This is a genomic window from Microcoleus sp. Pol1C5 (assembly GCF_036701115.1).
Taxonomy (GTDB): domain Bacteria; phylum Cyanobacteriota; class Cyanobacteriia; order Cyanobacteriales; family Microcoleaceae; genus Microcoleus.
Window position 1 is genome coordinate 1 of the sequence record NZ_JAUBQE010000046.1, and the last position, 57,671, is coordinate 57,671.

Genomic DNA, 57,671 nt, shown 5'->3' on the forward strand with positions numbered 1-57,671 from the left:
GGCTTATTATGTGAGGAAGACGGGCCTCTTGTTCATTTTCCACCCCCTGCTTTTTATAACTTTTTCAGCAAACCCTAGTTAGCTGTCTTCAAAAACCCGGTTTCTCCAAGAAACCGGGTTTTTGCACGAGTTGCAATTACAATTCATTGGGGTCGATTCCCATTTCTCGGAGTCTTAATTCTAAAGCTTGCGATCGCGATCGTTCTTGTTCCAGCAAAGTTTCTGCCTCAGTAGCCCGTTGCTGTGCATTCTGAGCCCGTGCTTCCGCCTGCTGTCGCAGTTGAGCGAGTTCCACAAAACTCACAAACGGTTCTCCCGACGGCCCGAACATTTCGAGTCCGGTTTCAGACAATCCAAAACGCACGCCCAATCTCGGACTTACCCAACCGTCTATTTGTTCGATCGCCTCTAACTCTTCCTCAACCCGCTGCCATCCTGTCAATTCTAATGTTTGGGGGTCGTACAAATAGTATTCTTCCACACCGTAACGTTCGTAAAATTTAAACTTTTGAATCATTGGAGCTGGCCGATTTCCAGGCGACCAAATTTCAAACACAACTTGTGGCCCAATATTATCTTCATTCCACTGTTGATACGAACCACGATAACCTTTTGGTCTACCAAAAACTACCATCACATCAGGTGCTTGGCAAAGTTTATTATTTCCTTCAACGGGATACCAAAGCAAGTCGCCTGCCACAAAAACATTCGGGTCATTTGCAAATAATAGTTCGGAATTCTCCTTAATCCAAACGATTAATCTAAATTGCTCAGTATTGTCTGACATTGGTTGTCCATTGTCATCGGGATAGATAATATTTGATTTGTCGGGAGATTGCAGTTGTGTAACCATTGCTGTTTCCCTAAATTGGCTGCTAATAATATTGTATTGTAAATGATATCAATTCCGTCCTTTGTAGGCACGGGGTTCACCAGAAATATTGGCAATCATTCAAAGGATAAATAAACCCGCCCCCGCCCCACGGCCAATCTGAATGTACATTTCGATTGTTCGTGGGGTGGGGCAGGTTTTCGAGAGGTTTTTTTCCGGCGATTATGGCTTGTGAAACGAGCCACTACGATCGCACAAATTATACGATCGCGAATCAACGAGACATGATATTAGAGAACTCGATAATTCATCAGTGTATCCGTGTCAAACTCTCTTAGAGTGCCTTCTTGCTTACCCTAAAAAGAAATAATCAAGTAACCGTTCAGGAACTTAGCACCAGTAACAGACTTCCCAGTTAGCGCCGGAGGCAGCAAAATATTGCGCCGCTGATCGCCCGCTTCGATCGTCACTTCCGGCCCGGATTGAATCAATTTAATTTCTTTCTTGTCAAACCCAGGCAAAAACAAACTAACTTGACGCTGTGCAATGTTTATGTTAATTGGTTTAGGAGCTTTTGCGGCCTCAGAAAAATCTGGCAAAGCATCAATTAGCGGCTGCCAATTATTGTCACTGTGCGCCGGAACCGAAACAGCCGTCAAAGGATCAAAATCGGCAGTAATAGCTTCTGTAACCGATGCTTGATTGACAATGACACCGCCCACAGTCAAACCAACTTGTTGAGAACTTCCCCACAAATAGCGGGCCGTGGCGATCGCACTTGCATCCCCAGTCGTCACCAAAAAAGCCGCCGTGCGGTTCGGATCTGCCAGCGCTTCCTTACCCTTATCCAAAAGATTATCGACTTGCTTAGTAGATTGAAAAGCATTGTCTCCTGACAAATCCACCGTCAACACGGTACTGACAACCGGTTGAATAAAAGGTGAAAGCGCTTTCCCCAAATCCGAATCTACCAAAGCTTGGCGGAACCTGCGGATGTACCAACTCAGAATTTCCGGCATTCCCAGCATCCGCAGCGTATCCATGCCGCCATTGCCGTCATAAACAATTACATCGTATTGTTTGCTGTCCTCGTATTCCCGAAGTTCGTTCAACGCCAGCGCGCTGTCCATTCCCGGTAAAACCCCTAATTCTTGACCGTAAATCTGCTTGAAAAAGGGAGTACGGACATATTGAGCTTCTAGTTGTTTAACTTCGTCCCACCTGCGTTCTAGCAGCGGCGCGCTTTGCACCTGAACTGCTTTGAGGTTGGGGGCAATTTCCTGGGGGTTGAGAGTCAGGGGAGCCCCTAGCAGAATACCCAATGCAGGGCCCGGATCTTGGCCCAGCAGCAGAACTCGCTTGCCTTGAGCCGCGTATTTTTTAGCTGTTGCGATCGCGATCGTACTGCGGCCAGTGCCGCCTTTGCCCAAAAATGTCAAAATCAAAGCCATTTTCTGTTCTCACTGCCAAAGCTTACTCTTTAACATTTAAGCGCAACCTTCAGCCAGAGTGGGGGAGGGGGGAGAGTGGAGGAAGAGGAGAGTCGGCGAGTGGGAGAGTGGGAGAGGGGAAGAATTGGGAAAATTTTTCCTCTTCCTTCTTCCATCGGACTGACATCCGTTACATCCGTTACATCCGTTACAGAATCCGTTGCCGAACTTCCTTCTTCCTTCTACATCTGTTAAACGGGTTCTAGCTCATCTTCAAAGAACCAAGTCGCAAAACCGTCAAACTTGACAACCACGCCTACTCCGCTACCGTCAACCATTCTGAATCCGTCAACAGTGCCTACTGGATTCTCCTTTATCTTGCCCACTATATTTGCAGGTATCCGATCTCTGAGACGGCGCACCTTCACTCTCTGACCTACTTCTATTGCCACTGAAATTGTTCTCCTGCTCTATATAACCTATATACAACCGTTTATTTTACAGTTTGGCGTCTACTTCGGAACAGCAACACCAGCAGGCGATCGCTCGCTATGATTTTCCATCGAAATTTCCACCAACTTTCCCTAAAAAACGGTATTCTAGTCGGAGTTTGTCGATCGTCTACCCGGATTCGCTTGGGTTTGCCTCATCAGCTTCCACAGCGGCAAGCTCAACTTCCAGAGTCTCGCGCACCACGGAGATAATTATTTTTTATCCCTTCGCAAAAACCATCTTTTTATTAATTGCCACAACTACAGGATTTATTTCCAATTAGTCATCCTTCCGGCAGAAGCCAAAAGACATTCAGAAGCAGTAATTAATTTTAGGTTTGCTATATATAAATCTTGTATTTCTAACGTTGACATCGGCTAAGATTAATGCTGTAAAGCACTTGGAGTCTAGCTTGCAAAATTTTCCGAATGTCAGATTGTAGGAAACGGTCATGTTGTAACGGTTTACTACAATCTGACAATAAAAAAAAGATTTAATGGTAAGATTTCAGGCTGAGAAAGTTTATTTGTGCTGCTGTGTTAGGGCATAAAAAGTGGAACGATTGCCGGATTTAGGGTGTCTGATACAGGAAAGGAAGTCTAGAAACTTCAATATGACAAAATTGAAATTATGAATAAAATTTTTACCTGTGGGCGCTCGACCCAAATTCCGCTCCTAAGTTTGTCCTTAGCTGTGTTCGTCTGTCTGCCGCTTGGTCGTGCGACGATCGCCAGTCCGCTCTCTCCATCCCCCACACAGCCGTCGAACGCTACTAAAATTATCTCAGTCGATCGACCGCCAGCACTGCCAACAGCCTCAAAATCTCCAACAAATCCGGCAACAGTGGCGGCTAATTCCTCCCCAGCAGAGACGATAAACGCTCAGGGAACAGCGGCCGGGCGATCGCTCGAAATAGAAGAAATTCGCGGTACAGTCAGCTTTAAAGGGCGGCCGGCGGTTGTGGGCGATCGGCTACTCGCCCCCGGAGACGAAATCATCACCGGCCCCGATTCCACAGCCCGTTTAGGCATCGACAACGACGCCGGCATCGTGGAAGTTGCCGAAAAAACCGCAGTCAGAATATCCAATTTGTCAAGCAGTGCAGGTGGCCAAAAAGACACAGCGATTTTTGTCAGCAGGGGGCGAGTCAGGTTGTCGATCGGCAAAACTGCTGCGACAACTCCCGCAGCCAACACCTCAACAATTATCCCGCCAAACCAAATAGCCGCCCTCAATACCTTCAGCGGACTCGGCAAATCCAGTCAAATTGCCCAACAAAAAAGTTCTGCCAAAACCGCCCCAGTCAGGGTTGAAACCCCAGAAGGCGTTGCCGGAGTTCGCGGCACATCCTTTGGCGTCAGCGTTGGCGGCGGGAAAACCGCTGTCGAAACTATTGAAGGTGCAGTCGTAGTATCCGGCAACACCGACTCGGAAGTAGTTGTCAACAGCGGCAACGCCACCACAATTTTCCCTCAAACCTCGCCCGTGGCGCCCTCAGCCAGCCCTCGCCTAGCTAAACTCAAAGTCCGCAGTTTGGGGAGACTCAGCGGCAATATCTATCGCCTCAGCGGTCAAATTAACCCGATCGACATAATTTATGTCAACAACGAAGCAATTAAGATCGATCGAAAGGGCAACTTCAAAATCCAAGGAATTTTACCTCCAAGTCGCCGCCTCAAAATCGTAGTCCGAGGCCCGTCAATCACAGAACGGCATTACAGCCTCGCTGTTCCCTAAACAACCTATTTAAGAGTAAAGTGCGCGGGCAGTCTCTGAGGATCTGCGTTAGATTGTAAGTCCTATCTGGGTTGATTATCATGTGTAAGTGCGAAGCATTTCGCGGTGAAACTCCCTCAGCCCAGGTGCATCTAAATCTTATAGTTAAGTTTGATGCAATTATTCAGGGGTGTCACGCCAGTCGAAAAACACAATTTAGATGCCCAACAGATTAGTCAAAATCAATAAATTTTGCGCCAACCCTTCGCCCTTACGGTATTGTAAAACTTCATGACTCGCACTCCTATCGCAAGTCGGACTCGAATGTCAATTTTTGCGTCAAATTAATTGCATGAAGTTCAAAAAATGGATCGATCATCTCAAACACAATCAACTGATCGGCCTGCGGCAATATATAATCACAAATCCTCCCTGGATGACAGGTGCCATAGCAGGTATAATGTCTGTAGTTATCCTGCAATTGGGAATGTGGAAACCCCTGGAATATTTGGGATACAAAACGCTATTTCAGATTCGAGAATCGGGAATTTTGCCCAATCCCGGATGGGACTCAAGAATTGCGGTAATTGCGATCGAACGGCATTCCTTGCAGGAATACGGTAAATTTCCTTGGCCTCGCAACCGCTACGCCCAACTGCTAGAAGCGCTGAAAAAATCTCCCCCCACAGCCGTTGGTTTTGACATTCTTTTCCTCGATCCGAGCCCGAAAGATGATATTTTAGCTGCTGCGATCGCCGCCAACGGCAAAGTTGTACTCCCTAGAACCATTAAAGAAGAACCCGTAGCATCTTTAAAAGCAGTCGCCGCAGGTGTCGGCCACATCAGCCAGGAAGCCGATAGTGACGGTATTAGCCGCAAGTCAAAAATATTTCTCAACGGGATTCCTAATTTCGGTTTAGCAATGACTCACAGGTACAATGCTGCTAATCCCCAAGATCCAGTATTGCTCCCACAGTCCAAAAATAAGCAGGAAAAAAAAGTCTGGATTAACTGGCCTGGGAAAACAGAAAATCTACCTACCTATGCTTTTGTTGATGTTGTAGAAGGTAGAATTTCCGCAGATGCTCTGACTAATAAGTTAGTTTTAGTTGGCATAGTTGCTACTGGTTTCGACCCGATATCTTCACCTCTAAACAAGACTACGGCTGGAGTTTATTTATATGCAGCGTTGGTTGACAATTTGCTCAATCAACGCTTGCTGCAGCGGCTGCCGGTACTGGTAGAAATTTTGTTATTGTTGGGGATTGGCCCGCTTACCGCTTTGGTTCTAGGCAACCGAGGTGTTCAAGAGAGAATTGCGATCGCTCTCGGTTTGCCTGTTGTTTGGATTGCGGCTGCTGCTTTGCTATTTGGCTTCTTTTTTTGGTGGGTTCCGATTGCTGCACCTATCGGCACTCTTATTTTAGCTGGCACTGCTTTGCAACTGCGGGAACAGTACGAAAAACAGCAGTTGATGAGATTATTTGAAAAGCACGTCGCTCCGGAGACAGCTCAGCTTATTTGGGAACGCAAAGCTGAGATATTTGAACAGGGAGAACTTGAACCTCAAGAACTTACAGCAACGGTGCTGTTTATGGATATTCGTAGTTTTACTTCGATTTCAGAAAAAATGCGACCGCGAGATTTGCTCACCTGGTTGAATAATTATTTGGAAGCGATGACTAACTGTATTATGGATCACGGCGGTGTTGTAGATAAATACATCGGTGATGCAATTATGGCAGTTTTTGGCGTACCTTTTTGCCATACCGAATATCGACAAATTCAACAAGATGCTTTGAATGCAGTTGCGGCTTGTATTGCGATGCACGAACGGCTGCACCAACTTAACCAGCAGCTTAGAAGTGAACGCAAACCTTTAATTAAGTTTGGGATTGGTTTGCATACCGGACAGTTAGTTGCGGGCAGCGTCGGCGGTTCCCGGCGTTTAAATTATTCTGTGATCGGCGATGCTGTCAATGTTGCTGCTAGATTGGAAGCGATGAATAAGGAAATTGTTTCTGACAGTCCTTTTAATTTATTGGTGACGGCGAGGACTTTTGCTTACGTGCGCGATCGCTACGAAGGCCAAAAAGTAGGCTCGATTCAATTGCGCGGCAAAAAAGAAGAGACTGTGGTTTATGCTATTTTGGGTGAAAAGCATTAGTTATTGGGCATTGGGCATGGGTTCAGGACTTACGTATCAAAACCAAAGAAACCGGGTTTTTGGCAGTTGATGCCAGCATTCACGAAGTATTCTCGCAAAAAATCCCGGTGGTTGAGCGAAGTCGAAACCCTGACCACCCGTGCGTAATTCTTAATCTAATCAAATACGCTCAGTCGCAGAGTTTTAGCTATTTTTTCTAACAGAAATAAGCCACCGATAGAATTTCCGTCTTTATCCAAGGGCGGACTGTAAAAGCCGATCGCACCTTGACCCGGAATTACCGAAAGCATTGCCCCGCTAACTCCCGACTTAGCCGGCAGTCCCACCCGCAGGGCAAAGCGGGCGGATGCTTCATACAAGCCGCAAGTTGCCATCAGTGCTTTGACTGTACGGCAGTTTTCGCCGATTTGTCGATCGCCACTATTTACCAAAACCATCCCCAGCTTAGCTAAATCTTCCACAGTTCCCGACAAACAGCAGACGCGATTGTAGGTTTCTAAAGCAATTTCTGCATTTTGAATATAACCCGATTCTACCATTTTTAAGGCGAGATTCCAATTATTTTGATTAGGATTTGTCTTCACTGAATCGAGCATTAACTCGTCAACAAATAACTGACTGTTTGCCTGTTGATTTAACCAATCGAGCAAGTTTTGACAGCGCGACACAGTATTTTCACCGGGAATCAAAGACGCTAGGGCGATCGCCCCGCTATTAATCATCGGATTTCTCGGCTTCCCTTGGTCTATTTCGAGTTGAGTTAAGGAATTGAAAGGTAGTTCCGAAGGCTCACAGCCAACGCAGTCAAAAACCGTTTTTTCCCCCAATTCGCACAGCAAATAAAGCAGCACCAAGGGCTTGACTACACTCATCAGCGGGAATGTTTGAGCAATGCTACCCCAGCTCACAATTTGACCGTCCATTGCCCTAATTTGCACGGCAAAGTTTTGTCGATCGGCTTGCGCTAGGAGAGGTATGTACGCAGGGATTTGACCAGATTTACTGCGATTAATTGCCTCTTTTGCCCAAGCTGCCAGTTGTTCCGGTTGCAAGGAAGATAGTTGGCTGGTGGATATTTTCACTCTCGATTATTTAGATTATTTGAGATTTTAGATTGACATTCCTAGCGCGATATTGAGCCATAAACCCGGTTTATTAACCGAATTGCCTCACTTGGGCTCTCTGCTGGCAGAAACCGCGTTTCTTAGGTGAGATAAGGCAAGCTCATAATTTGATGAAATTTTTGTAGGGTCTCCCGCCCGCCCGAAAAATACAAGGCGAGATGCGGGACAGCTTATTTAAGGCTGTTGACCTTTGGGATCAGAGGGAGCCAATAAATTTATTGACAATTTTTCATAAAAAAACCTGTACTTTGCATAAAACCCTCCCCTTAACCCAGATAGGTAATTAGCAGCTTCAAGGCAACGCTGCTAGCCAAAACAAACAAGCACTAGCTGGAAATGCCTTCAGATGCTTATGTTTCAGCTCCAGTAAGGGGCGGGGTGCATATTTAAGTTAATTCTTTCAGAGTTCGCCAAATCCTGTCCGGAAAACCCCCGAACCTTTAAGAATGTACTATCCAACCGGATTCACCAAAACCAGGATAAAAAAATGCCAGAAGAAGTGAAAGCAGAAGCCCCGAAGCCAGCTCCGCTGACTTTTAAGGGTGTGTGCAGCGACGGAGTTCTCAAAGGCAAAGAAATTCAAGGCAAACTAGATATCAAAGTCAACGTCGAATCTGTCAAAGCGGCAGAAGCACCGCCCAAAAAATCCCAGTGGGAGCCAGTTATCTTTTGGGTATTGTTTGCATTCATGGCAAACTTGATTGTCGGCGACCCCGCCGGAATGAGAAAAAACAGCTCCCCACAAAGGTCTTCTTCTCATCAGATGTTAAACCAATCTGGGGAGCAGTCGCTGTTGCCTCAGAAAAACACCAGCAACTCGCCACTTTAGGCCCTGGGAGCTTGCCAGCCTCGCAAATAGTAATAGAAAGACCCGAAATATTCATCGAATACTCGCGTCGTAGTTACCAAAGCTTCTGCACTAGGCAAAAAATCTCCCGCGTCTAAGCGGAGTCTACTGGATCTCCCTCCTGAGGTGGGTTGAAAAGTGTAGAAGTCGGTAGCCCTAGGAATCACCTGGATTCCCATATTCGCAAAAGCGAGGCTGGCACGGCGCATCTGAATCGCAGATGTTACCAGGATTACTTTACGCGCTGCGCCACGGCTGTCGAGTATCTTTCTCACCTCTTGAGCGCTGGTGCGTATGTTGCTGCCGTTATCGTCAAGAACGATACTGCTGCGCGGCACGCCCATGTTGTTTGCCAGCAAAGTCTCGATATCCTTCGCTTCGCCAACATAACCCTCCAACTCGTCTCTCGGGCCAGCGGTAACGATGACCATCGGTGCGAGTTGTTTTCTGTACAAAACGGCAGCATAGGGCAGGCGATTGCCTGTATCTGTTAGTTGAATCGCTACTCGGTTGGGGATGTGAGGCTGAGTGGTTCCCTTGCCCAGTAGGACGATCGCCGCTGCGGTTTCGTCGCAGCAAACTGTCCGGACGGCTGCGGCGGCGTCCCGTTCTGCTTGCTCGGCGAACCAGTAAGCCACAACTGGCATACTCGAAAGGATCAAAACTAGCAGCGCTGCCAAAATCATTCTCGGCGCCGGGTTGCGGATGCCCCCGTTCGTGATCAGCGCCGATGCAATCACCAGCAGCGTGATTGAAAAACCCAGCGGCTTGAAGAAGAAGGCTATGAGCCCGAAAATCGCTGCTCCGACCGGGGTGTCTGGTGCAAAAAAAGCTAGGATCAAAAGGCTGATCAGCAGCAAAACTCGCAGCCGATCTAATAATGGATTGTCTTTGCCTCCTGATTGATCCCACCACGATTTGATCAGTGAGAACAGGAGGAATAGAAATAGAATGCGAGCTAACAGTTCTGGCATCTTGCAATATTCTGTGTCTTCATAAATTAGTACAGAAGTTTTGGAAACGAGCGCGAATTTAGCTGCGGGAGGAAATACGGGAATCGGTGAGTTTTTAACGGTCGCCAATAACGCAGCCCGATCGCATTTATCCTAATGCTCGCTTCCGGTCAGCTATCAACCATTGGTTGCAGGGTGCAAGCCCGCTACTTCCAGTCACAGATTGCTGACAGTTAATTGGTAATTGATAACTGGTAATGGTTGATTGGTAATTGGTAATGGATCGAGCACGCCGCAGGTGGAATTGACAATTCAAGCTTGCTTTGTTCTGCCTACTTTTTTCCCCATTACCTGTTACCGATTCACCAATCCCAATTTATCGGCGCTTCAGTTGATTCCGAATTGCCTCCGTTACCGTTTGAATTACTTTAACACGAGCATAATACTTGTTATTGGCCGCAATTAGCGTCCAGGGAGCAAGCGGCGTGCTGGTGCGCTGAATCATTTGATTCACCGCCACTTCATAATAATTCCACTTTTCCCGATTTCGCCAATCTTCCTCGGTGAGTTTGTATTGTTTAAATGGATTGTTTTGCCGCTCTGTAAACCGCTTTAGTTGCTCGTCAGGACTGATGTGCAGCCAGAATTTAACTAAGACACAACCGAAACTGGTAAGTTGCTCCTCAAATTCGTTGATTTCCTGATAAGCTCGCCGCCATTCGGGTTCGGCGGCAAATCCTTCGACTCGCTCGACGAGCACTCTACCATACCAACTACGATCGCAAATGCTGATTTTACCCGCCGTTGGCAGCCGTCGCCAGAACCGCCACAGGTATGAGTGGGCTTTTTCTTCGTCTGTCGGGGCCCCAAAGGCATTAACGGTGTAACTGCGGGGGTCTAATACGTCCGTCAAGCGTTTGATTGCTCCTCCTTTACCTGCGGCGTCCCAACCTTCAAACAGCACTAATACGGGGATTTCCTGTTCGTCAATGCTTTGTTGCAGTTTGCCAAAACGGGTTTGTTGTTCGCGAAGTTGCTGTTTGTATTCGTCGGGCGACAGCGATTGAGTTAAATCTACTTGGGCGAGCACGTCAGGTTCGGTGGGTTGCAACCTTTCTTGAGGTGGCAATTTCACAGGTGCAGATTGCATCGGAAGTCTGTCTAAGGCTTCTGTAATTGTCGCTGCCATTTGCGTTAAAACTTTGACTCTCGCCCACCGTTGACAATCGCCTTCTACTAGCGTCCAAGGTGCGGGGCCCGTGCCGGTTTGGGCTACCATTTCTTCTGCCAAAGTTGTATATTCTTCGTATTTTTTGGCTTGTTTCCAGTCTTCGGGTCGCACTCGCCAAGCTTGTAAGGTGTCGTCTTCTAGTTTTTTGAGCCGGTGCTTGAGTTCTTTTTTGCTCAGGTGAATCCAAAATTTGGCGATTGCGGCGCCGTCATCTACCATCTGCCGCTCGAAGGCGTTGATTTGCCTGATGACTGTGGGTACTTGGGCGTCGGAGACTCGATCGAACAATCGGTCTTCTAAAATGTGAGTGTACCAGCTGTGGTAGAAAAAACCTATTTTGCCGCGGGCGGGGAGTTTCTGCCAAAACCGCCACAGGAAAGGATAGCCCATTTCTGCATCTGACGGCGGCCAAATCGGGTGGACGGCAAACCCCCGCGGGTCCATATACCCCACCATTTGTTTGACTAAAGCGCCTTTGCCGGCGGCGGCCCAACCTTCGAGGACGATAATTGCGGGCAATTTTTTTTCCCTGCAGGCCAGTTGGAGCGATCGCAACTGTTGCATTAAAACTTCTATTTTGGCATCGTAGGTTTCTTTATCTAGGGAAATGTTTAAATCCAGGTTGTCAAGCATATTTACCTTCTACCAATCCGCAATTTAGTTTAATGTTAGTTTAAGGTTTGGATAAATCCACCTAAAATTCGGTAAAAAAGTGATAAAAACTACTGTTACGGTCGGTTAAAACTGCGATGCTTCTGCCCTCAAAAACCTGCTCCAGTCCATACTAACAAAACTCGCCTCACCTCAAACTTGCAAAAAAAAACAGCTCAGGTTATAGTTGAGATAGGGGACTTTTAAATAAGTTCAATTTCTTCCCTCCCCCGATCGGGCGAGTTAACAGGAGAAGCCACAAATCCCTGAGAAAGGATTTATTGTAAAACAGAGCAAAAGTAAAAATCAACTACCCGGTGGGGGTGACAACTTCTTTACTTAGCTGTAAAAACTCGATCCAAACAATAGTTACTTAAGCATCAAGCTTGGTAACGAAAGAGAGCGCGACTCATCGACATCCAGCCATAAACTCACCTACAAAATTAGCCCCAAAGGGCAAAACAATTTTTATGATTGCCTAATTAGATAAAACCTGAAAGCCTGGGTGATATAAACAGGTTTCTGAGTTTTATCGACACCCCAATAAATCTGCATTACATCCGCGTTTATCCGCGTTCATCTGCGGTTAATCATCAAAAACTCGGAGTTTTGCAAGAAATTCACTGTACTTGTTTGCCAATACCACTTAAGAGGAACAGTCCGAAATTACGGATTGCAAGTTTTCTATGAATATCTTAACAACACGCTCCTACAAGGGCGAAACTGACTGGTGCGCGATCGCCAATTTGATCGATGCTTGCGAAGCCGTAGATAGACTCGGCGAAGAAGTCTCAGCAACTGAACTTAAGCTAATACTTGATGCCCCCAAACTCGACAAAGCCCGCGACGTGCAATTGTGGGAAGATGGTAATTACAAACTAATCGGTTTAGCACTGCTAGATATGCCCGATTCGCCAGAGGAAATCGACGCTTGTCTCTGGTTTTACGTGCATCCAAACCTGCGCGGCGCAGGTTTGGAAAAAGACATAATTAAATGGGGCGAAAAGCGGCTGGGCGAAGTGGCGAAAGAACGGAATTTGCCTGCAAAATTGCGTACATACAGCCGTGAGGATCAAACCGATGAGATGCGGCTGTTAGAAAAACAGGGCTTTGAGGTCGATCGCTATTTTTGGACAATGGCCCGATCCCTCGCCGAACCGATTCCCGCGCCGGAATTTCCCGCAGATTTTGCACTGACTCACGTATCGGGAGAACAAGACATCCAACCCTGGGTAGAGATGTTCAACCAGTCATTTATCGATCACTGGAATCACCACGATTTAACTGCGGAAACCGTGCGTTATTGGATGCAAGATCCGAATTATCAGCCGGAATTAGACTTGATTGCTGTTTCGGGCGATCGTAAATTTGCAGCTTTCTGCGACTGTCAAATAAAACCCCAAAAAAACGCCCGCAGCGGCACAAAAGACGGCTGGATTGAATTGTTGGGTACGCGGCGCGATTTTCGGAAAATGGGTTTAGGAAAAGCGATGCTATTAGCTGGCTTGCATAAGTTGAAAGCAGCGGGTGCAAACACAGCTAAACTCAGCGTCGATGCGGACAGTTTGACAGGGGCGACAAAGCTTTACAAATCAGTGGGTTTCCGCCCGATGGAAACTTGGATCGAATGGGCTAAGACTGTGTAGAAAAAGGTTGGTACTGAAGGCGAGAATCCTGGCTGCTTAAAGAAGCCGGGGTTCTCAAGTGCGATTTTGGGTCAAGTGCGATCGCCTTTTTGGATTGAATGGGCGATCGCTCTTTTGGATCGAATGGGCGATCGTACTTTTCTTCCTTCCCTAAATCAGCCGAAAATTCGCCGATGTAATCGAATTGGCACTCACTCCCATCATCACACCTAACTCCTCTCCTGTCAAGACATTTTTGATGAGAGTTCCTTGAGTATTTTGAGTTATGGCTAACTGACCAAAACTCAAACCTCCGGTTAATCCAATCAAGTCTTGACCGATTGTAAAATCAGCAATAATATCAAATCCTTGACCAGCTTTTAAGGCAAAGATATCGTTACCGCTACCGCCAATCAAACTATCATTGCCCAAGTCTCCGTAAAGAATATCATCACCTTGACAACCAGTGAGAGTATCGTTATCTTCGCCTCCGTAAATAGTATCATTTCCTTCACACCCTCCCACGATATCTGCTCCTTCGTCACCACTGATTAAATCATTACCTTCACCGCTGCAGATAGTATCCGAACCCTGATTTCCAAACAGGTAATCATCACCTTGACTACCAAGCATTATGTCGTTACCTTTACCTCCAAATAAAGTATCATCATCCTTGCCACCATCGAGGAAGTCATCATTTTTATTCCCATAAATGATGTCATTACCTTCGCTGCCATTTAGGGAGTCATTGCCTTTGCCACCGTTGCTCAAATCATTGCCGAACTCGCCAACAATGATATCGTTTCCTTCATCTCCAAATAGGATGTCGTCATCTTTGGCACCGCTGATAAAATCATTGCCTTTATTGCCGTTTAATATGTCGCTGCTGTCGCCACCATATAAGTTATCATCCCCGGATTTGCCATCGAATATATTGCCGTTGTTGCTGCCGAAAAATCGATCGTTTTTGGCAGTGCCTATTTGAAGTGGCGATTCACCGAGTATGGTGTTTTCAAATGTATTGGGTTGGCTTAAGTTGGGATAGGCAATGTCATCGCAGATGCAGTCATCGTTGGGGATGTTGTTAGTTGTTGGTGTTGGTGTTTCTGATGGCGTCGGTGTCGGTGTTGGCACATTAACACTAAAATTACCCAAGCTGCTAACAGCAGCAAAATTACCAACAGCATCTTTTACCTGCGATGCTTGTAAACTTACCGTGTAAGTATCATTATCAAAAGTGTCCCAACTTCCCCCGGGAGGAATAAACGAATAAGTTGCTGTCCGAGGCGTACCATTACTATTAGTATCAATACTGACCAAAGTAGCAGGAATAGCGCCACCAGACCAATTAATAAAAACATCAGAATTATCTAAAGTGCTAACATCCACTCCACTGCTATCATCAGTAAAACTAACTGTCAATATCTGACTTGTACCCCCCGCTGTAGTAATGTTAGAAATTGCACCCAAGCTAGCAGTAGGTGCGGTAAGATCAGCAGTGCGAGTTAGTTGAGTTGCTGGGGTATTGTTATTACCAGCGGTATCCGTAGCTTTGGCTGCTGGGATATCAACGGTGACATTACCATCAGCAGTAGGTGTAACGGTAAAAGTATAATTGCTGCCACTACCTGCAAAACCGCTAACAGTGCCGTTACTAACATTAACGCCACTTTCACTAAATCCTGTCACGGTTTCGCTGAAAGTTGCTGTGACTAAAAATGGTGCGTTTGTAGTGGTTGCGGATGTTGATGTTAAGGCAACTGTGGGTGCGGTGATATCAGCAGTACGAACCAGTTGAGCCGCAGCGGTATTGTTATTACCAGCGGTATCCGTAGCTTTGGCTGCAGGGACATCAACGGTGACATTACCATCAGCACTCGGAGTAACGGTAAAAGTATAATTGCTGCCGCTACCTGCAAAACTGCTAACAGTGCCGTTAGTAACATTAACGCCGCTTTCACTAAATCCTGTGACGTTTTCGCTGAAAGTTGCTGTGACTAAAAATGGTGCCTTTGTGGTTGTTCCGGATGTTGATGTTAAGGCAACTGTGGGGACAACGGTCTCTACAATTATGGCTTTGCTATCCGCTAAAGATTGTCCCGCAGGAATAGTTAAGGTGGCATTATTGCCAGCAGCATCTTTTAAGGTTGCATCTCCCCCTAAAGTTATCCCTGTTGAGTTGAGATCAATGCTGTTTTGTCCGGTTGCTGGAGTGTATGTACCCACAGCAGATGTACCCGTAAAAGGTGTAAGAGTGACAGCCCCACCTGTGTCTAAGACTACTGTCATGTTACCGCCTGCTAAGGTAACTGCTTCGCTGAAGTTGACGGTGACGTTGATGTTGCCAGAAGTGCCATAACTGGCGTCAGTGGTGGTAGAGGTGACGCTGGTGATGGTGGGTGCAACGGTATCAATAACTATGGCTTTGCTACCGCCGAGGGAGTTGGCTGAGGCGGTAGCGGGGAGGGTTAAGATGGCATCAAAGGCTGTAGCAACAGTTTCTTTAATCGTGCCGCCGTTGAGGGCGAGCGCATTTGTGGCGAGGTATTCTAAGTCACCGGATGTGTCTCCCGCTTGGACTACATAGTTGAAGGTGAGGGCTGTAGAGCCACTACCAGAGGCGTAGTTGGCAAAAGAGTCAGTTGTGCCGGTTTCTAGCTGCAGTTGCGGTGTGCCAGTGACGGTGACAGCAGCATCGAAGGTGACGGTGATATTGATAGTAGAACCGACACCGTAGCTACCGTCAGCAGTGGTGGCGGTGACAGCAGTAACTTTGGGGATGGTGTTGAGCAGGATGGGGGGGCTGGGGCTGAAAGGATCCGCCACAGCTAAGTCAGGTTTCCCGTCCAAGTTGATGTCGCCGATGCTGACGGAGTCGGGGTAACTGCCAGTAGGGAAGTCTACTTTGGGGGCCAAGGTGGGGGTGGTGGCTCCGGTGGTAGTAGTGTTGAGCAGGATGGAGGCGGTGCTGCCCTGGTTCGCTACAGCTAAGTCTGGTTTTCCGTCCAAGTTGAAGTCGTCGATGCTGACGGAGCTAGGAAAACTGCCAGTAGGGAAGTCTACTTTGGTGGCGAAAGTGGGGGTGGTGGCTCCGGTGGTGGTAGTGTTGAGCACGATAGAGGTGGTGCTGCTGAACAAGTTCGCTGTTGCTAAGTCAGATTTCCCGTCGCCGTTGATGTCGCCGATGCTGACAGAGTAGGGGAAACTGCCAGTAGGGAAGTCTACTTTGGTGGCGAAAGTGGGGGTGGTGGCTCCGGTGGTAGTAGTGTTGAGCAGGATAGAGGCGTTGTCGTCGAAGAAGTTTGCCACAGCTAAGTCAGGTTTCCCGTCCAAGTTGAAGTCACCGATGCTGACGGAGCGGGGGAAACTGCCAGTAGGGAAGTCTACTTTGGGGGCGAAAGAGGGGGTGGTGGCTCCGGTGGCAGTGGTGTTGACCAGGATGGAGGCCATGTCGCCGTAATGGTTCGCCACAGCTAAGTCACTTAAGCCGTCGCCGTTGAAGTCACCGATGCTGACGGAGACGGGGTTAGTGCCAGTAGGGAAGTCAACTTTGGTGGCGAAAGTGGGGGTGGTGGCTCCGGTGGCGGTGGTGTTGAGCAGGATCGAGGCGGTGCTGCTACCCCCGTTCACCAAAGCTAAGTCAGGTTTCCCGTCGCCGTTGATGTCGCCGATGCTGACGGACCAGGGGCCAGTGCCAGTAGGGAAGTCTACTTTGGGGGCCAAGGTGGGGGTGGTGGCTCCGGTGGTGGTGGTGTTGAGCAAGATGGAGGCGGTGCTGCTGTTGAGGTTCGCCGTTGCTAAGTCAGGTTTCCCGTCGCCGTTGAAGTCGCCGATGCTGAGGTCGCGGGGGCCATAGCCAATAGGAGAAGGGACGCTGACTAGCACGCCGCTGTAGGTTTTGAGGGTGGTTTCTGTGAGGGCCAGTTTGGGCTTTTGGGGAGATGGGGGGATGAGTTGGGGGATATCCCAGTTACCGCCTAATTTGCTGTTACCTGTGGTAGTGGGGTTGGCGGCGATGTTTGCGCCTGTGAGTTGGTGGAGTTGAGTGAGGAATTGGCGGCCTGTGTCTCCGGCTGCTACGTTACATCCATACAATATGATGCTGGCGTTCGCAGTAAGCCTGTTTCGCCACTGTTGCAACTGTTGGCTGTAGTTTTCGATGTTGCTGCTGTTTAGTTCTGTTGTGCCTAAGTACAGGCTGCCGGGGCTACCGTGTGTGATGATGTGTAGGGCTTCGATGCTTGTATGCCAAGCTAGGAGTGTGGTGATTTGCTCTATGGCATCAGGCTGGCTTTTGAGGATGTAGATTGCAGTGCCCCTTTTGATACCCGTGGCTATGTGGTTGCTGTCGGGTACTGTGGGGTCAAGGATGACTATTTCCCTTGGCTTGTTGCTAAAGCAGCCAACCAAGGGAAGAAAAAAATTTTTGTGGGGGTTAATTTTAACTAGAGTTTTCATCTGCTTTTCGTTTCAGTAGAATGCCTTGTTGTTGAGCTGCAAAGGCTCTGTAGCCGGATTTGAGTTAGGAGGCGGTAATTCTACCAGGTGGCAGATGACACGCTAGATTTTTAACTACTAGAAATTTAGCAGGGTTCGAGTGTACTGTCAGTGGTTGAGCTTATTCTTTACAAAGCCTTTATATTTTTCGGGTGATTTTAAACAATTATAAAAAGTCGAAGTCGGGGCGAGTTTATGAGATTATTGATTTTAGGCAATTATGGTTGGTAAAATCCGCCCCTGGTATCTGTTAAAGAGGTAGATAGCAATTTGACGTGTTCGTGGGGGCTGGTTTACGAAATTGTGGGTTTTAGGCAATTATTGTCTGTAAAAGCCACCCCTACGTTTTGGATATATAATATACAGATTTTCCCGATTTTATGAATAACGATCGCACAAATTTCAACACAACCCACGAACACGAAATTTTTGGCGATCGCGATTTTCCATCTTGGTTAACCCAACAACAAATCAGCCTCGCTTGCACTACCTATCAAACCAGCAGGTTAATGTTAATCGGTGCTGTGCCAGAAACGAACAGAATCTCGGCTTTTTGGCGAATATTCGATCGCGCAATGGGGCTTTTCTGCACGTCGGAACGCCTTTATTTAAGTTCAAAATATCAACTTTGGCAATTAGATAATGTCTTAGAATCCGGAAAATTATACCAAGGATACGATAAATTATATATACCAAGAATCGGCTATACTACTGGAGATATCGACATTCACGATATCGCAGTCGATAAAAATAATCAAATCATTTTTATTAGCACTTTGTTTAATTGTATCGCTACAGTGAGCGATCGCCACAGTTGTAAACCTTTATGGAAACCGCAATTTATCTCACAATATATAAATGAAGACCGCTGTCACCTCAACGGTTTGGCGATGGTGGCTGGAGAGGCGAAATATGTCACGGCGTCGAGTCAGTCGGATGTGGTGGATGGCTGGCGCGATCGCAGAAAAAACGGCGGTATAGTTATTGATATTCAATCTAATGATATCATCGTCACAGGATTGTCAATGCCGCACTCACCTCGCTGGTATCAAGACAAATTGTGGCTGCTGAATTCGGGGCGGGGAGAATTGGGTTATGTGGATTTAGATACAGGGAAATTTGAGGCCATTACGTTTTGTCCGGGATATGTCCGAGGACTGGCTTTTTGGCAAAATTGGGCAATTGTTGGACTCTCGAAACCTCGGGGAGGTGACAATACTTTTAGCGGTTTAGAACTGGATGAGTTGTTAGCAGCCAAGGATGCTGAGGCTCGCTGTGGTATGATGGCGATTGATTTAACTACTGGGGCGATCGTTCACTGGTTGCGGTTTGAAGGGATTGTCACAGAACTCTATGATGTGCAGGTGATTCCGGCAGTGCAAAAGCCGATGGCGTTGGGTTTTCAAACGGATGAAATTGCTCAATTAATTACTTTGGAACTTTAACTGCAGATGGTGGCGGATGTACGCTGATGGACGCAGATTAAGATGCAGTTTGTTTGGTGACTTCGACATAAATATGTTCTAATCGCACCGGATACCGAGCGATTGAATCAATAGAAATCCCGTCGAACAGCAAAATAATCTCTTTTAATTCTAAACGTTCCGGCAGCCAAAAAGCTAAATCGCTACCGTAGCGGCGGGGGATGAAATTGTATTTTTTAGCGCGGGCGATGACTTCAGCTTCTTCGTCGGTTTTTACCACGATAATTTCTTGAGCCGGAATCAGTTTTTGCAACTCTTCTAAACTACCTTCTGCTACAATACTGCCATTTTTCAGAATTCCGATTCTCTGACAAAGGCGCTCAGCTTCATCCAACAAGTGAGTTGTCAGCAGAATTGTAATTCCTTCCGATTGCAATCGCTGAATTAACTCCCAAATTTCATAGCGGGCCTCAATATCTAAACCCGTTGTGGGTTCATCTAAAATTACTAATTTAGGCTGGTGAACCAAAGCCACCGCAATATTCAAGCGGCGCTGCATTCCTCCGCTCAAAGTTTCCACGGGGCTTGTAGCTCTATCTGTCAAATTTACTGCTTTCAAACAGTGTCTTACTTGATAGCGGCGCTGCTTGCGCTCTAAGCCGTAAATTTGAGCAAAAAAATGGAGGTTTTCTTCGCAGCTAAGGCTTTTGTAAAGCAAATTTTCTTGAGGCGCTACCCCTATTAACAATTTGGTAGCTTCTGAAACAGGTTTGCCATTAATAGAAACTTGACCGCTGTCGGCATTTAGCAAATTACATAAAATATTGATAGTTGTAGTTTTACCCGCCCCGTTTGGACCAAGCAAACCGTAAATTTCTCCAGATTGAATGTGCAGTGTTAAATCTCGAAGCACTGAACGTTCGCCGTAAGACTTATTTAGCTTTTCTATTTGCAGCACTGTTTTTATTCTCCGTATTATTTTATATATTTACGGGTGTTTCTGAACGATTAAACCGCAGAGAGCGCCGAGGGCGCTGAGTCTCCAGAAGAGAGAAATGAATAATTACGACAGATTGAGAGCATTTTAAAGTCTTCTTTCTACTCTCAGCATCCTGCGGTAAGAAAGCCATCCACCTGCAATCATGGCAATAGAAAATATGAATAAATACCAGAAGTGTTCGGCAATATCAGCCAAATCTTTGCCGTCAGCCCACACGCCCATCAGCGCTTCGTTCATGTGATAAATTGGATTGTACTGGGCGAGTTCCAGCAGACTTTTGGGAAACAGTGAAGTCGGCAAAAATGCGCCTCCTAAAATCAACAAAGGAACGCCGAAAGCTGCTACTAGGGAGTTGACATCTTCAGTGCGCCTCGCAAACTGGGTGCCGAGAATAAAGCCTACACCTACATAAGATACAATACTGAGCAGAATAATCGCACATCCTAGCAGAATAGAGCCTTGGAATTGTGCTCCTAAAAAAGAGGCGATCGCATATACTAAAATTACTTGTCCGATGCCGATGCAACTGTGGGCCAGGAAAATTCCTAAAAAGTAGGAAGTGCCACTCAGCGGGGAAATAAACAAGCGTTTGAGGGTATGCTGTTCTCGCTCTGCTACTACTGTGGCTACGCTACCACCGAGACAGCTAAAAAATAAAGCCGCTCCTACTAAGCTTGCAGGTGCAGCAACTTCAAAGGCTTTTGCTGTGGTGAGATTAGCGCGTTCTTTTAAAATTAAACCGTTAATTAGCAAGATAGAAACTGGAAAAATACTCCACAAGACTAAGCTGCGTCGCCGCCTCCCCAATTCAATTAAAATCCGCTGTGCTACTGCGAGCGTTTCGTGCCAGTATTTCATAGCCAATATATTAGTATTGTTAGAATTGGGAATTGGCGATCGCGCCACCGCATATCATACCATAGAGATACCAATAAGTTGAACTCTCAATAAAAAACCCGCCGACGCGGGTTTGGTGATTTTAGAGGGATAGGTTTTAACACTCGTTAAAAAAAAGAAGGGAACTGTAACAACTTTCAAAACCATATCGAATCAGTTATTCCCAATCGAAAAACGAAAATTGGATAACTTGTCGCGGTTTGTCGCTGATCTCAATTAATACTAAAGTTTTTACCTCTATAGCATCCTTGAAAAGAAGTTAAACTGGTGCGGTTTTTCTGTTCCAATTTAGTCACGAGTGAAGAAGTATTGCTACTTTCAGGGGTAGCACCCCACTTGTACATAAAGTCGCCGAGATTGTCTCCGGTTTCTTCGTAGCTGTGCTCTTCAATTGGAATTCCAGAAACTCCTGAAACAGTTTGGTTGTGGTATCCGTTAACGATGATTTTTTCGATAACTGCGCCCGGTTCTGCGGTAATGTTCCATTGCACCGGTTCGTAGGCTGAAAGTGCTAGAATTATTGGCTTGTTTCGGCGTTCTACTTTAACTTCGATCGCACTTTGTGATAAATCTCGGTTCTTGTGATCGGCATTGGCTTCGTAAACGCCTATTAAATGAAGTTCTTTGTTTCCGCTTGAGGAACCGATATAACCTGAAAAATCGTCGGAACCGCCAAGCCCGCAGTTGGCGCCAGAACTAATTGGGGAAATAAAAGCAGCTTTTTCGGCTATTTTCTGCTGCACCGCCGGCACAACCCACAATCCGGTTCCGATGCCTAAAGCACCTATCAAAGCGGCCGCGATACCGAAAGGAAGGGCATTTGTGAGGTGGCGGACAACTGGTTTGGCTGTTAGTTGAGATAGCGTTTGCTGCCAAGTTTCACCAGTTTGTCGATCGGCATTCCCGCCATCGAGACAGGCTAATAAACCTAAACTTTCCGGCTGTTCGAGCAGACTTTGAACTGTTTTCCCTTCGCCGACGTAGAGATTTCTAGTTTCGGTGTCTAAAAGCAGCCAGTAGCGATCGCCCTCGCCGAGGTTGTACTCTTGTACCGCAGGATCGACTAAATCGTGCTGCAAAAACACCAGCCAAGCCATATTATTGCCAGTGCCGACTGTTTTGCCGTCGCTGGAAATAAGTTGGTCGATGTCGGGTTCCCAGCGCCAAGCTACCCAACGACTATCTCCTCGATAGCCGAGGGATTTTTCTAGTTGCGGATGAGCGGTTATTTCTAAGCGTTGAACTAAGTTTGACACTAGATGTCCTCCTCAAGTGCGATCGGGTCTAGAGCAATTTTGTTCCAATTTATTAAAACAAATATTTTGCTCATGAAGAGCCTCCGAATAATCGGGTTAATTTTGTCTGGCTAATGTTATCAGCCGCTACTTTCCAAACCACACTGGCTTAACAAAAATATGCCTGTTTAATGGCTTAGGTTGAGAACTTGGAGCTGGCGAGCACCCGCCTGGGAATAATTTTAACCTGTGCTGATAACTAATCCTGTTACGGATTAAAGCTAGCTATCTATGACTGCTTCTACCTGGTTGTCCAGTTTTGAAAGAGTCCTTGGCTAATAGCGTCTACAAGTTCTTAGCTTAACTTTTATTTCGCTACTCTGCTACAAAATATGCCGATCACACCTGACATCAATATTACGCAGGCAAATAAATATTCCGGCTTTCTCGCGGGCGAACAATCCCTAAAAAAGAGACGGTTTCAGAGAAACCCGGTTTCTGTGATGAAAGTTCTGACACTTCCCCGATTACTGGCGGGGCCCATCAATCGCATCTCTAGTCGGTGCAACACCTCCAGGGCCAAAGGAACTCGACGGCACTCTCGGAAGATTGAGATTGGGATTGGGAACTAAATCGCCGTTGCCGCCGCCAACAGTTCCACCCGTGGGAGACGCACTATTATTGGGACTGGTACTCGGCGAACTTCCCGGATTGAGATTATTCGGATTGGTATTCGGCGAAGTTGCTGGATTGGCATTATTGGGAGTGATATAGGGCGAACTTCCCGGATTGAGATTATTCGGATTGGTATTCGGTGCAGTTCCCGGATTCTGATTGGTATTCGGCGCAGTTCCCGGATTGGCATTATTGGGATTGGTACTCGGCGAAGTTCCCGGATTGGCATTATTGGGATTGTTGGGATTTGCCGTGCCTGTTGGAGTAGTTATCGGCGTGCCGACACCATCTCTGGTGATAGCGTTGGGGTTCGGGGGAGGAGGCGGAGCAGCCCCATTGGGGTTATTTGCAGGAGCATTGGCGGGGTTGCCCGCAACCGGAGCAGGGTTTTGGGGAGCAGCATTGCTGCCGCACAAGCTGACTAAATCAAAAGTTGTGCCGCCTCGGGTTTCGATGAAGCAAACCGGCACATTTACATCGGGGTTTGAGGCTCTGGGAAAATCGGCTGTTCCCGGCATGGGACGGCTAAAGGCAGCTTCAGCCATCAGTGGGGTCAAGGCCGCCGATAGAGCGGCGATTGTTCGCAATAATCTCATCAGCGTTTCCTCAAATGTTGAGCTGTGTTTGATCCAGTATTGCCCAGAAACTAGAAATTGTCTTCTTCCCAAAATAGGAGCTTTTGCTACTCCTGCTGATGTAGGCTGCGCCACTGAGCTTCAGAATTAAGACATTTGCATCTCAAGTAATTCCTGATGATAACGTTCCAACTCATGCGGTTGATGGATCAGCGGCTGAAGTTGGCCGTTGTGGAGTTGGTAGGCTTGTGTGATTCCAATGCGGCTGAGAAAGTCGAGGTCGTGGGAAATGACCCAGAGGGCGCTCTGAAACTCATTGACTCCATCAACAATCTGATTCACTGTTTCCAAATCCAAATTATTTGTTGGTTCATCTAAAATGAGCCAATCAATTTGAGAAATGCCGATCGCAGCCAGCCCTAATCTCGCTAACTCACCGCCGCTTAAGGCAGATGCAGGCTTGTTCACCTCATCATTGAAAAATAGAAAATTTCCTAATTGCTGTCGCAGCAATTGATAGTCTAAGTTTGGGTTTGCCATTTGCATATTTTCTAGGACTGTCCGAGAGCGATCGACCATTTCATAGCTTTGATCCAGATATACCCATTTTATGGCAGATTTTATGGCAATTTCACCTGCTTCTAAAATTGCTGGAGTTCTCTCCATTCCTAGAATGGCTTGAGCTAAACAGGATTTTCCTGAGCCGTTCTTTCCAGCAATAGCAATGCGCGAGTTTGACGATACATGAAGCTGAATATTTTTGATTAATCGGCGATATCCTAATCTCAAATCAGCACCTTGGATATCGATTAGATTTTTGTTTTTTTGATTGCATTCTTCTAATTTAACCCTGGTTGTTTTCGTCGTTCTGATTTGGGTTGCGGTAACTTGATTAGTTGCTTTTTGTACGGCGAGTTCATGTTTTTTCTTAGCACTTCCTGCCGTTACTTCAGCTTGTCGCTTCCACGCACCACTCGGAATGCTATCGGCACGTTTGCGACCTAGGCGGCGAGATTTAGCGGCTCGTTCTTGTTCGTGAGATGCTGATGTTTTCGCTCGCTTTAGTTCTTTTCGCGCTACTTCGTGGGCGCGTAATGCGGCTTGATGTTCGATTTCTTTTTGCGATCGATAGAAGGAGTAGTTGCCACCGTAAACCTTTAACTCCGCTGGCGTTAATTCCCAAATCGTATCGACGGTGCGATCGAGAAAAAACGGCTTGTGCGAGACAATAACGAAAGCACCAGAAAATTCTTGCAGTGCTGTCTGCAACTGTTCCAGGGTTAACAGGTCTAAATGATTTGTTGGCTCATCTAACAACAGAATATCAGGCTGCTTCGATAGAGCGATCGCCAAGCAAAGTTTCGTCAGTTCTCCACCGCTCACTGTGCCCAGACGCTGAGATAGCGAGACTTCCGAGGCAAACTTCTCCTCTAGCAACGTCGTCACCGTCCACCATTCATCCGAATGAGAAGCGATCCAGTCCAGTACCAATTCATTCGATGCAGACAGATTCAGGGTACTGACTTGAGGCAGATAGTAAACACTACCTGTCCTCGCGACTGTGCCAATCTGCGGGATTAGTTGTCCGGCAAGTAGCTTGAGCAAGGTCGATTTACCGCTGCCGTTGCGACCGACTAAGCCAATGCGCGATCCTTCATGAATCGCAACAGTGATATCTGCGAACAAAGTCCGTGTGGGTGCGACTTCGCAGGTCAAATTAGCTGCGTTGAGAATTGCTTTCTTTTGCATATTTCTGCTTCATGTGGGTTTGCTGAGCCGTCCTCGTAGTGCTGGACGCTCGATCGCAGTACGATCGAGAGGTCGCTACCCAATTCAAATCTCTGGCTTTTGTAGTGTTTAAAGCACAGAGCGTTGGAAATCGATCGGGATGGGTTAGCAACCAGCAGTTAGCTTCATGGCAGTAAGAATTGATAGACTACAATCAATTACAGTATATTACACGAGTTTTACGTTGTCAAGCCACAGATGTTTTGAATTCTGGGGTACAACGGATACAGTCTTGGACGCAAGGAATCTATTTTGACACCATCTGTAGTGGTAAGGCGCGCACTGTACATCATACTGGCTCTTCTTTACTTACTGTACTAATTTATCTAAAAATAATGGCACAAATTCTTATATAGCAAAAATTTCTGGTTTTGTTTTAGTTGATTTTAGCGGTTTTTTCTTAAATTCAGATATAGGTAAATTTTCAACTACTTAAACCAAGAGTTTGGCACAGTAAGGAAGAGGCGGATACGCTGTATGATGTCGGGTCGATCGGTCCGACATCATATAACAACTAACTTCCTTTAATACCGAATTCGCGGGTCAACGTAAGCGTTCAAAATATCAATTACAATGCTGGCAATTACGACAATTGCCGCAAAAAACACCACAATACCTTGAACAGTTGGATAATCGCGCAAGCTAATAGCTTCGTAAAGGCGATTTGCCAACCCGGGCCAAGAAAAAGTAACCTCTGTTAAAATAGCACCGCCCAACAGTGCAGCAAAAGTCAATCCTAAAACAGTAATCACCGGAATTAGTGCATTTTTCAGAGCGTGAGCCCATAAAATCTGGAATTCAGGAATGCCTCTAGCTCTAGCTGCTTCGACATAATCTGCTTGCAAAGTTTGCTTGAGATTCACCCTGACAATGCGCTCGAAAATGCCGCTCAAAAGAATCCCCAACGTCAAACTTGGAAGTGCCAAATAATGCAAACTTGTGAGAAACTGACCAGGGTTAGCACTCAGGAGACTGTCAATCGTGTATAGTCCTGTGTACCCTTCGGGGGCGGGGAATGTGACGGGAAAGCGAGTTCCCAAGGGAAACCATCCCAACTGCACTGCGAAAATTAATTGCAAAACCATGCCGGCCCAAAAAGCGGGCAGCGAGTAAGTGATAATGCCAAACAAACGGCCTGCAGCATCGAAAATAGTGTTGGGGCGAGATGCTGCCAGGGAACCGATACTGATGCCGACAATTAAAGCTATGGCCATGCTACAAACTGCTAATTCCACTGTAGCGGGGAAATAATCTCCGATAATTTGCCACACGGTTTGTCCGCGAGTGGTGATGGAGGTTCCCAAGTCGAAGCTCAACAAGTCTTTCATGTATTTGAGATATTGCTGCCACAGGGGTGCGTCGAGGCCGAGTTGAGTTCGCATGGCTTCTTTGGCGGCTGCGGGAGCTCGTGAGCCGAGAATGGCATCTATAGGGTCGCCCGGAGTGGCCCGCAACAATAAAAATACTGCTGTGGTGATTGTCCACAACATTAGCGGTGCGAGGAGCAAGCGGAGAAAAATATAAGATTGCAGGGCTTTGGAACGAGACATAATATTTGGGAATTGCCAATTGCGAAGTCATTAGTCATTAATCAGATGTTGAAGGCATCAGGCAGATGGAAGGCAGAAGATGGAAGAAACAGATATTTTATATCTGCGACTTCCGTGCCGCGAATCAGGGAAATTGAGCATTGCTAATAGACAGTTGAGTTGATTTTTGCGAAAAAGTCGATCGACTTTTTCGCAATTGGTGATTTTCCTATTCGCCCAGCAGCGATTCAAATGCAGCTTGCAAAGACTTGATATCGCCTACTCTGGCTACTAACAAGTTTTCGCTGCCGGCATCCTCCAGCCTGTGCCTCCAATACTGGATGCTATCGGAGTTGTTCATCCAGAAACTAATCACGGTGTCTACAACTCGATCGACATCCCAGCCCCGGTAAGGAGAAACTGTCTCCACGGATGCCACAAACGCATCGAGAGTACACTTCCAGTTTCCCAAGTATTCTACACCCGACGGCTGCTGTTGTTTCAGCAATTCCTGCTGCTGGTTAAAAAATGTTAAAGTTGGAGATACGCCCAGGATTTCAAATGTATAGTTCATGTCATCCTCCAGAAGTATTATTTTGCCCAAAGATTGAGCATCCAAAAAAGCCAAAAACGCTTTAATTTGCTGCTTTTGATGGAATGCAGATGCTTCAATTATCCTTTTGGTACTCGATGGCTTACGCCCCGCTACGCTAAGGGATTTTGGCGGCTTATCTTATTAATAGCAAATTTTTTAACAGCCGATTGTCACAGAATTTACATTTGTCCTGGCACTGTAGAAAAAAATAAAATCAATTTTTGATTAACTAGGCGTAAGGAAGACAATGCCTACCCGGAGAAAGTGAGACCTTTTAGATTTAAAAGTTTAGATCAAAAAATTGAATAATTGGCAATGACTGATGACGGGCAGAGTGTGGAGCACAGGCCTAAAGTAGCTTTTTTTATGGAGTGTGACTTTTTGACCGGGAGTCCCTAGAGCGATCGCCACATTCAGGCAAGTAGTGCCATGATTAATGTTACAAGTTTTTACACTAGCGGTGGAAACCTCAGCCCCGTTTTGAGTTGCCGACCACCGCACTTCACTCTTGCTGTACAACTTTGTAACTTATATCTAGGGCATCTTTTAAACGACAAACGATACGTAAACTCGGTAGGTGTCAGAATATTGATGTTATTGAAAAATCTGAGCAGTTGTGTGATGAAAAGCTCGCCCAAGATGTCACTAAGCCTAGTTTTGTTGATACCGCTGGTGGTGCAAATCTCCGTAGCAGTCGGCGTGACAGGATGGCTGTCGTTTCGCAACGGCCAGAAAGCTGTCAATGACCTTGCTACGAGGTTAAGCTTGGAAGTTGCAGCGAGGACGAAAGAAAATTTCCGCAGTTTTGGGGATGTGTCTCATTTATTCCTGCAAATGAATACTGCTGCGATCGCCTCTGGAAACTTAGACCCGGAAGACCTCCCCAACTTAGAGCGCTATTTGTGGAACCAGACCAAGCTGAGCGATCGAAATACAACCATCTACTACGGCGACGAACAGGGCAGATTCGTCTTGCTCAAGCGAGAAGCAGAACACTTAGTATACATCAGAGATGAATCAACCGCTCCAAACCGCCAAATTTATCGCCTGGATAGCCAAGGAAATCGCACGGAGCTAATCAAAACCGTCCCCTATGACCCCCGTACTAGACCGTGGTACAAAGCTGCCAAACAGTCAGGCAAAGCCACTTGGTCTCCTATCTACACCTTCGCAGCACCGCCCGTGCTGGGGATTACGCCGGTGATGCCCATCTACAACCAAACGGGTAGCCTGCAGGGGGTACTGGCAATTGACCTGACTCTTTCTCAAATCAGCGATTTTCTCAAAAGCATCAAAATTAGCCCGTTGGGACAAGTCTTTGCGATCGAACGCAGCGGGGAAATAGTCGCCAGTTCCACAGACGAATTGCCCTTTGTCACCGACAAAGACGGACAAAAACGGCTGTTGGCGACACAGAGCAAAAATTTGCTAATTCGATCGGCCTCCACATACTTGCAAAAACGATTTGGTAGTTTTGAACAAATTGACAACCCAGGACAGTTTACCTTCGAGATAGACGGCAAACGTCAATTCATTACCGTTGCTCCCTTGCAAGACGGCCGCGGCCTCGATTGGCTGATTGTAGTCGCAATCCCGGAAGCAGACTTTATGGAGCAAATTAATGCCAACACTCGCACAACTATCTTATTGTGCTTTTTTGCCTTCGTACTGGCGATCGCACTCGGAATATTTACCACTCGCTGTGTTGTCAAACCGATTACTCGATTGCTGGAAGCTTCCAAAGCTTTAACCAAAATGTCGGAGTCATCCGACTTCACCTCTGCAGAATTAAACGGCGAAGTCGAAGTTCAAGGCGTCAAAGAACTCGGCTTTCTAGCTCAGTCTTTCAACCAAATGGCCCGACAATTGCGATCGTCTTTTATTGCCCTAGAACAAACCAACTCTAGTTTAGAACAGCGAGTAGCAGAGCGGACTGCCGAACTCGAAGCCGCCGAAGCAGAATTGCGGGCTTTGTTTGCAGCCATGAACGAATTAATTATAGTTGTGGACTCCACTGGTCGCTACTTAAAAATCGCGCCTACAAATATTTCTCTGCTCTACAAACCAGCCGAAGAATTAGTTGGCAAAACACTCAAAGATGTGTTTCCGCAAGCTACAGCCGACAATTTTATCAACCACATCCGAGCAGCTTTAGATACTCAGCAAACTGTCAGCATCGAGTACGATTTAACCATTGACAACCGCGAAGTTTGTTTTGCCGCCAGCATTTCACCGCTTTCAGAAGAATCCGTAATTTGGGTGGCCCGCGACATTACCGAACAGAAGCGAGCCGAATCGGCGCGACGCCAAAGGCAAAAACAATTGCTCAAACAAAATACGGTTTTGGTAGAACTGGCAAGAAATAAAGCGCTGTATCGAGGCGATTTGCAAGTAGCTTTGAGGCAAATCACCGAAGCGGCCGCTCATACCCTAGATGCAGAACGAGCCGGAGCATGGTTGTACGATGAAAGCCGATCGAAACTGCAATGTCTCGACCAATTTTACCGCAGCAACCACCAGCATTCCCAAGGTAATGAACTCGCAGCAGCAGACTATCCAGCTTATTTTCAAGCTTTGGAAGAACACCGGACGATCGCAGCCGACGACGCTCTTTCAGACATTAGAACGAGAGAATTTGTGGCATCTTACTTTGCACAAATGGGTACTACATCAACCTTAGATGCACCGGTGCGGCTGGGAGGACAAACAGTTGGAGTCATCTGTATCGAGCAAGTGGGAACTCCTCGCAACTGGACATTAGAAGAACAAAATTTTGCTGCTTCCCTGGCAGATTTGGTATCATTGGCGATCGAAGCCAGCGAGCGCGATCGTACACAAATCGCTTTGCGCCAAGCAGAACAAAAATATCGCAGCATCTTTGAAAATGCCGTCGAAGGCATTTTTCAAAGAACCCCCGAAGGCCAATTCTTGAGCGTAAATCCAGCTTTAGCGCGCATCTACGGCTACGCCACTCCCGAAGAATTAACATCAAATCTCACAAACATCAGACAGCAAGCTTACGTCAATCCTCAGCAGGGCGACAAGTTTATGCGGGTGATGGAAGAATTCGGAGAAGTTTCGGGGTTTGAGTCAGAAGTTTACCGCGTTGACGGCAAGGTAATTTGGATTTCCGAAAGCGCGCGTGCAGTGTGCGACGCCGACGGCAAGGTACTCTACTATGAAGGCAGCGTCGAGGATATTAGCGATCGCAAAGTCTTTGAATCCGCCTTGCAACTCGCCCTAGAAGCAGCCGAAGCCGCTTCCACCGCAAAAAGCGCCTTTTTAGCAAACATGAGCCACGAACTGCGAACACCTCTGAATGCCATCATCGGCTACAGCGAAATGCTCCAAGAAGAAACCGCAGAATTGGGCTACGATGAACTCACCCCAGATTTAGACAAAATTCGCTCTTCCGGCAGACACTTGCTATCACTAATTAACGACATTCTCGACATTTCTAAAATCGAAGCCGGCCGCATGGATCTTTACTTAGAAACCTTCGACATCGCCGCCTTGATTGAAGATGTCGCATCTACGGCCGTGCCACTAATTGAGAAAAACGGCAACACTCTAAACTTGCACCAAATTAGCAATATCGGCACTATGCACGGTGACATTACGAAATTGCAACAGATTTTATTAAATTTGCTGAGCAATGCCGCCAAATTCACTCAAAACGGTACAATTACCCTCACCGCTAGCCGAGAACAGATTGGGGGCGACAGCAGCGAAGCAAAACAAGAAAACACTTCTGAACCTGTAGCAAGCTCTCAATCTTCAATGGCTAGTAAAGAATTTTTAGTTGTGAATTGTATAGATACAGGAATTGGGATGACTCCCGACCAGTTGCAGCACATTTTCCAACCCTTTACCCAAGCAGACGCTTCCACCACCCGCAAATACGGCGGCACCGGTTTGGGACTAGCAATCAGCCAGCGTTTTTGCTTAATGATGGGCGGCAATATTTCCGTAAAAAGTCAGGAGGGTGTTGGTTCTACTTTTACCATTCGCTTGCCGATTAATCTGCAAAATTAGGGATCGTAACTGTTACACCGGCTCGGCATGGAAAGTAAAAATTACTAACTCCCAATTACCTTTGAATGCTTCTCGGATCGAGAGCGTCCCGCAGCCCATCCCCCAATAAATTAAACGCCAACACAGTCAAAATAATCAGTATCGCCGGAGGCCAAACCAACCAAGGCTGCAACACTAAAATTGAAGCATTAGTAGACAGGGATAATAAATTTCCCCAAGAAGGGTCGGGCTGTTGAATTCCCAAGCCAATTAAACTCAAAACCGACTCCGCCACAATAAAACCCGGAACCGACAAAGTAGCAGAAATAATTACATAAGTAGCAGTTTGTGGCAAAACGTGGCGGACAATAATATAAATTGGATTGGCGCCCATTGCCCGCGCCGCTTGCACGAATTCTAGCTGTTTAATTGACAGTACCTGACCGCGAATCACCCGCGCTAAACTCGCCCAACTGATAAATGAAGTAATCAGCACAATCAATATAAATCGTTGAGCACTTGTCAATCCCGGTGGCAATACTGCTGCTAGCGCTACTAATAAATAAAGACCGGGAATCGTCATCAATACTTCGGCGAAACGCATTAAAATACTATCAATCCAACTGCCGAAATAACCAGATATGCCTCCGATTAACAATCCCAAGGGAAAAGAAATCGCTATTCCTACTAAACCGATGCTGAGGCTAATTCTGCTGCCGTGTACTAAGCGACTGAATTGATCGCGAGCTTGTTCATCCGTGCCTAAAAGATTAATTTGGCCTTCTCCTGTAGTGCCAAATAGGTGTCTGTCTAAAGGCAAAATTCCTAAAAACTTATAGGGAGAAGCTTTGACAAACAAACCGACAGCAGAGGGTTTTTGCCAGTCTACGATTACCTCGCGAGCGCCGGTATTCGCATCCACTGGACCCTGAGTAGTCGGATAAACGTGGGGCCCGATAAATCGCCCGTCTTGGGTAGTTAAATGAATCTGAGTCGGTGGCAGCAATGAACCGTTTAATTGAGAGTCATAGGGGTCGTAAGGTGCCACAAATTCGGCGAAAAGTGCGACTGTATAAAAAATTAACAGTAGCATTGCTCCCAACCGAGCTAGAGGATTGTTTCTAAGATTTTGCCACCATTTCATAAGTTTTTAGGTTGAAAATTTTAAGTGGGTTAGTAATAAAGACTAAAGTTCTTAAAGTGCTTTGTAGAGACTTTAGTCTTTTCTTAATGGACTCAGCAGCCAAAAGTTAATTCCTGACTTATAAAAGTTTTCATAATTGAATTACTTACTACAAAAATTAGACTACTTGTGTTCATCTCCGACCAAGATTATTCTAGTTTCATCTTCTGCTATTTTTCCCAATTCCTCGCCGCTAAAAGGATTGTAGAAAAACGAGCCTGTTTGGGGCGGCAATTTGGGATTGAGTACAATTTCTACTATACTTTTTACAACCCCAGTGAGCGGGATTGCTAAGATAACTCCCAACAATCCTCCGACTCTTCCTCCTAAGAGCAAAGCTGTGAAAATAATTACCGGACTTAATCCGGTGAGATTGCCCATAATTCGGGGAGCTACTAAATTATCCTTGATTTGCTGAAGACCGATCGCCACTACCAAGACTTGCAGCGCCAGCCACCAATCAATAAACGCTACAATTATACTAACAGTGCCAATTCCCAAAGTTGCTCCAATAAACGGAATTATTTCCGTCAATCCTATAAACACGGCAAACAACAGAAAAAACGGCACTTGCAGCCACCAAAAAGCCAGAGTCAACGAGATGGCCATAAATAGTCCCAGCAATAACTGTCCCGATACAAATCGCTGGAGGTTTCTCTCCAAAGTCTCTGTTAAAACATAGCGAATGTCTGGGGAAAAAATGCTGGTCAAACCCTGCCACACTCTTTGCCCGTCTAGGAGCATATAAAAGGAAATCACTACAATAAAAATCAAGTCCAAAAACCAGTTAACAGTACCGACAACTAAGCCTAAACCCGTACCGGCGATCGCCTGGACTTGTCCCTGGACTCTAGCTGACAGTTGCTGCTCGAATATTTGCACGTCAAACGGTAAATTGCGCTCAGCACTCCAGGCTTGAAATTCACCTAGCTGCAGCCGCCCCGACTCCAGCAATTCCGGCAACCTCACCCCCAACTGGCTCGCTTGGCTGAACACCGGCGGCACAATAGTTAAACCGATTACTACTACTACCACACCTGCGGTTAAATAAACTAGGCCCGCAGCTACTCCCCGTGGCAAAAATACTTGCAGTCTTTTTACTGCATAATTTAATAAAAATGCAATGAGTCCCGCTGTTACTAAAATGCTCACCAGTTCCCCAACATAACTGACAGCAGTTAGGGTAAACCATCCCGTCACTAGCACTAGCAGCCAAGTAATTAGAAACTGTTGGAGGGGAGAAAAGAGACTATTCATTTTGATTTTTTTTAAATAAAGTGGCACAATTTTTTCATCATATGTGCCGTATTATACAATAAACACATGAGAGTATAGATTAGGAATAATCAGTTCAAGATTAGACTGACTTTTCTGTGCATTGATAGATAGGTGACGGCTAAGGCAGTTAGGGAGACACAATGCCAGCCCGATCGACCCCACAATCCGAAATCACTCTAATATTCAGTATGCCCCACAGACCGATCAAATTAAATGTCGATCGTACAAACTCGGATCAATTCGCCATTGTAAGGTGAAAGAGCACCACACTCACCCAAAAGGGGGACGCGGGATTGCTGAGGCCATCCGCTAAAATGAATCCAATATAAAAACCGCAATCTTTCTTTACAATCAAAAAACCACAGGCTAATAGCGGCGAGAGGAACTACCGTGACCAATCAAATTTTTTCAGAAGCGGAAGAAAAGCAACCCCTTCCCCCCGTGCAGAGCGGACGCGACAAGAACTCAGCAGTGGATGTACCTGAAAGTGGGGTCTCAGAAAACTCTCGCTGGTCATTCTCCGGTGAGGAAGATGAACGAGAAGTTGCCCTAGAAGCTCCAGAAATGGAGGGGGAACAATCAGAAGAGTGGGAACCAGAAGCACCAGAAGTTGGGCCCCGTAAAGAAATCAGGTGGCCGGCCTTGTTGGCGGGCGCGGGGGTTGGCGTGGCTGCAACGCTGCTAGCAGTAAACTTGACTGGGGGCAAGCAGAGTTCACCTCCGGCAGCTCCAATTCCATCGGCAACTCAGCAGGCGACAGCTCCGACGGTGACAGTGGCGCCTGTGGAATCTGCCCAGGTGGGTGAAACTCTGGAAGCGACGGGCGCGGTGGCAGCCTATGACTTGCTGCCGGTACTGCCACAGGCCAACGGTTTGCAAATCAAGCAGGTGTTGGTGAATGAAGGGGATGCCGTAGAAAAAGGTCAGACGATGGCGGTTTTGGACGATTCGGTGCTACGATCGCAAATTGCCGAAGCGCTTGCGGGAGTACAATCGGCCAATTCTACGGTAGAACAAGCCGAAGCTCAGGTACAGCAAGCTCAGTCAGCCCAACAAGAAGCCCAAGCCGGCGTCGCTCAAGCCCAAGCTGGCGTTGAAAAAGCCATCGCTGACGCAGCGCAAGCTAGAACAGGCGTCGGGCAGGCAAGGGCAGGTGTGGAACAAGCTAAAGCAGGTGTCACTCAAGCTAAAGCAGGCATTGCCTCCGCTCAGGCTAAATTAGATCAAGCTCAAAGAGAAGTAAATCGCACCCAAGATTTGGCGACCCAGGGAGTAATTAGTCAACAAGATTTAGAAAGACGCAAGACAGAGCGGCAGACTGCTGTTCAAGACTTGAACAAAGCTAAAGCTGACTTGAATACAGCTTTGGAAGAACAGAATAAAGCAGCGGAAGAAGTGCAATCTTCTCTGGCTAAAGTAGCTACTGCTGAAGCTAATATCAGTACGGCTAGAGCCGCCCTCGCCAGCGCTCGTGCAAAAGTGAATACGGCCGGAGCGAGTGTCAGCAGTGCCAGAGCAAATGTCGGAAATAACGCAGCAAGTGTCCGCAGCAATGATGCCCAAGTCAAACAGTTACAAACTCAACTAGAACAAACAATTGTTCGAGCGCCAGATAGTGGCACTGTGGCTGAAAGAATTGGTCGAGTTGGTGATGTTTCTTCGGGAAGTCAAAAACTCTTTTCGATTATTCGCGGCAACAAGCTGGAACTGCAATTGAAAGTACCGGAAACTCAGGTTTCGCAAGTCCGGCCGGGAACAGCAGTGCAAATTACTTCTGACTCTGACAAGCGGATTAAGTTGTCAGGAACTGTGCGAGAGATTTCGCCGCTAGTTGACCCGCAAAATCGACAAGCTACGGTGAAGATTGATTTGCCAGCAAGCGAGTTTTTGCGATCGGGAATGTTTTTGCGCGCATCTATTTCGACCGCAACGGCTCAAGGTTTGAAAGTGCCTGCTAAAGCTATTGTGCCGCAACCTGACGGCAGTTCTATTGTTTATAAACTTGTGGGCGAGGACAAGGTACAGGCTCAACCAGTGGAAGTTGGGGAAATTTCCGGGGGTGCTGTGGGCGATTTGACTGCTGCTAAGGTGGTGGTTAAAAAGGGTTTGAAGGCGGGCGATCGGGTGGTTGTTACTGGGGCTGGTTTTCTTAAGGATGGCGCTGAGGTTAAGGTTACTAAATAGTTATTGGTTAGGGCTATTTAGAGTTAGGGTTATTTAGAGATTATTGCCTTTTTTTTGCCCCAGATGAAGGCTGATCGACGCCGATGAACGCAGATAACCACTGCCAATATTTCGATTGCGCACGTCTACGGAGATTGCATAATTAAAGCAAAGTTAACAGTCAACAATCACGGACGGTACAACCGGAATTGATATCAATTATGTCTTTGGTAAATATCAGTTTCTAACTTTCTGGGAGATCTGTTCGTACCGGCAGCCTCACGCTAAACCTTGCTCCTTGTCCCTCACCTGAACTTTCTGCACCAACAGTACCGCCGTGGAGTTCTACTAAATGACGGACGATCGAGAGTCCTAGCCCCAATCCAGCCTCTCTGCGAGAGAAACTACTATCGGCCTGACGGAAGCGCTCGAACACATAGGGGAGAAAATCAGGGTGAATGCCCTTACCAGTATCGCTAACTTGGATTTGAGCCATGCCATCAATGTAGTCTAATGCGACTTCAATTCTTCCTCCGGCTGGGGTGAATTTAATCGCGTTTGAAAGTAGATTCCACACTACCTGTTGTAAACGGTTTGGATCGCCCAATACGTTTAGTTTTAAAGGAGTTAGCCTGCATTCCATTTGAAGATTTTTCGCTTCTGCTGCCAAACGAACCACCTCGATCGCATTTTCAACCAGTGGATTCAGCTCAATTTCAGAAGCATTGAGCCGAAATTGGCCTGTGGTAATCCGCGAAACGTCTAAGATGTCATCGATGAGCTGGTTTTGTGCTTTGGCGGCGCGCTCGATCGTTTTTAGCGCCTCCTCCGTTTTAGCCTGGTCAAATTTTTTCAGGCGCAGCAACTGTGCCCACCCAATCATCGCATTGAGCGGCGTCCGCAGTTCGTGAGAGAGGACGGACAAAAACTCATCTTTGATGCGGTTGGCATCCTCAGCAGCCGCACGAGCCAATTGTGCTTGAATCCGAAGGTTGCGTTCTGTCTCTAACTGTTTTTGCTCCGTAATATCCTCGATCGCCAACAGAATCATCTGTGTATCGCCGATGGGAGGCATTTTGCGGCCATTGAGCAGCATTATTTTATGCCCGATATGCTCAAAGTCATGCTCGACTTCAAAATCTTGAAACTCGGGATTGCCTGCCAGAATTTGTGTTAGGAGCGATCGCAACTTGGGAAGATTCCACTGTCCATTACCTAGATCGAACAATGAGCGCTGCTGTGTTTGACTCGGCGTCACCTGAAACGTCTCGTAGAAAGAACGGTTGGCGGTGATCGCCTGCAGGTTTAGATCCAAGACTACCAACGGTACCCGCACGGTTTCGACGATCGTTTCGGCGTAGTTTTTCGCTTCCATCAACTGCTGGGCGCTGACTTTGAGATCGTGGATATCCACCAACATCACCACAGCCCCATCAATCTTGTGGTCGATCGTGCGATACGGTCGAATATGCAGATCGTACCAACGACCCTCTCGATCTTGAACCTCCTGAACTTTCAAATTGAGGGTGCGGATCACGTCTACAATCATTGGCTCTAACTCCGGCACTATCAACTTGTGAGTGATGTCGCTCACACAGCGCCCGACATCGCTAGAAATCAAGTTGAAGATGCTTTCGATTGCGGGCGTAAACCGGCGGATTCGCAGGTCGCCTCCCACCATCAGAATCGGAATATTGATGGTGCTGAGCAGATTCTGTAAATCGTTACTCACCTGAGTTGATTCAATATTGCGCCGCTGCAATTCGTCATTAATCGTGTTCAGTTCTTCATTGGTTGCCTGAATCTCTTCTTTTGCGGTTTCGAGTTCCTCATTTGTACTTTGCAACTCTTCGTTGTTCGACAAAATCTCCTCGTTGGCGGCTCTCAAATCTTGGTTAGCGGCTTGATGTTCTTGGACGATCGATTGCAGGTGGTCTTTGGTGTTTTTGAGTTCTTCTTGCAGCCTCGCAATCTCCAAACTTTCACCCTCTAAAGCATCAGAGTTGACTCTAGCATCGTTTACAGCAGCAGGCATTGCAGGGATCGGCGACTCGTCTTGAAACAAAACTAAAAAATAGTTTTTTGTGGCAGCGCCTGTTGGGAATGGAATCACATTAATTTTGACCTGGCGGATGCGATCCCTTTCTCTAATTTGCAAGCCTTCGCGCGCGATCGGCAACTGCTGCTTGGAGGCCTGTTCAATTGCAGTGCGGAGTTCGACGCGCAATCCTTCTTTTGCCATTCTCAGCAAATTCAAGCTAGCCCTACCGGGAGACGGTTCTAGGTAGGCATTCGTCTGTCCTCGAAATTGCAGAATCTCCCTGGCGGTGTTAATCACGACGCCGACAGGCGCATAGTGATTCAAAACAATGCGATCGGCCTGTTTCTCAATTTCCATTTCATTTAAGCTTTCCGTCAGCAGCGGTGGAAAGTTGACGGCTGTCGCAGGATAGTTGCTAGCAGTTAAATCCATGCTGAGCCAATGCGACAGCAGTTTTTTAGTATAAATTTTGTTCTTTTTGTCTAATAGCGCAAACAATTCTGAAAAGTCACCAACCGTTTCCGAAGTGCCTAACAGCAAAAAGCCCGCGGGCCGAAGCCCATAGTGGAAAATTGGCAGCAGCTTTTTCTGCAAAGGCGGGCCGAGATAGATCAGCACGTTCCGACAGGTGATCAAATCCATCCGGGAAAACGGCGGATCGCCGATCAGGTTGTGTTTAGCAAAGACGCAGAGTTCTCGCACCGGCTGAGCGATTTGGTATCCGCCCTCGACTTGCACAAAGAACCGATGCAGCCGTTGGGGTGAAATATCCGCGACTTGGACTGGCGTATAAAATCCGCGGCGGGCCTGGGCGATCGCATTTTCGCTGATGTCTGTCGCATAAATCTGAATCGGCAGGTCGGTACCTCGATCTGCTAAAAACTCTAACAAGCAGATGGCGATCGAGCAAGCTTCTTCACCGGTTGAACAGCCGGCCACCCAAATTCGGATCGGTGTTTTCGGTGATTTATCTTTGACGATTTCGGGAAAAACTTTGCTGCTTAAGGCCTCAAAGCTTTCGGGGTCACGGAAAAAGCTGGTGACATGAATGAAGATATCGTGATAAAGCGCCGTTACTTCTGTCGGGTTGTTTTGGAGATATTCGGCATAATCCTCGATCCGTTCCAGCTTGTACAGCAACATCCGCCGCTGCATCCGCCGCTTCAAGGTGGTTTGTTTGTAGTGAGTAAAATCAACTCCTGTAACGGCGCGCAGCAAAGAGTATATTGTGGCGATCGCATCTTTAGTTTCGATCGCATTTTCGCTGGTGGTTGATTCTGCAGCAGACCCCTCGGCAATATAGGGATGACGGCCGATCTCTGCTATTTTCTGGGCAATTTTTTCCGGTGTCAAGATAAAGTCTACCTGTCCTGTAGCCACTGCAGTGTTCGGCATACTGCTGACTTGTGCCGATTCTTCACATTGGGCAAAAGTAATACCGCCCGCGGCCTTAATCGCTTTTAACCCTTGGGCACCATCGCTGTCGCCCCCGGACAAAACGACGCCGATGGCTTGGTTCCCGCGTTCTGCGGCGAGGGAAAGCAGAAAAGTATCGACGGACATAAATATCCCGCGTACTCTGCCGCGAGGTGTTAGCTTCAGCACCCCTCGATCGATGGTCATGCTGACATTCGGGGGGATCACGTAGACCTGATTCGGTGCTATTTGCATCCCATCTGTTATCTCCTGCACGGGCATCTGGGTCGATCGACCCAGAATCTCACTCAACACACTTTCCTGAGTCGGCAACATATGCTGAATTATTACAAACGCCATGCCGGTATCGATCGGCAAATGCCTGAGTAATTCGGTAAAAGCTTCCAATCCACCCGCAGAGGCTCCTATCCCGACGACTGGAAATAACTCGTTTTGATTGTTCTGTTGCTTTCCTTCAGCTTTCATAACAGCTTGAGTTTGAGATTTCTTGGATTTCTTTTTTTCAGTCATTTTTTATACCCTGTTTTTTACTGTCTAAATAAATATTATGAAAAAAAATTTTTTATTTTTATTATATCTAATATAGCTATCATAAAATGAAATCTTACCCATCTACCAGAGGATATATTGAGGCGCACTATGCGCGTGCGATTTTCAAATTATTATTATTATTATTATTATTGATAACTATACTGCCTGGATAAACGGGGACAATCGTGATGGTTGAAGTCTGCCATTAATTTTACTAATTGTACTCTGAAAATTTGATAAAAAGTAAATTTTCTACATTCTGCGATCGTAGCAATTCTATGAAGTTTTCCCTAAATTCCAGTTCCCCTAAATCCACCAACTCATCAAAAAAATTCAAACCCAACTCTTGTCCGCCCTTCTCAAGCAGTGGGGCTAGGGAGAAGTTACGGGAAAAGAAAACTGTACAATTAAGTAGATAAACTTAAGAAAACAGAACACCCTAAAGAACGGCAATTAATTTCGTTTTTAGGCAGGTTGTGGCATCGCAAATTCGCTAGTGCCCCGTCGATGTAAACTAAGATGATTTTCTAAGTGTCTCATCACGACTTATTGAGGCATTTTTACCTTTTTAGTCATTTCCAGGGTATCGTCGATCGGTCGTTGCCAATATTGCTCAAATTCAGCAAATACCTCATGAACTTCTTCTGCTTTTGAAGTTTGAAGCTGTTAATTGGCCGAGAGAATCTAATAAGTGAATTTTTTTAATCTTCCCAAAGTCCGGCAATCCTAGCTAAAGTCGTAAAGAAAAGTAACAAAGATATATTTTAATTGGCTTCGGGAAATTAGGGAACTCCCAGCAGCACGGCAAAGTTCTGATTCTCAAGACAGGCTGCGGGGGGTAACGGCTGTGAGAAAGGGCTATTCTGCGGTGGCGCTACCGATGTTGCTGAGGAAAGTGGACGATCGCGAGTTTATGGTGCGATCGTTTGTGGCGATGGGATGGCGGCACAGTCAAACAGCGGACTCAATGGCTGCGCTGTTAAAAATGATGCAGTGCGATCGCGCGATCGGAACGTGCGCGCAGAAGCCGCTAACTCTTTGTCAAGGTTCGGAACCGAGGCGATTGCTCATTTAGTGGCAGCTTTTGCCCGCGATGACAATTGGCTCGTCTGCGGCAGTATCATGGCTCGGTTGTGCGATCGGCGATCGGCCAAAATTGATTGTCCCCATGCTATACTCAAAATCAGAAAATAGTTGTACAATGTTTTTCTAGTCATTTTTTACCGCTGCGCCTCCAAAGTCAAAGAAGGTGAAAACAGGTAAAAAACACTAAGCGCGGGCGTAATTCAGTGGTAGAATGTCAGCTTCCCATGCTGAACGTCGTGGGTTCGAGTCCCACCGTCCGCTTTGACTGAATTTTCATAGAAGTATGAAAATTAATTAGTGCTATAAATTCAATCTATGGCTTCTTTCTTAACCGCTGCTTTATATAAGTTCGTTGAACTACCTGATTTTGCTGAGCTGAAAGCACCGCTACTCGATTGTTGCAACAACAACAACGTCAAAGGCACTATCTTGCTGGCCCAAGAAGGCATCAATGGCACGATTGCCGGCTCATCCGAGGGCGTACACGCAGTGCTGGCATTCTTGCGTAGTGACCCGCGTTTTGCGGATCTCGTGCACAAGGAATCGTTATCGGAAAAAGCACCTTTTTACCGCCTGAAAATACGCTTGAAGCGCGAAATCGTCACGATGGGAGTACCGGACATTAATCCCCGCCTCATGGCTGGCAAATATGTTAAGCCGGAGGAGTGGAATAAGCTGCTTGACGACCCCGATGTTGTCGTGGTTGATGTGCGTAATGACTTCGAGGTATCTATGGGTACTTTTGAAGGTGCTATTAATCCAAAAACAAAAAGCTTTTCTGAGTTACCTGAATGGGCGCTGCGGGAAACTGCTTTACGCACTAAACCCAAGGTGGCAATGTTTTGCACGGGTGGTATTCGCTGCGAGAAATCTACTGCTTTTTTGCGTAGTCAAGGTTTTGATGAAGTCTATCATCTCGAAGGCGGAATTTTAAAATATTTGGAAACGGTGCCGGAAGCAGAAAGTCGTTGGGAAGGCGAATGTTTTGTCTTTGATGAACGGGTTTCTGTTGGTCAGGGGTTAAAGCCGGGAAACTATGAACTTTGTCGCGGTTGTCGTCACCCGATTAGTCAGGAAGATAAGGCTTCGGAATTATTTGTACTTGGTGTGAGTTGTCCTCATTGTCATGACTCAAAAACTGAAACCAAAAAACAAGCCTTATCTGAACGTCAACGTCAGATTGAGCTTGCTAAGCGTCGCAACCAAGTACATATAGGCGCGCGCTACGATGCGAAGGAAAAATTAGATGGTGCGATCGACTAATATTATTATTCACTAAGCTCAAAGAAACCCGGTTTCTACGAAAAATCTTGTTTGGCGACGAGAAATATCGAAAGAAACCGGGTTTCTGACCCGAAAAACCCGATCGCGCGATCGACTAAACATATAATATGTCAGCAACATACCCGATTTTGTATTCCTTCCGCCGCTGTCCCTATGCTATGCGCGCGCGCTTGGCCTTGATGGTTAGCAATCGGGTGTGTGAGTTGCGGGAAGTTGTTTTACGAGACAAACCACCAGAGATGTTGGAGGTATCTGCCAAAGGTACAGTACCAATATTAATTGATGTTGACGGGCGGGTACTCGATCAAAGTATCGATATCATGTTGTGGGCATTGAGACAACACGATCCTGAAAAATGGTTGATGCCACAGCTAGGTTCTGTTACAGAAATGCTGGAACTAATTGCTCTATTTGATGATAGGTTTAAATATCATCTTGACCGTTATAAGTACCCCGATCGTTATCCAGGCGTTGATGCACAAATACATCGCTATGAAGGTTCTTTATTCCTGGACAAACTCAATGCACAGTTAAGCGCCACTAAATATTTATTTGGTAATAATGTAGCATTGGCTGATATGGCGATCGCACCTTTTGTCCGTCAATTCGCTCATACGGATCGAGCTTGGTTTAACGAACAGCCTTGGCCACAGCTACAAGCTTGGTTAGCAGGGTTTACAGACTCGGAAATTTATAGCAGTGTGATGCAGAAATATCCGAAATGGGAATCCGGTAATCCAGGGGTTATTTTTCCTTCCTCGTAATTACTTATTCTTATTCGCTGCCCGCATATTTATTAATTCTCAAAATGTTATTTGCCATGCTAAACTTATTGTTTTGAGAATACCAGATTTACCCAAAGCATCCAGGGTACAAGCCCCCGGATTCATCGGTGAATAAATAAAAAACCTGTATCCGATAAATAAGCCCCCGAATTTATCCGTGGGGTGAATCCTTCAATTCTTTAATTTAAAATCTAAAATCTAAAATCTAAAATCGATTGACTGTCATTTGACTAGAAAAGTGATGCAGGCAAAAATCGCATTTTGCTAAAATTTTTAACTGGAAAGGATTTATTGTAATCTAGTAAGTATTGTCAGGCTGAAATTATGATTGATGTTGGTTCGTTAGTTCGATCGCCCAGAAACGATTTGGGAGTCGGAAAAGTTGTCGAGGTATCGCGTACCGAGGCGGTAGTTGAATATTTTTGCTCAGTTAAAAACCGCATCCGCAAAACTGTACCCTTGGGCTTGCTGCAAGAAGCGAGACTTCAGCGCCAAACCCGCTGCTACCTCTGGAGTACAAGTCAGGAAAGATGGATAATTGGGCGAGTTTATGACTGGGATGAAGATAAATTAGAGTACGAAATTGACCTCCCCGACAGCCAAAGTTTGCAAGCTGTTGAAACCGAACTGTACGTTCGCTGCAATATCCCGATCGCCGATCCGATCGACATTTTAGCAGTCAAAGGCCAAGAAACGCCGTATTTTCACGATCGCCGATTGGCATTCGTTCAATCTGCGATCGAACAGCGGGCCGTCAGCCGCGGCATGACGGGTTTAATTTCTGCTAACATAGACCTCTATCCGCACCAAGTTGAAGTCGTCCGGCGCGTCCTAGAAGACCCAATCGTGCGCTATTTATTGGCAGACGAACCAGGACTCGGAAAAACAGTAGAAGCCGGCACAATTCTCCGCCAATTTCTGCTAGATGAACCCAACGGACGCGCTGTGGTACTGGTTCCGAAATACTTGCTCGAACAGTGGCGGCAGGAGTTAGAAAATAAATTCTATTTGTCTCATTTTGCTGACAGAGTGCAGCTTGTGGCTGTTAGCGACATCAATCAAATTAGCCGCAACGCCAACCTCGATTTTCTGATTGTTGATGAAGCGCATGATGTGGCTGCAATGGCAAATTCGAGCGATCGCGCTCAGCAGCAGTCGTTTGAACTCTGTCAGAAACTAGCTCAGAAAAGCAAAAATGTATTGTTATTATCTGCAACGCCAGTTCTCGGCCGCGAGCAAGATTTTCTAACAATGCTGCACTTGCTAGATCCCACAACTTACCGTCTTGATGACCTGGAAAGCTTCAAAGAACAGGTGCGAAACCGTCAAGAAATCGGTGGCGCTTTGCTGGATTTCCGAGAAAATGCCAAGCCTGCTGTTTTGAAAACAAAACTCGCTCAACTTCGCACTATTTTTGCCAAAGATGATTATTTAATCGGATTAGCAACAGAGTTAGAAAGTTGTTTGAAAACGAAAGAAACTGCTGAACAGGCTCGGCTTGTCCGAATTATTCGCACTCACGTTAGCGATACCTACCGTCTGCACCGCCGCATCCTTCGCAACCGCCGCGATGCGGTTGAAGATGTGATTTTCGATCGAGATGCTGTTCCTAAAACTGAGTACGATCTGAATGATGAACAGTGGTCTGAAATTAAAACCGTACTCGATAAATGGCGCACAGTAGCTCCCAAGTCGAGCGAATACCAGAGAATTTTTCTGCTGTTTTTCCGCGCTTCCGGTACTTGGCTGAATGTTTTAGAACGGGTGGTCAAAGCTCGTTTGCAGAAAAAATCGACTCCAGAACTCGATCGCGAATTTGGACAAAATGACACGGCAATTTTGACAAAAACGGCGCTGTTTCCCGAAGAAAGGGAAATGCTGGAAACCTTGCTCAACACCCTGGAAAAGCCCCAGGAAGGACTCGATCGACTGAGTTTGTTACGAATCGCGATTCTCCGATTTCTGGCAGTTGCTTTGAAGGTTCCGCGCGAGTATCACAGCAAACCTCGCGATTTGCTGTCGAGAATTCAACAGCAAATTAAACGACCGATTCCGGGCGAGCGTTTCCCGAAAATTGTGATTTTTACCAGTTTTACGGCAACTTGTAAAGAGATTGCGGAAAATTTAGCGAAAATCTTTGGTAAAAATGCGATCGCCAGCCATGAGACGAGCAAATCGGCTGATGATGTTGAGGCTAGTCTCAAGCGGTTTAAGACTGAACCGCATTGTTTTATCTTAGTGTGCGATCGATCGGCGGAAGTAGGGGTAAATCTACAAGTGACAGATTGGTTAGTTCACTTCGATTTGCCGTGGTTTCCCCGTCAGTTAGAACAAAGACTCGGCAGAGTCGATCGCATTGGCAGCAAAATGGGAGTCCAATTTTGTTTGTTTGCAGGCCCGGATTTGCCGGAGAGTCCCCACGAAGCTTGGTTTCAAGTTTTAAAAGATGGGTTTGATATCTTCAACAAATCTATTGCCAGCCTTCAGTTTTATGCTGAGGAAAAACTTCTCAAACTTGAAGAAAAGTTGTTTGCTGAGGGAGGCAAGGGCTTATCCAGCGAAATTGAATCGATTAAAACTGAAATCGAACAAGAGAAAATCAAAATAGACGAACAGTACGTTCTCGATGAAATTGATACTCTTGATGACAGCGCATCTCAGTATTTTGAAGCTCTCGACAACTGCGATGCTAAGCATAAAGAAATGCAGCGGGCTACTGAAGGTTGGTTGTGTCAAGCTCTTCACTTCAAACAAATCGAACATCCGAGTATATCGGGGTTGCTGCGCTATCAACCTACTCAAAAAACGTTGATTCCGTCCAACGATTTGAGAACCAGATTGATTCCTTATTGCCAGCAATATGGCAGTTACAATCGCCGCATTGCTTATCAGAATGCCGATGTCGCTCTTTACCGAATTGGTGAGGGATTGATCGATGCACTTGGCTCTTATATTCGCTGGGACGATCGCGGTCAAGCTTTTGCCATGTGGCGGCATGATGAAAGTTGGGATGCTGCGCCTGGGAAGGAGTGGTTCGGCTTTCAGTTTAATTATTCAATCCAGACTGATGTGCAGCCTGCCGAGCAAGTGTTGCAAGCACAAAACATCGAAAATTACAACTTAAAAGCTTTGCAGCGCCGCGCTGATTCTCTGTTTCTGCCAATTTTTGAAACTGTGTTTGTAGATGCTCGCAGCGAAGAAATGTCACTGGTGGAAGATGCGGAAATTCTGGCTATTTTGCAGCGGGCTTATAAGGGGAAAGGCGGGCCGAATCGGGATTACAATTTGTCGAAAAATCGCACGTCGCTGATTGATAGTTTTGTCGATCCGCTAGAATGGGATGATTTTTGCCAAAAGGGACGGGTGGTATCGGAGAAATTGCTGCGCGGGCGATCGGCTTTTGTGGAAATGTGCAATAGTTTCGCTGTCACTGCTGCTATCCAACTCGAAAACCGGGTGAATCAATTGCAATTGCGCTTGAATCGACTTTCTAAATCCGAACAACTTTTAGAATCGGTTTTAGCTGAGGAAATCAGTACGGAAAGTTTGTTGAGTGAAGCGGTTTTAGCTGGTATTCGCCGCCCGCACATGACTCTTGAGTCTGTGGGATTTATTGTGATTTCTGGGCGTCCTCCTGTAAAGTCGGAGGATGAAGGATAATTTGTTTGGGAGGGCGATCGCTCTTTTTGGGGCGATCGCTCTTTTTGAACCGCAGATGCAGGCGCATAAACGGGGATGAACGCAGATGGATAGATGGGGGATCAGTCTTATCTAAACTGCGGAAGTGACAGCTATTTTTAGGTGATGGGACTGCAAAAATGGTAAGATAAAAGCAGTAGTAATGAGTAGCATTAATTTAGTTAAAAGCCACGGTTCGGCTTGACATCAAAGTGCGTCGATCGCATGGAAATTGAACCGCACAGCCAAAATGAAGAAGTCTCCGATAAAAATTCTGCTCGTAGAGGACGATGGAGGGCTGAGTGCAACACTGGCTAAGGTGTTGGAAGCAAATCATTACGGGTTCGATCGGGCAAATGATGGACAAGCGGGCCTAGACTTGGCAGCAGCAATTGAGTATGACCTGATTTTGTTAGACGTGCAGGTTGCCAAACTAGATGGAATTAGTCTATGTCGGCAACTGCGATCGCAAGGCTACTGCAAACCGATCCTGTTAATCACTGCAAAGGATTCAGATGCGGAGCTGGTGGCTCTTTTCGATGCGGGGGCCGATGATTACATCAGCAAGCCTTTTGCTACGGAAGTATTACTGGCAAGAATCCGAACTTTATTGCGATGCAGTAAAGCACTTTCCCCAGCAGGTTCTACTCAGAATTCAGCAGCTAATACATTGACTTGGGGAGATCTTTGTTTAGATTTGGATGCTGGTAGAGTGACATTTTGCGAACAAATAATTTCACTGACAGCGACAGAATATAATGTGCTGGAATTATTACTGCGAAATCCCGATCGCATTTTTAGCCGCAGTGCTATTTTGGATCGTCTGTGGGGATTTGATGACGCACCAACCGATCGCGCTATTATCACTCATATTAAGGATGTCAGAAAGAAATTGAAGGCCGGCGGCTTAACTGAAGAAATCATTGAAACAATTTATGGCATGGGCTATCGACTGAAACCGTACCCCCAATCTGCGTCGTCTAATTCAAATAATCCTGGGATTGAGCGCACCCAAAAACCTCAATCTCGCGGGATAGATAAGTCTGAGAGCGACAAAGTTTTAGAGCGGTTTCGGGGAGGCTTCAACCAACAAATTGCTGTATTGAATCAGGCAAAAACTGCTCTATTAGTAGGAAATTTAGAAACAAAATTACAGCAATCGGCAAAACATGAAGCTCATAAATTAGCCGGAGCTCTCGGATCTTTTGGTTATCCCGAAGGCTCGAAATTGGCACGAGCTGCAGAGAATTTGCTAATAAACGATCGCTCTTTGAATGCTGACGAAATTACCCGCTTTTCGGAATTGGTGACAGGATTACATCAGGAATTAGCCACAACACCGATTACATCAACGGCTGCACCAGTTTCTACTATTTCAAATTTTAACTATCGGGTTTTGGTAGTTGATGATGATGCTGCATTAACGGAACGATTGAAAGTAGAATCGGAAGCTTGGGGATTTCGGATGAAAATTGCGCCGAATATTACTGCTGCCCGATCGCGTCTTGCTTTGTCAATGCCCGATGTGATGTTACTAGATTTAAGCTTTGCAGAGACAGAGGAAGATGGATTGACGCTACTGCCAGAACTGACCGAGCGATCGCCTACTCTTCCTATAATTGTCTTTACCGGACGAGATAGTCTTGCGGATCGTTTGGCTGTATCGCGCTTAGGTGCTAAGCAATTTCTCCACAAACCTGCAACCACCGAGCAAATTTTTCGAGCCATCGCCCGTGTTCTACCCAGTCCCAAAACTTCAGAAGCCAAAGTTTTAATCGTAGATGATGACCCTGTGATGCTGGTTAAATTATCAGGGTTGCTGACTCCTTGGGGACTTGAGGTGACAAATCTCAAAGAACCACAGCAATTTTGGGAGGTGTTAATTAGCACTGAACCCGATTTAGTATTGCTGGATCTAGAAATGCCGATCGTCAGCGGCCTAGAATTGTGTCAGGTTGTCCGACAGGATATCCAATGGGAAAATTTACCGATTTTGGTGGTGACAGCCCATACCGATCCAGAATCTCTACAACAAGCCTTTGCAGCCGGAGCCGATGATTTTATTACCAAGCCGATACTAGGGCCTGAATTAGTCACGCGGGTACTCAGCCGAATCAAGCGCTCTCGTCCTGTACTTAAACCTGGGAATAGTTAAAGAGAACTTACGCAGGAGGGCTAAAAACCCGGTTTCTGCCTCAATCTAAAAAATGTAATTAAGTAAGTAGATTAATGATAGAACATACTAATGAAGATTATGGGAAATGGCAACAACAGCCACAGCCAATCCTGGCTAAAACAGCACTTTCTCTCTCCGCATCCCTCAAACTAGAAGATCTTCTCAACACTACGGTAACGGATCTCAGAAACATTCTGCAATGCGATCGCGTAATTATCTTCCAATTTGCTCCAGACTGGAGCGGAAAAGTAGTGGTAGAGTCAGTTGGTTCAGAATGGACAGCAATCTTATCGACTCAGATACAGGATCCTTGCTTGGGTGAAAGCTATATCGAACCCTTCAAACAAGGCTTATTCACCTCTAAATCAGATATTTATACTGCCGGAATTGATACTTGTCACCGGGAATTCCTGGCAAATTTTCAAGTGAGAGCTAACCTGGTTATTCCTATCCTTGAGGGAGAAGAACTTTGGGGATTATTGATTGCCCATCAGTGTGCAGAACCTCGCGAATGGCAACCATCAGAAATTGAACTCATGCGACAGCTAGCAACTCAAGCTGGAATTGCCATTCAGCAAGCTGATTTATTTGAGCGAGTACAAACGGAACTGAGGGAGCGGCAACAAGCAGAAATTGCCCTACAACAACTCAATACTGAACTCGAACAACGAGTCATAGAACGGACTGCAGAACTCACTGAAGTCAACCATAGCTGGCAACAATATATCAATCAAGTTGAAGACCTCTATAATAATGCTCCCTGTGGCTATCATTCCCTAGATGCAGCAGGAACCATAATTATGATTAATGATACGGAATTGAAGTGGTTAGGCTATACCCGCAATGAAATCGTGCATAAAAAGAATTATAGTGATTTAATGACATTTGAAAGTAAAAATATTTTCGAGCTAAACTTTCCCTTATTTAAAACACAAGGCTGGATCGAGAATTTAGAGTTTCAGATTGTAAATAAAAACGGAAAACTAATTTGGATAAACTTAAATGCTACAGCAATTTATGATGAAGCAGGTAACTTCATGATGAGTCGTTCTAGCGTATTTGATATCACAGATCGCAAACGTACTGAAGCAGCCTTCCGCCAATATGAACGCCTCGTATTCAATACAAGAGATGGGATTGCGCTGATGAATATTAACTATATTTATCAAATAGCCAATCAAGGTTATTTGGATTGGTGCAACAAATCTGAAAGCGAAGTTATCGGAAATTCTGTTAGGAATATCCTGGGTGCAGAGTTGTTTGATAACTTCATAAAACCTCGCTTAGATAGATGTTTGGCTGGAGAAACAATTCAGTATGAAAAGTGGTTTGACTCTCCCAATTTAGTACCGCAATTTTTGAGCGTTACCTATACGCCTTTCCGTGATGCAGGTGAAAATATTTCAGGCGTTATCGTCAGTCTACGGGATCTGACTCAACTTAAACAAAAAGAACAAATGCTGGGGCTTCAGGCTGTTATTACCCGCAACATGGCGGAAGGCATCTGTTTAGTAAAAGCAGAGAATGGAGTTATTGTCTATGCCAATCCTAAATTTGAGCAGATGTTTGGCTATGACTTTGGCGAACTCAACGGTCAGCACGTTTCGATTCTCAACTATGCCACCGCATCGGTCAGTCCTGAAGATGTAACTCAAGCTATTCGGTCTGCCGTTTTACAAAACAGTGAATTCAGCTATGAAGTTCAGAATGTCAAGAAAGATGGGACTCCATTTTGGTGTAGTGCAACTTGCTCTGTATTCAAGCATTCAGACTACGGCGATGTTCTGGTGGCAGTTCATCAAGATATTACTGTAGCGAAGCACCTCGAAGAAGTTCGACAAGAGGCGGAAGCAGCCTTACTACAGAAGTCTAGAAAGGAAAATTTGCTCTGGAGGATTACTCAAGGAATTCGCCAATCTTTGGATCTGAATGCCGTTCTAAATACTGCTGTCACTGAAATTAGGCAGACATTACAAACCGATCGCACTGCCATTTACCGATTTAATCCTGATTGGAGTGGTGATTTTGTCGTGGAGTCAGTTGGTGAGGGTTGGAGAAAACTGATAGGAAGCGAGCTTCAAAAAATTTGTGTTGATACCTATTTGCAAGAAACTCACGGCGGTCGATTCCGAAATCATGAAAGTTTTGTGGTTAATAATATTTACTGTGCTGAACTTCAACCCTGTCATATCGAGCTAGTGGAACAATTGCAAGCAAACAGTTATGCTGTTTTCCCGATATTTTTGAGAGAAAATCTCTGGGGTTTGTTAGCTATCTACCAAAATACTGCACCTCGTCAATGGAAATCCTGGGAAATAGAATTACTTGAACAGATTGCCAGCCAATTGTCGATCGCCATTCAGCAATCCCAACTCTACCGACAACTTCAGGTCGAACTGCAAGAACGTCAGCAAGCCGAAGCCACCATCCGAGAAGCCGAACGACGCTGGCGATCGCTCTTGGATAACGTGCAGTTGATTGTTGTCGGACTTGATATAGGGGGAAATGTCAATTACGTTAATCCTTTTTTCTTAAAAATTTCAGGATATACTCAGCCAGAAGTTTTAGGAAAAAATTGGTTTGAAAACTTCTTACCCAGTTCTACTAAACAATCGCTTCAAGTTGTTTTTTCTGAAGTTTTAGCCCATAAATATCATCCTTATTATCAAAATTTTATCTTAACCAAATCGGGTGAGGAACGATTTATTGCCTGGAACAATACCATGCTGCAAGATTCAGAGGGAAACATCATTGGAACTATCAGCATCGGGGAAGATATTACAGAACGACAAAGAATCGAACACATTAAAGATGAGTTCATTGGCATCGTCAGCCATGAACTTCGCACTCCTTTAGCAGGAATTCAAATGTCATTGGGACTAATAAAAAGTGGGGTTTATGATAAAAAGCCCGAAAAATCTAGACGCATGATTGAAATTGCCCTCCTAGATACCACCCGATTAGTGCACCTGGTTAATGATATTTTAGATTTGGAGCGCCTAGACTCCGGGCGGGCAATTGTCGAGAAAACCGTTTGCAAAGCTGCCGATTTGATGCAGCAAGCAGTAGATAGCATTCAGGCTCTGGCTACTCAACAGCAGATCTCATTAATCGTTAGCCCCACCGATTCAGAAGTCTGGGCAATAAGAGATGCGATCGTCCAAACCTTAACAAATTTGCTCAGTAATGCGATTAAATTCTCACCTGCCGATTCCACAATTCATCTGAGTGCCGAAAACCAGACAGACTTTGTACTGTTCCAAGTTAGCGATCGCGGGCGAGGCATTCCAGCAGATAAACTAGAACTCATTTTTGGGCGATTTCAACAAGTTGATGCCTCCGACTCCCGCGAAAAAGGAGGCACCGGTTTAGGTTTAGCAATCTGTCGCAGTATTGTTGAGCAGCATGGCGGCAAAATCTGGGCGGAAAGTATCTTAGGTGAAGGCAGCACATTTTGCTTCACCCTACCCTTAGCCACCGTTGAATAACGCTTAGATTAATCTGTAGCATCAATCCCAAATCCACAATCTCCAATCCAAAATGCCATGACAGACAGACAAATTCTAGTTGTTGACGATGAAGAACACCTTCGGGAACTTGTGCAGGCTTGCTTAGAAGATTTAGGCGGATGGGAAACAGTGGGGGCTGCATCGGGAGAGGAATGTTTACAAATACTGCAAATAGAACAACCCAACGCTATTTTGCTGGATGTATCAATGCCGGGAATGGATGGGTTTGCCGTGTACGAGATCCTGCAGTCCGATCCGATTACCCGATCGATTCCAGTGATTCTGCTGACAGCGAAAGTTTTGCCCAGCGATCGGGCTAAATTTGCCCAGATGGCGGTAGCTGGGGTAATTGCCAAACCGATCGAACCCATCACCCTGACGGAAGAAGTAGCAGAGATTTTGGGATGGGATGAATAACTTTCACCAGTTTTGTGAAGTTTTGTAACAATAACGGAATCTTTACCAATTCCTTACCATTGCTATTTAGTCTCCTGTTATGCAGCTAACAGTTCTTTGCATTAGGAGGAGACTCAATGAATGCTTTTCAGGCTTTGAATGATGTAATTCAGGATCTGGCAGGTTTATTTTCCGGTTTGCCCATTGGTTGTCAGCAATCCACACTTTGGATTGCTCATACAGAGGAAACACCGATCGCAGATATTAAAATTCAAGAAAAGGATATGACACTTATCCTTAAAGTTCACATTTCTGACATTCATCTTGTCAAATTGAATCTCCAAATCACTCCAGAAACTGTTTTAATCCAAGGTCAACCTACCGAAGCGATAGTAGAAGGTTATTTCTTTCCTAGTGGATTTCAAAGTCTCATCCCGTTGCCCCACCGCGTATATCCTGAAATCTATGAAACTGAAATACATTCGGATCGTTTAACAATTCAGCTTGCTAAAGAATTGAGTGTTCCGCCATCCCAAGTTCGGATTCCACTCTCAACTGCAAATTTGAGCTATTCCTCAAAAATGTATATTTGACACCCAATTGGCAACCGAAAAGTTGATTTCTAATCAACCCAAATAAAATGAACACTTTGCAACTAGCTAATTATGATGGCAGTCTCCTGCCCGAAAACAAGATGAAAGGGAAGCAAATTCTCATCGTTGATGACCAAGAACACCTCCGCGAACTGGTACAGTTGTGCCTGGAAGACCTCGCGGGATGGAACACCCTGGTGGCCGAATCAGGACAAGAATGTTTACAAATCCTACAAACAGAACGACCTAACGCTATTTTGCTGGATTTATCAATGCCGGGAATGGATGGGTTTGCTGTGTACGATCGTCTCCAATCCAATCCCATTACTCGATCGATTCCAGTGATTCTGGTGACAGCAAGAGTTTTGTCAAGCGATATGGCTCAATTTGCCGAAATGGGTGTTGCTGGGGTAATTCGCAAACCATTTGAAGTCACTACCCTGCCGGGAAAAGTCGCAGAGATGTTGGGATGGGATGATTGATACTTTCCGGTATGGCAGACGCAGGATTCTTAAGACTTGACAATCTTAATATCCCTATTGGTAGGCTTTCCAAACTCACCCTGGGGCGTGACAACCCCGCCAAAAACCCAAACAGGGCTACTATTTGACAGGCGTTTGTTCAATAAAACATGAAGCGTTTGCAAGTTATTTGTATGACTACAAAAAGACTTTTACTTCTTACCTCTACATTCATAGAGTTGCTGCTTCAAGCCAGCTTACAGCCCTTGGTAACAAGAAACAAATACACTTTCGGTAAAAAAGAGGTTTTTATGACAAGCTGTCCTTGCTGCACGAATCAAATGCTGCGTCACCTTCGCCAAGATTAAGTATACTGGTTTTGCCGTTTGTATTGGCAAGAAATGCCTGTTTACCCTCTTAATAGCTACGTTTCATCACTCTCTATAAATTTAGTTACAGAGTTAAGGATTAAGAAGCACCTTTTTTCAGAGGCGATAGTTTAAAGGTAAAATTCCATCGCACAGGCGTGAGGTCCTTGCCACAATGGAGGCGGATGAATAAAAGGGATCTCGCACTTACTGGCTAAACCTCTTCAAAAATTGCGCCTCGCTGCTGTAGATTCACCTGCATCTCCTCCTCCATTCCTGAATTGTTCCCAAACCTCGCTGACTCGACATTCGCACCGCTGAAATTAGTATTTGTTAAGTTCACTTCCAGCAGATTTGCGCCGCTCAAATTTGCACCGCTGAGGTTAGCTAAAGCTAGACTTGCTTTGTGCAAATCTGCACCGCTTAAATCAGCATTTCCTAAGAAAGCGCCACTCAAATCTGCACCGCCGAATTTGGCATTTTGCAGGTTGGCGTCGCTGAAATCGGCATCGCTTAAGTTTGCACCCCGGAAATTTGCCCGATCGAGATTTGCGCTGCTAAAATCCACTGCACTTAAAGTCGTTCCGCGCAAGCTGCTACCCGCGAAATCTAGTGCTGGATTGAGATTGGCGATTTTTGCCAACTCCACAAAGTTGTCGGTTTCAGCGGAAATAATGCGATCGACCATTTCCTGCAATTCCGATTCAGCTTCCGGGACCATTTTCAGTTCGCGCGGTTCAACCGGAGGTAAATTGTAGGACAATAGCGCCCAACTGAGGGCAGGTTGGAGTTTATGTTTTTGCAGGTATACAGTCAGGATTCTTTCTAAAATAGAATGTTGATTTGGCGTGATCTCGTGCGGCCACAAACCCTCCGCATCTGTGAGATTAATATCTTCTTTAGCAACCTCAAAAGCGGCTGCCACCCGAAATTCTTTGCCAGAAATTTCTCCCAGCTTAGCATTTTTTAGCAAACCTTTTAATACTGATTTGCCCTGTTCTACTGAAAAAATCCAAGCTGGCGTTGTATCATCGCTGATCGTGGAAACGTGACAAAATATGCTCTCTGTCTCCTTAATTTTTTCCGCCTTCTCCCCGCCCTGAACTCCCCGCTGACTTTCGGTTACTAAATTTTCTGCACTGCTTTGAATAGCCAGGGTTTCTTCAATTGGCAAAAGCTTGAAAGCACCCACTAACTGACGCGATGCTACGGGAATCTTGCAGTTTTCTAGATGGAGTTTGAGCATTCCGCCTTGCAGACCAAATTTGACGCGACCACCTAGCAGGGGTTCCCAATGCTCGTTAAAATTCAGGCTCAAGTGAATGTCTAGCTGCTGGGTTGGGGCTGCAACCGATGGAAGTGGAATTGCTTCTAATTGCATCCACAAGCAATCTGGGTATTTGTTGTGAGACTCTAGCGATCGCATATCGGGTAGAATTGCTGGCACTACCAGCCTGTAATTGATATTTAAATTAGTTTATTATTTCTATTTTATCACAATACAGCTTTTTTTGTGGACAAAATTGTAAATTTTGTTTAATTCGATCGGCAACTCATTGGTTTTGCTGAATTTGGCTTTTTACCCAATTCCGAAATGCTTTCACTAATTCCAAATAGTCCATTGTTTCTGCTTGTTCCAAAAATCTGACAATCTCTAATATCGGTAAGCTGGGAAATGCTAAACTGATCTCGCCCTCAACGTATTCTCCATTTTCTAATCTGTTGATTCTGAGCCGCGCTCCATTATAAATCCAAACTTCCGGCACTCCCAGATCCGCATAAACCTGCAAGGTATTTTCCGAACGGCTGGTAATGTCAATTTCCACTACTAAATCCGGCGGCGGATCTTGAGTCAGGTCGATTCTTTTTTTGCCTTTAACTGCACTAATATTCTGAATGTAAAAACATTCATCCGGTTCTGCACCGCTAAGTTCAGGACGTTTGAATGTCGTGGAACCAAGGGGTTCAATTCTCACCTCTAATTCTTCCGCTAAGGTTTCAACAAATCGACCCATTATTGTTTTGAAACGTTCGTGTTCGGGAGAAGGTACCCTAATTTCAAGATTGCCGCGATTATATGTCAGTCGAATTTGCCGATCGCCGATTTCGGCAAGCAAAGTTTCGTAGGTTTGCCAACTGATACCCGATAGCTCGACAATTTGTTCCGGTGGAGCGAGAGTTTTAGCTGTCATAGTGCTACTTTGGTGAAGAGTTCGTAGGCGCAAGCTGGGGCGTAGCCATCGCACTTTTGCATTATATCATCGAAGGAAGCCTAGACTGGAAATACCGAAGACAAATCCAGAGATAACTCGGAAAAATCAGGAATTACCACCGTCTGATTTGGCAAAACCACTCGTTGCAATTGATAACTATAACTTCCGTTTTGTTTCTGATAAGGTTCGCTGTGCATTTCCAGTTCATTATCAACCAAATTAAATATCCAATAATTAGAAATCCCAGTCTTAGCATATAGAGACAGCTTGGTTGTCCGATCGTACTTCAACGTAGAATCGGAAACCTCAATTAGCAACAAAATATCAGCAGGCTCCGGGTGAGAAGATAAATAACGATCGGCTCGATTGCGGGCAATAACAACATCAGGCTCTGGTTCGCTATCATCTGTCAAAATAATGGGTTCTTGACCGCGCACGATCGCTCGTTTTCCCACCAGCGCGTACAATTCTCCAAACAGCAGCGAATTACAAACAGAGTGAAACGTACCTTTAGCAGCCGTAATGATAATTTCTCCGCGAATCAATTCAACTCGCTCATGGGGGGCGAAAAATCCCAGTTCTCCCAAACGGTGATATTCGGCGATCGAGAATCGTTTTGCAGTTACGGCAGTCATAGCTTTTCTTACCCTCTACAATTACCAACCTTTCCAATTAATTCTACTCAAAAATCCCGCCCCGTGCCGTCAATTCAACCTTCAGGGCATCCGAAATTCCCAAACAACAAAAAAACTTTGCATTTTTTACTACTGTATTTGTCAAATCAGCGCGGCTCAAATCAGCACCGTTTAAATTCGCACCACTCAAATTAACACCACTTAAATCAGCATTCTTGAAATCAGTATTTGTCAAATTTGCATTTACTAAAATCGCATTCGGTAAATAAGCACTGCTCAAATTGGCGCCGGTTAAATTTGCACCGCTCAAATTCGCCCGGGGCAGCTTTGTCCGCAAATCAGCACCGCTCAAATTGGCGCTGCTGAGCTCAGCATCCCGCAAATTAGCATTGCACAAATTAGCATCAATTAAAATAGCAGCGCTCAGCAAAGCACCGCTGAGATCGGCCAAAGTCAAATCTGCGCCTCGGAGGTTGGTTTCGCGCAAATCCGCACCGTTAAAATCAGTGTAGTGCAAGTCAAAACCGCTTAAATTAGCCCCAGCAAAATCCTCAACC

General features: G+C 45.9%; 38 protein-coding genes and 1 tRNA gene (1 of these 39 running past the window's edge). 17 read left to right on the forward strand and 22 right to left on the reverse strand.

Going from position 1 to position 57,671, the window contains the following annotated elements:
- Positions 1-136: 136 nt before the first annotated feature.
- From QUA23_RS22805 to petP, 3 genes are all read right to left on the reverse strand, one after another.
- Positions 137-853: a Uma2 family endonuclease gene (locus QUA23_RS22805; protein ID WP_333078389.1), complete on the reverse strand. Its 717-nt coding sequence runs from the start codon at positions 851-853 to the stop codon at positions 137-139.
- Positions 854-1,188: 335 nt separating this feature from the next.
- The gene (locus QUA23_RS22810; protein WP_333078390.1) at positions 1,189-2,283 is read right to left on the reverse strand and encodes a Get3/ArsA fold putative tail anchor-mediating ATPase NosAFP; all 1,095 of its coding nucleotides are present in this window, start codon (positions 2,281-2,283) and stop codon (positions 1,189-1,191) included.
- Between the two features lie 230 nt (positions 2,284-2,513).
- Positions 2,514-2,714 carry a cytochrome b6f subunit PetP gene (gene petP / locus QUA23_RS22815; RefSeq protein ID WP_172186826.1) on the reverse strand — a complete coding sequence of 67 codons (201 nt, stop codon included), beginning with the start codon at positions 2,712-2,714 and terminating at the stop codon, positions 2,514-2,516.
- Positions 2,715-3,384: 670 nt separating this feature from the next.
- Here petP and QUA23_RS22820 point away from each other — a divergent pair.
- Both QUA23_RS22820 and QUA23_RS22825 read left to right on the forward strand, forming a co-directional pair.
- Positions 3,385-4,491: a FecR domain-containing protein gene (locus QUA23_RS22820; RefSeq protein ID WP_333078391.1), complete on the forward strand. Its 1,107-nt coding sequence runs from the start codon at positions 3,385-3,387 to the stop codon at positions 4,489-4,491.
- A gap of 331 nt (positions 4,492-4,822) precedes the next feature.
- Positions 4,823-6,637, forward strand: a complete 1,815-nt coding sequence (locus QUA23_RS22825) for an adenylate/guanylate cyclase domain-containing protein (RefSeq protein ID WP_333078392.1) — start codon at positions 4,823-4,825, stop codon at positions 6,635-6,637.
- 155 nt (positions 6,638-6,792) lie between these two features.
- Here the strand turns inward: QUA23_RS22825 and glsA are convergent, their stop codons facing one another.
- Complete coding sequence (gene glsA / locus QUA23_RS22830; protein WP_333078393.1) at positions 6,793-7,719, reverse strand: glutaminase A; 927 nt, start codon at positions 7,717-7,719, stop codon at positions 6,793-6,795.
- A 529-nt stretch (positions 7,720-8,248) separates the two neighbouring features.
- Between glsA and QUA23_RS22835 the strand changes: the two genes are divergently transcribed.
- Positions 8,249-8,590 carry a hypothetical protein gene (locus tag QUA23_RS22835; protein WP_333078394.1) on the forward strand — a complete coding sequence of 114 codons (342 nt, stop codon included), beginning with the start codon at positions 8,249-8,251 and terminating at the stop codon, positions 8,588-8,590.
- On the opposite strand, the gene QUA23_RS22840 is transcribed toward QUA23_RS22835, so the two are convergent.
- Positions 8,587-9,582 (reverse strand): YdcF family protein, encoded by a 996-nt coding sequence (locus tag QUA23_RS22840; RefSeq protein ID WP_333078395.1) that lies wholly within the window; start codon positions 9,580-9,582, stop codon positions 8,587-8,589. The genes QUA23_RS22835 and QUA23_RS22840 overlap by 4 nt on opposite strands.
- 355 nt (positions 9,583-9,937) lie before the next feature.
- Positions 9,938-11,425 (reverse strand): polyphosphate:AMP phosphotransferase, encoded by a 1,488-nt coding sequence (gene pap / locus QUA23_RS22845; RefSeq protein ID WP_333078396.1) that lies wholly within the window; start codon positions 11,423-11,425, stop codon positions 9,938-9,940.
- Between the two features lie 704 nt (positions 11,426-12,129).
- On the opposite strand from pap, the gene QUA23_RS22850 reads away from it, so the two are divergent.
- Positions 12,130-13,089 carry a GNAT family N-acetyltransferase gene (locus QUA23_RS22850; RefSeq protein ID WP_333078397.1) on the forward strand — a complete coding sequence of 320 codons (960 nt, stop codon included), beginning with the start codon at positions 12,130-12,132 and terminating at the stop codon, positions 13,087-13,089.
- A gap of 150 nt (positions 13,090-13,239) precedes the next feature.
- Here QUA23_RS22850 and QUA23_RS22855 read toward each other — a convergent pair whose 3' ends face one another.
- Positions 13,240-17,526 carry a DUF4347 domain-containing protein gene (locus QUA23_RS22855; RefSeq protein WP_333078398.1) on the reverse strand — a complete coding sequence of 1,429 codons (4,287 nt, stop codon included), beginning with the start codon at positions 17,524-17,526 and terminating at the stop codon, positions 13,240-13,242.
- 419 nt (positions 17,527-17,945) lie between these two features.
- Between QUA23_RS22855 and QUA23_RS22860 the strand changes: the two genes are divergently transcribed.
- Positions 17,946-19,010, forward strand: a complete 1,065-nt coding sequence (locus tag QUA23_RS22860; protein ID WP_333078399.1) for a TIGR03032 family protein — start codon at positions 17,946-17,948, stop codon at positions 19,008-19,010.
- Positions 19,011-19,047: 37 nt separating this feature from the next.
- Here QUA23_RS22860 and QUA23_RS22865 read toward each other — a convergent pair whose 3' ends face one another.
- From QUA23_RS22865 to QUA23_RS22895, 7 genes are all read right to left on the reverse strand, one after another.
- Entirely contained in the window at positions 19,048-19,947 is a 900-nt protein-coding gene (locus tag QUA23_RS22865; RefSeq protein ID WP_333078400.1) for an ABC transporter ATP-binding protein, read from the reverse strand.
- A 126-nt stretch (positions 19,948-20,073) separates the two neighbouring features.
- A complete protein-coding gene (locus QUA23_RS22870) occupies positions 20,074-20,847 on the reverse strand; it encodes an ABC transporter permease (RefSeq protein WP_333078401.1) in 774 nt (257 codons plus the stop codon).
- 251 nt (positions 20,848-21,098) lie between these two features.
- On the reverse strand, positions 21,099-22,142 hold the full coding sequence (locus QUA23_RS22875; RefSeq protein ID WP_333078402.1) for a hypothetical protein: 1,044 nt from the start codon (positions 22,140-22,142) through the stop codon (positions 21,099-21,101).
- A gap of 506 nt (positions 22,143-22,648) precedes the next feature.
- Positions 22,649-23,392: a hypothetical protein gene (locus QUA23_RS22880; protein WP_333110530.1), complete on the reverse strand. Its 744-nt coding sequence runs from the start codon at positions 23,390-23,392 to the stop codon at positions 22,649-22,651.
- A 126-nt stretch (positions 23,393-23,518) separates the two neighbouring features.
- Positions 23,519-25,120, reverse strand: a complete 1,602-nt coding sequence (gene abc-f / locus QUA23_RS22885) for a ribosomal protection-like ABC-F family protein (protein ID WP_333078404.1) — start codon at positions 25,118-25,120, stop codon at positions 23,519-23,521.
- A 563-nt stretch (positions 25,121-25,683) separates the two neighbouring features.
- The gene (locus QUA23_RS22890) at positions 25,684-26,709 is read right to left on the reverse strand and encodes an ABC transporter permease (RefSeq protein ID WP_333078405.1); all 1,026 of its coding nucleotides are present in this window, start codon (positions 26,707-26,709) and stop codon (positions 25,684-25,686) included.
- A 208-nt stretch (positions 26,710-26,917) separates the two neighbouring features.
- On the reverse strand, positions 26,918-27,262 hold the full coding sequence (locus tag QUA23_RS22895) for a hypothetical protein (protein WP_333070902.1): 345 nt from the start codon (positions 27,260-27,262) through the stop codon (positions 26,918-26,920).
- A gap of 642 nt (positions 27,263-27,904) precedes the next feature.
- On the opposite strand from QUA23_RS22895, the gene QUA23_RS22900 reads away from it, so the two are divergent.
- Entirely contained in the window at positions 27,905-31,318 is a 3,414-nt protein-coding gene (locus tag QUA23_RS22900; protein ID WP_333078406.1) for a PAS domain S-box protein, read from the forward strand.
- Positions 31,319-31,373: 55 nt separating this feature from the next.
- Here QUA23_RS22900 and QUA23_RS22905 read toward each other — a convergent pair whose 3' ends face one another.
- Together QUA23_RS22905 and QUA23_RS22910 are read right to left on the reverse strand one after the other, a co-directional pair.
- On the reverse strand, positions 31,374-32,441 hold the full coding sequence (locus tag QUA23_RS22905) for an ABC transporter permease (protein ID WP_333071149.1): 1,068 nt from the start codon (positions 32,439-32,441) through the stop codon (positions 31,374-31,376).
- Positions 32,442-32,603: 162 nt separating this feature from the next.
- A complete protein-coding gene (locus QUA23_RS22910) occupies positions 32,604-33,737 on the reverse strand; it encodes an AI-2E family transporter (protein WP_333078407.1) in 1,134 nt (377 codons plus the stop codon).
- A gap of 411 nt (positions 33,738-34,148) precedes the next feature.
- Here QUA23_RS22910 and QUA23_RS22915 point away from each other — a divergent pair, with 411 nt between their 5' ends.
- Positions 34,149-35,942, forward strand: a complete 1,794-nt coding sequence (locus QUA23_RS22915; protein WP_333078408.1) for an efflux RND transporter periplasmic adaptor subunit — start codon at positions 34,149-34,151, stop codon at positions 35,940-35,942.
- 223 nt (positions 35,943-36,165) lie between these two features.
- Here QUA23_RS22915 and QUA23_RS22920 read toward each other — a convergent pair whose 3' ends face one another.
- Positions 36,166-39,909, reverse strand: a complete 3,744-nt coding sequence (locus QUA23_RS22920; protein ID WP_333078409.1) for a chemotaxis protein CheB — start codon at positions 39,907-39,909, stop codon at positions 36,166-36,168.
- 868 nt (positions 39,910-40,777) lie between these two features.
- Between QUA23_RS22920 and QUA23_RS22925 the strand changes: the two genes are divergently transcribed.
- Positions 40,778-41,005 carry a hypothetical protein gene (locus QUA23_RS22925; protein WP_333078410.1) on the forward strand — a complete coding sequence of 76 codons (228 nt, stop codon included), beginning with the start codon at positions 40,778-40,780 and terminating at the stop codon, positions 41,003-41,005.
- On the opposite strand, the gene QUA23_RS22930 is transcribed toward QUA23_RS22925, so the two are convergent.
- Complete coding sequence (locus tag QUA23_RS22930; RefSeq protein WP_333078411.1) at positions 40,998-41,147, reverse strand: hypothetical protein; 150 nt, start codon at positions 41,145-41,147, stop codon at positions 40,998-41,000. The genes QUA23_RS22925 and QUA23_RS22930 overlap by 8 nt on opposite strands.
- A gap of 58 nt (positions 41,148-41,205) precedes the next feature.
- Between QUA23_RS22930 and QUA23_RS22935 the strand changes: the two genes are divergently transcribed.
- The 9 genes from QUA23_RS22935 (at position 41,206) to QUA23_RS22975 (ending at position 53,919) form a co-directional block, all read left to right on the forward strand.
- Positions 41,206-41,277 (forward strand) — tRNA-Gly (locus QUA23_RS22935).
- Positions 41,278-41,331: 54 nt separating this feature from the next.
- Positions 41,332-42,279 carry an oxygen-dependent tRNA uridine(34) hydroxylase TrhO gene (trhO, locus tag QUA23_RS22940; RefSeq protein WP_333078412.1) on the forward strand — a complete coding sequence of 316 codons (948 nt, stop codon included), beginning with the start codon at positions 41,332-41,334 and terminating at the stop codon, positions 42,277-42,279.
- 128 nt (positions 42,280-42,407) lie between these two features.
- On the forward strand, positions 42,408-43,064 hold the full coding sequence (locus tag QUA23_RS22945) for a glutathione S-transferase (protein WP_333078413.1): 657 nt from the start codon (positions 42,408-42,410) through the stop codon (positions 43,062-43,064).
- Positions 43,065-43,409: 345 nt separating this feature from the next.
- Complete coding sequence (dpdE, locus tag QUA23_RS22950; protein WP_333078415.1) at positions 43,410-46,745, forward strand: protein DpdE; 3,336 nt, start codon at positions 43,410-43,412, stop codon at positions 46,743-46,745.
- Between the two features lie 268 nt (positions 46,746-47,013).
- Positions 47,014-48,918 (forward strand): response regulator, encoded by a 1,905-nt coding sequence (locus QUA23_RS22955; RefSeq protein ID WP_333078416.1) that lies wholly within the window; start codon positions 47,014-47,016, stop codon positions 48,916-48,918.
- Positions 48,919-48,992: 74 nt separating this feature from the next.
- Positions 48,993-52,427 (forward strand): PAS domain S-box protein, encoded by a 3,435-nt coding sequence (locus QUA23_RS22960; RefSeq protein ID WP_333078417.1) that lies wholly within the window; start codon positions 48,993-48,995, stop codon positions 52,425-52,427.
- 57 nt (positions 52,428-52,484) lie between these two features.
- Positions 52,485-52,865, forward strand: coding sequence for a response regulator (locus QUA23_RS22965; RefSeq protein WP_333078418.1), 381 nt, complete (start codon positions 52,485-52,487; stop codon positions 52,863-52,865).
- Between the two features lie 116 nt (positions 52,866-52,981).
- Positions 52,982-53,437, forward strand: coding sequence for a hypothetical protein (locus QUA23_RS22970; protein ID WP_333078420.1), 456 nt, complete (start codon positions 52,982-52,984; stop codon positions 53,435-53,437).
- Positions 53,438-53,538: 101 nt separating this feature from the next.
- Positions 53,539-53,919: a response regulator gene (locus tag QUA23_RS22975; protein WP_333078433.1), complete on the forward strand. Its 381-nt coding sequence runs from the start codon at positions 53,539-53,541 to the stop codon at positions 53,917-53,919.
- A 561-nt stretch (positions 53,920-54,480) separates the two neighbouring features.
- On the opposite strand, the gene QUA23_RS22980 is transcribed toward QUA23_RS22975, so the two are convergent.
- The 4 genes from QUA23_RS22980 to QUA23_RS22995 form a co-directional block, all read right to left on the reverse strand.
- A complete protein-coding gene (locus QUA23_RS22980) occupies positions 54,481-55,713 on the reverse strand; it encodes a pentapeptide repeat-containing protein (protein WP_333078422.1) in 1,233 nt (410 codons plus the stop codon).
- A 106-nt stretch (positions 55,714-55,819) separates the two neighbouring features.
- A complete protein-coding gene (locus tag QUA23_RS22985; RefSeq protein ID WP_333078423.1) occupies positions 55,820-56,458 on the reverse strand; it encodes a Uma2 family endonuclease in 639 nt (212 codons plus the stop codon).
- Positions 56,459-56,538: 80 nt separating this feature from the next.
- The gene (locus QUA23_RS22990; RefSeq protein ID WP_333078424.1) at positions 56,539-57,114 is read right to left on the reverse strand and encodes a Uma2 family endonuclease; all 576 of its coding nucleotides are present in this window, start codon (positions 57,112-57,114) and stop codon (positions 56,539-56,541) included.
- Positions 57,115-57,157: 43 nt separating this feature from the next.
- Positions 57,158-57,671: the 3' end of a pentapeptide repeat-containing protein gene (locus tag QUA23_RS22995; RefSeq protein WP_333078426.1), read on the reverse strand. 653 nt of this gene lie beyond the right edge of the window; the window shows 514 of its 1,167 coding nt (coding positions 654-1,167); the start codon falls outside the window, past its right edge — the gene reads right to left on this strand; it ends in the stop codon at positions 57,158-57,160.

What these genes read in the sequence shown, in the direction of transcription:
- QUA23_RS22805 (WP_333078389.1), bottom strand. Translation starts at nt 853, where the DNA reads ATGGTTACACAACTGCAATCTCCCGACAAATCAAATATTATCTATCCC.
- QUA23_RS22810 (WP_333078390.1), bottom strand. Translation starts at nt 2,283, where the DNA reads ATGGCTTTGATTTTGACATTTTTGGGCAAAGGCGGCACTGGCCGCAGT.
- QUA23_RS22820 (WP_333078391.1), top strand. Translation starts at nt 3,385, where the DNA reads ATGAATAAAATTTTTACCTGTGGGCGCTCGACCCAAATTCCGCTCCTA.
- QUA23_RS22825 (WP_333078392.1), top strand. Translation starts at nt 4,823, where the DNA reads ATGAAGTTCAAAAAATGGATCGATCATCTCAAACACAATCAACTGATC.
- QUA23_RS22835 (WP_333078394.1), top strand. Translation starts at nt 8,249, where the DNA reads ATGCCAGAAGAAGTGAAAGCAGAAGCCCCGAAGCCAGCTCCGCTGACT.
- QUA23_RS22840 (WP_333078395.1), bottom strand. Translation starts at nt 9,582, where the DNA reads ATGCCAGAACTGTTAGCTCGCATTCTATTTCTATTCCTCCTGTTCTCA.
- pap (WP_333078396.1), bottom strand. Translation starts at nt 11,425, where the DNA reads ATGCTTGACAACCTGGATTTAAACATTTCCCTAGATAAAGAAACCTAC.
- QUA23_RS22850 (WP_333078397.1), top strand. Translation starts at nt 12,130, where the DNA reads ATGAATATCTTAACAACACGCTCCTACAAGGGCGAAACTGACTGGTGC.
- QUA23_RS22855 (WP_333078398.1), bottom strand. Translation starts at nt 17,526, where the DNA reads ATGAAAACTCTAGTTAAAATTAACCCCCACAAAAATTTTTTTCTTCCC.
- QUA23_RS22860 (WP_333078399.1), top strand. Translation starts at nt 17,946, where the DNA reads ATGAATAACGATCGCACAAATTTCAACACAACCCACGAACACGAAATT.
- QUA23_RS22870 (WP_333078401.1), bottom strand. Translation starts at nt 20,847, where the DNA reads ATGAAATACTGGCACGAAACGCTCGCAGTAGCACAGCGGATTTTAATT.
- QUA23_RS22880 (WP_333110530.1), bottom strand. Translation starts at nt 23,392, where the DNA reads ATGAGATTATTGCGAACAATCGCCGCTCTATCGGCGGCCTTGACCCCA.
- abc-f (WP_333078404.1), bottom strand. Translation starts at nt 25,120, where the DNA reads ATGCAAAAGAAAGCAATTCTCAACGCAGCTAATTTGACCTGCGAAGTC.
- QUA23_RS22890 (WP_333078405.1), bottom strand. Translation starts at nt 26,709, where the DNA reads ATGTCTCGTTCCAAAGCCCTGCAATCTTATATTTTTCTCCGCTTGCTC.
- QUA23_RS22895 (WP_333070902.1), bottom strand. Translation starts at nt 27,262, where the DNA reads ATGAACTATACATTTGAAATCCTGGGCGTATCTCCAACTTTAACATTT.
- QUA23_RS22900 (WP_333078406.1), top strand. Translation starts at nt 27,905, where the DNA reads ATGAAAAGCTCGCCCAAGATGTCACTAAGCCTAGTTTTGTTGATACCG.
- QUA23_RS22905 (WP_333071149.1), bottom strand. Translation starts at nt 32,441, where the DNA reads ATGAAATGGTGGCAAAATCTTAGAAACAATCCTCTAGCTCGGTTGGGA.
- QUA23_RS22910 (WP_333078407.1), bottom strand. Translation starts at nt 33,737, where the DNA reads ATGAATAGTCTCTTTTCTCCCCTCCAACAGTTTCTAATTACTTGGCTG.
- QUA23_RS22920 (WP_333078409.1), bottom strand. Translation starts at nt 39,909, where the DNA reads ATGACTGAAAAAAAGAAATCCAAGAAATCTCAAACTCAAGCTGTTATG.
- QUA23_RS22930 (WP_333078411.1), bottom strand. Translation starts at nt 41,147, where the DNA reads ATGACTAGAAAAACATTGTACAACTATTTTCTGATTTTGAGTATAGCA.
- trhO (WP_333078412.1), top strand. Translation starts at nt 41,332, where the DNA reads ATGGCTTCTTTCTTAACCGCTGCTTTATATAAGTTCGTTGAACTACCT.
- QUA23_RS22945 (WP_333078413.1), top strand. Translation starts at nt 42,408, where the DNA reads ATGTCAGCAACATACCCGATTTTGTATTCCTTCCGCCGCTGTCCCTAT.
- dpdE (WP_333078415.1), top strand. Translation starts at nt 43,410, where the DNA reads ATGATTGATGTTGGTTCGTTAGTTCGATCGCCCAGAAACGATTTGGGA.
- QUA23_RS22955 (WP_333078416.1), top strand. Translation starts at nt 47,014, where the DNA reads ATGAAGAAGTCTCCGATAAAAATTCTGCTCGTAGAGGACGATGGAGGG.
- QUA23_RS22960 (WP_333078417.1), top strand. Translation starts at nt 48,993, where the DNA reads ATGATAGAACATACTAATGAAGATTATGGGAAATGGCAACAACAGCCA.
- QUA23_RS22965 (WP_333078418.1), top strand. Translation starts at nt 52,485, where the DNA reads ATGACAGACAGACAAATTCTAGTTGTTGACGATGAAGAACACCTTCGG.
- QUA23_RS22970 (WP_333078420.1), top strand. Translation starts at nt 52,982, where the DNA reads ATGAATGCTTTTCAGGCTTTGAATGATGTAATTCAGGATCTGGCAGGT.
- QUA23_RS22975 (WP_333078433.1), top strand. Translation starts at nt 53,539, where the DNA reads ATGAAAGGGAAGCAAATTCTCATCGTTGATGACCAAGAACACCTCCGC.
- QUA23_RS22985 (WP_333078423.1), bottom strand. Translation starts at nt 56,458, where the DNA reads ATGACAGCTAAAACTCTCGCTCCACCGGAACAAATTGTCGAGCTATCG.
- QUA23_RS22990 (WP_333078424.1), bottom strand. Translation starts at nt 57,114, where the DNA reads ATGACTGCCGTAACTGCAAAACGATTCTCGATCGCCGAATATCACCGT.